Source organism: Cryptocyanus atlanticus LEGE 06306, from assembly GCF_056633155.1.
Window position 1 is genome coordinate 55,640 of sequence record NZ_JBSJOZ010000011.1, and the last position, 45,245, is coordinate 100,884.

Below are 45,245 nucleotides of genomic sequence, written 5' to 3' on the forward strand. Positions count from 1 at the left end.
ATCGACGCCACGCCCGGGAGCTGGGCCTGGGTTGCCGGGAGCAACGTGGCCGGCCCTGCCACCCCTACAACCTGCTCTTCTGCGATGACTGGTTCCTGACCGTACGGCGCCATCGGGAGCACAGGGCCGGCTTCAGTGTCAACGCCCTCGGTTTCGCCGGATACCTGTTGCTCACCGATCGGGCCGACCTGGACTGGTTCGAGCGCCATGGTCCCTGGGACCTGCTGGCGGCCGTCGCGGTTCCTGACGGCAGCGGAAGCGGACCCGACCAGCCCTGAGTGAGCCTCCGCCGCTGAATTCCGTGAAAGCACGGTTGCGGGTGCCCCACCGGTGGTCCCTTTCTGGAAAGAAGCGGCGGCTGTCTCCGGCACTCGCCGCCCACCGGACGGTCGCCAGTGATCGTCCACTCCATCCCCCTTTCCATCCACTTCTCCATCGCCCCCATGAGCCTGGCGTCCTGCACCACCGCCCCCCCGGCCCGCCGTCCGCGGCCCAGTCGCCGACTGCGTCAGCGCAACGAGCGGGTGGACCGCTACCGGGAGCTGGTCCGACCCATCGCGCTGCACTACGCCGCCCTCTGCCGTGAAGGCAGCGACGACCTGCACCAGGTGGGGCTGCTGGGTCTGATCCGGGCCGCGGAGCTGTTCAACAGCAAGGAGGGCACCCCGTTTCCGGCCTTTGCCCGGCACCACATCCGTGGGGCGATCCTGCACTACCTCCGGGATCAGGCGCCCACGATCCGGCTGCCCCGCCGTCACCAGGAACTCGAGCAGCAGCTGCGGCGCCTGCAGCGCAGCGGCAGGATCCCCCAGCCCGGGCCCGTCGCCGAGGGAGAGCTTGGACGGCTGCTCGGCCTGAGTCCGGAGCAGTGGCGGCGCTTCGAGCAGTTGCGCCAGATCGGACGGGTCGTTCCCTTCGACATCACAATGGAGGAGCATGTCGCGTCGGAGGAGCTTGAGGAGGAGCCGGCCCCAGACGGCCGAGCCCTCGCGTTGCTGGAGAACCTCGACCGGCGTCAGCAGACCGTCGTGAGGGAGGTGGTCCTGGCCGGTCGCAGCCTGCGGGACACGGCCCGGCTGATGCAGCTCAGCCCCATGACGGTCCACCGGCTGCTGGCCCGCGGCCTGTCCCAGCTGCGTTGCCGCCTCCAGGCTGATCCCCCCGCGGGTCTCATCCCTGAGACGGGACCTCATCGCGGGCCATCTGCTGCTCCAGAGTGCTGATTGCCGCGTTCAGCGCGGCCAGCTGCCGCTCCACGCCATCTCTCCAGAAGGTCAGCATGCGAAGCTTCCGCTCCTGATGGTGGCGACGGCTGGTTGCGGGATCGCAAGCCCCGGCGCTGCAACAGGGGAAGGACGGAAACATGGGAAAATGGGAGGAGGCCCATCGGTTCTAGCGGGCTTCCCGCCACGGATGCGATGCCGCTCCCACCCCGTGGGCAACCCCGGGCAGGTCCGCAAAACCCCTTGCCAGCCAAGGGATCCTGCCTCAGTGAGTCCTGAACGGGACTCGCAGCCGTTCCCCAGAAGCCCTTGCCGAGAATCAGCGTGAGAACAGTCGGTCCCATTGGTCTCACGCAAATGATCGTGCTGACCGTGCTGGGTGCCGCTGCTCTGGATGCTCCGGCCGCCTGGGCCTACGTGCCGCTGATGGCGGGACAGTCGGCGAGACCCCTCCAGGGTGTCTTCAACACCGTGCCGGTGCTCCATTCCAACCAACCGGAGGAAGTGTTCGGGCCGGGAATTCTGGTGAACACAGCCCCCGGCAGCGCCATCGCCAGGGAAACGGGCCAGTCCCTTCCCAATGCCGCCTTCACCTTCGACGGTGAGTTCGGTCTGCACATGCACCACAAGTACTACCCCGAAGACGCCACCCGGCTGGGTTACGGGTTGGTGCGCGGCCAGCTGACCCTGGCCACCATCGTGATCAATCCGGGGCCACGGCCGGTCACCCTTGAGCTCGAGCAGGGCGCTGTCCGCAACAGTTTCGAAGCCCCCTATCTCGCCAACCACCTGATGGGGGTCAAACCCCTGGGACCGAGGCCCTGGAACACCGGACCCGGAGATGCCACCGCCGTGATCATGCTGCGCCGCCAGCTTGACGGGCGCCTGCCCGACACCTTCACCATTCCTCCCTACAGCCGCTCCGTTCTGTTTCATACGAAACTGCCGGCGCGGGGCATCGCCAATGGCCTGATCAAGGGCCGGAGCGACGGTCCCTTCCAGATGGCGGTGGTGGCGGCGGAAGACCCCCGCAGCAACGCCGATCTGCTGGCGGTGCTGGATCAGGGTCTGCTGGCGCCGGGACGGATCTATCTGGCCATGCTCCCGAAGATCCAGAATCGTCAGGTCTTCTCCCGGGTGGGGGGCGTGGCCCTCGGCGACGCCTACCAGGCGAGCCTCAGCCACGATCTGAACCAGAGCCCGCTTCACGTGCCGCTCACCAGCACGAACCGCCACACCTTCGGAACCCGGGAGGTCCAGGTGAATGCCCTGGCCAGCCGGATGATCGATTCCTCCCTCGACAACGTGGGCACCTATGGGGTCCGGTTCGATGTGGATCTCAACCTCAAGGGCAGTGGTCCCCACGAGCTGGTGCTCAGTCACCCCACCCCCAATGGGCGCCAGTTCGTGGCCTTCCGGGGGTCGATCGGCATCGAAACAGACGAGGGATACGGGGAGGTGCACCTGGGCATGCGCTCGGGGGAAAGCCACGCCCTGACCCAACTCAACCTCAGGCCCGGGGTCAACAACCGGGTGCGGGTGAGCCTGGTGTATCCGGCGGATGCCACGCCGGGCCATCTTCTGAGCGTCGTTCCCGCCTCCCAGCTGGCCCTGTTGCGGGAGCGGGAGCGTCAGATCGAGGTCGCCCGCGCCGCGGCGGCCGCGGCGGCTGCCCGCAAGAGCAAGCCCGCCGCAACGGTCCCTCCGGCCGTGGCCGCCGGAGCGGCGGATCCGGCCCCGGCCACCCCCAGACCCCAGCCGGTGCCCGCGGCCCGGCCACCGGTCGCTCCGCCCAGACAGGCCGTGCCCAGGCCCAGGCCCCCGATCGTTCCCGCCTTCCTCCCCCCCCTTCCCCCCCTGACGCTGCCGCTGCTCAACAGGAATCCCAACCTCACCCCGTCCCCGGCGGGAGTGACGACCCCTCCCGCCGGCGTGGCCACCGTTCAGCAGACCCAGGATCTGCTGGATCGCTATCGGCAGGCCGCCGCCGCCCAGCAGCGTTTCCTCAGGGAGATGATGGGGCGATAGTCCCGCCAGGCCCCTGAGCCCACCGTGCAGGCAGACCACGACAAGCCCCTCCGACGGCGTATCCAGTTGGAGCTGCCGGTCCATCTGCTGACCCAGATCGACGCCCTCAAGGATGAGCTCGGCCACCGCAGCCGCGGAGCGCTGCTGGAGCAGTTGCTCAAGGATCTGTTTCGCGCCCCGGAAGGGGAACCGGACGGGGACAATCCGGAGGAACGGGAGGGGGATCCTCTGCTGGAGCGCGGGGCCCTCGTTCTGGTGACAGCCCCCCAGCAGGGCACCCTGGTGTTCGAGACCGACCCTGAATCGGAGGTCGAAGCCGAACCCGAGCCCCGCGCCAGGGCCAGCCGACGCCCCACCGGTGCGGGCGGAATCGACCTGCCCGGCTTCGTGCGGCAATCCTCCGCCCGCCTGCGCCAGAGTCTGCGTCCGACCCCGCAGGGCACGAGCGAACCGCTGCCGGGACTGGCCACGGGCGCTCTTGAGCAGGCCCTGCTCACCGTGCGGGAGCACTGGATGACCCTGTATGGCACCGAAGCCGGCGAGATGGTGCTGGAGGCGGCCATGCTCTGGCTCGGCCAGGAGGTCTGGCCCCAATCCGACCAGGCCGAGGGACGACCGTTCACCTGGACCCTGCTCGAACAGTGGATCGAAGGTTTCGTGGCGGAGTGGCCCGCCGGTCCCCCCAGCTTTGACCGGGTCATGGTGGCGGCGGGGCTGCTGGAGGATCCATTCAGTGGAGGCACCCTGAGCGTGCGCATGCCCACGCTGATCCGCCGCTTTGTGCACCGCTTCCGGCGGCGCCGTCGGGGAGCCTCCTTCCAGGCGCTGGAGCACACCATGACCATCCAGGGGGCCCTCAAGCTGCTGGATCTGCCGACGACCGCCGGGCACCGGCTGAGCCTGGAGCAGATCCGGGAGGCCTATCGGGATCAGGCCCTGAACCACCATCCCGATTCCGGCGGCAACGCCGACGCCATGCGCCGCCTCAACGAGGCCTACCAACTGCTCAAGGAGCTGTATCGCCGCTCAGCCTGAACTCCTGGAACGGGCGGGAGGAGCCTCGCTCCCGGTCGTCCCAGTCGGGTCCAGATTTCAGTCCAGAATAGGGTCGCGACTGAGATTCGCAGACCGCACATCTGGCCTGGACCCGGCCCGGGCAATCCCCGAATGGTTGTCGATTTCAGTTGTCGGCTGTGTGGGTTTTGTCGGGTCGGTCGGTCGCCCCCGTCCCCCATCTCGCCCCATCGGCTCCTGGATGAGGCCTCCCGGGATCCAGCCGGACGCGACATCCATGTCCAGAGTCTGCGCACCGCTGTGTCCAATCACGGCGCCCACACTCAGAAGCCAGGCTGTGAATGGGCTCCAGGAATAGCGTACCTGTGGTGTACACAGGTACGCTGACCCGATCCAGCTCGATCCCACCAACATCCGTCCACCCCGCCGGCGGACCCAGCAGCGCTCAACTCCAGTCCAAAGGGACCCGGACTGGACTCGCTGTCAGTCCAATTACTAGACCCAGATGGGCCGGATGGAGGCAGTGGGCGGACTGGCTGGCTGGGTGCATCCCGCCAGCCCTGGGCGGTGCAATCCGCAGCCAGGGCGCCCAGGCCACCGCCAGCGAACAGCCGTCGCGCCATTCTAATCTGAGACAGATGATGGGACCCGTTGTGCGTCTCAACGGAGCGCGACGGCTTCTGCGCCGACCCGGAAGGGGACTGGACAGGCAAGATCGAGGTCCGGTACCTCGCGGTCCTGACGCACTGTTCGCATTCCGATCCATCCGGTCCGGGGCCGAACACCAGAGGAGTCGCCCGGATCTCCGATGAAACCAAGCCTGGGTCCCGGATTGGGTCTCAGCTGAGATGCGCGCTAGGAGATAAGGGGGCCGTGGCGAAGGCGGCCCGGGTCCACTTGCATCCGTGACCCCAACGCCTCAGCCAGGCGTCTGCATGCCCTGGATCAGGAAGTCAAAATAGGGAGCCGTCATGGCGGCGTCCTCCGTGCTGAGCAGGGCCAGCGAGGCGTCCTTGAGACTCCGCATGCTCTCCACCATGCCGGCCATCGGCACGCCCAGGCTGTTGTACATCTCCCGGGCACCCAGCAGGCCGATCTCCTGAATCTTCTCGGTGCTGCCGGCCATCACGCCATAGGTGACCAACCGCAGGTACCAGCTGAAATCACGGAGACACTGGGCCCGCTGCTTCTGCCCGTAGGCGTTGCCACCCTGGGCCACATAGTCGGGCTTGCGGGCGAACAGCTGGCGGGCCGATTCATCCACGATCTTCTTTTCATTCTCGGTGAGCACCCGAGCCACCCGAACCCTCCGGGCTCCACCGGAGAGGAACTCCGCCATCGTGCGGAGCTCCCCACCGCTGGGATACCGCAACTGATCATCGGCTTGGAGGATCAGATCCCGAACGACGCTCATCGAGGACACCAGGCGCAACGCCAGTGTATCGACGGCGGCTCCAGACGGGATGGGGCGCACTGGAGCTGTAACGGCCCTTTGCATCTAGGGTTCTGAAGCCACCGTACCGCCGTCGTTCCCCGTTGATCGGATTGTCCCTGCCGGCTCCAGGCACGGAGCTCCAGCTCCGCATCACCGGTCTCAACCATGAGGGCCAGGGGGTTGGACGGATCGGGGTCCCCGACCAAGCCGACGGGGACGCTGGGCGGGCCGTGGTGGTGTTCGTGCCCCAGGCCCTGCCCGGCGAGGAGGTGCGCGCCCGGGTGAGCTTCCGGGCCCGCAACCATCTGGTGGCGGAGATGATCGAGCGGGCCTCCGACGCTCCCGAGCGGCGCCAGCCGCCCTGCATCCTCGCCACCCGCTGCGGTGGGTGTGCCGTCCAGCACCTGGGGGACCTGGAGCAGGCGGCCTGGAAACAGGATCTGGTGCAGCAGGCCCTCAGGCGGATCGGTGGGCTGGAGCTGGCGGTGGAGCCGATCCTGACCTCCCCCTCCCCCCTGAGCTATCGCAACCGCACCACCATTCCCCTGGAGCGCACCGCCGATGGTGTGCTGCGGGCCGGCTTCTACCGCAGCGGCAGCCACAGGATCGTCAACATGAGTCGTTGCCCGGTGCTCGATCCGCGCATCGATCGGCTGATCGCCCCGCTGAAACAGGACCTGGAGACAAGCGACTGGCCCGTCGATGTGGATCTGCGGGAGGGGGGAGGCCTGCGGCACCTGTCCCTGCGGGTCGGGCACCACAGCGGCGAGGTGCTGCTGACGCTGATCAGCAGCCACGATGGGCTGCCCGACCTGGAGACGATGGCCGGCATCTGGATGGAGCGCTGGCCGGAACTGGTGGGGGTGTGCCTCAACCTCCAGCCGGCGGCCACCAACACTCTGATGGGGTCACGCACCACGGTCGTGGCCGGTCGCTCCTGGTTGCGGGAACGGTTCGCCGGCCTGGAGCTCCGGATCGGTCCGGACACCTTTTTCCAGGTCCATACCGCCCAGGCGGAACGTCTGGTGCCGCTGCTGGAGGAGGCCCTTCTGCCGGCGGCCGGTCGCCGGCTGATCGATGCCTACTGCGGCATCGGCACCTTTTCCCTGTCGCTGGCCGCAGCCGGAGCCCAGGTGCTCGGGCTCGAACAGCATCCCGCCAGCGTCGAGCAGGCCCGCCTCAACGCCGCCCTCAACGGCTTGAACGGGCTGACGGTGGAGGCCGTCGACGTGCGGGACGCCCTTCCCGCCGCCCTCGAGACCGCCGATGGGCTGCTGCTCGACCCCCCCCGCAAGGGCCTGCCCGCGGGAGTCTGCGACGCCGTGCTCGATGATCCGCCGGAGCGGATCGCCTACCTGAGCTGCAATCCAGCCAGTCTGGCCAGGGACCTGGCCCGCCTCACCGCCGCCGGCACCCTGCGGCTGACCCGGGTGCAGCCCCTGGATTTCTTCCCCCAGACCAGCCATGTGGAGGGTCTGGCCGTTCTGCAGCGGATCTGAGCGGATCCCCGGGTCCGCCCCGCCGCGGGGGCCTGCGGCCTCACCCCCGCAGCAGGGCCCCGAAGCGCCGCTCCAGGGTGCGGAGAATGCCGGCGTGGGCTGCTTCGACCTCGGCTTCGGTGAGTGTGCGGGAGGAATCCCGGTAGCGCAGGCGGAACGTCTGGCTGGCCGATCCCGCCTCCACCTGGGGGCCCTGGTATCGATCCATGAGTTCGGCGGATTCGAGCAGGGGACGCCCCGCCTGGCGCATGGCGGCCAGCAGGTCGGCCGCGGTCAGGCTGGAGGGCACCACCAGGGCCAGGTCCCGTTCGGAGGCCGGCACCGTGGGATAGGAGCGGAAGGCTGGCTGCCAGCGGCTCTTCCGCGTGGCGGCCCGGAGCAGGGCGGCTAGATCGAGCTGAAACAGATAGGTGGCCTCCGGCAGATCAAGGCCGTCCGCGGCGGCGGGATGGAGCTGGCCGAACCAGCCGGCGGAGCGCCCTTCCAGCACCAGGTCGGCGGCCCGTCCGGGGTGGAGCAGGGGACGGGCGGGTAGGGGCCGATCCTCACAGGGGAGCCCCAAGCTCAGCAGGGCCCGCTGCAGAACGCCGCGGGCCTCGAAGTAGTCGGGCGTGCGGGGTTTGCCTCCACTGCTCCAGAGCTCGGAGCGGCGCTCACCGCTGATCACCCCGGCCAGCTGGGCCTCCTGCCGGGGGCCTGACGTGCCGGCGTGAAAGACGTTGCCGATCTCGAAGCCCCAGAAGCCGCAGCCGGCGCCCTGCCGGTTGCGGCGGGCCGCCAGCAGCAGCTCATCGACCAGCGTGTCACGCAAGTGGCCGTAGTCGGCCAGCAGCGGATTGGCCAGCGCCAGCCGTGCCGGTGCCGCCGGCCCATCCAGGGGCAGCGCAGAGTGCTCCGGCACGAGCGAGAACGCGCAGGTTTCCTGAAGGCCGGCCTGACAGAGGGCCCGGCGCAGGCGCCTGGCCGCCTGCTGCTCCGGATCAAGCCCACCTGGCACAATCGGATCTGGCAGGCGGGACTCGAAGCTGTCGTAGCCGGCCAGCCGTGCCACCTCCTCGATCAGATCCACCTCCCGCCGGAGATCCATCGACCGGGACGGCGGCACCGTGACCGCCCAGCCGCCCTCGACGGGATCGAGCCGGCAGCCGAGGGCCGAAAGGGTGTCCTCGATGCGTCCATCCGGCAGGTCAACGGGCTGCCCATCGATCCGCACCGGACCCAGCAGGTTGTGGAGCGCGTCCCGACGCAGGTGGACAGCCGGCGACTCCCGAGGCGGGGACTGGTGCAGCCAGCGGTTGGTCGGCTGCGCACCCGCCAGCTCCTGGAGGAGCTGGGTGGCCCGGTCGGCCGCCAGCAGGGTGGCCTCGCGCGGCAATCCCTTTTCGAAGCGGCTGCTGGCATCGCTGCGGACCCCCACGCTGCGGGCACTGCGGCGGATCGCTTCCGCGCTGAACGCCGCCGCCTCCAGCCACAGGTGGGTGCTGGCGGCCGTCACGGCGGTGTCAACCCCGCCGATCACGCCGGCCAGCGCGACCGGCTGATCGGCGTAGGTGACCACCAGGGCTTCCCCGTCGAGACGGTGGCAGGACCCATCGAGGGCGGCGAAGGATTCACCGTCGCGGGCCTGGCGCAGCCCGATGCGGGCCGGGTCGGGCCCGCCGCCATGGAGCCCGGCCAGACGCTCCCGGTCGAAAGCATGGAGGGGCTGGCCGGTTTCAAGCATCACCAGGTTGGTGATGTCGACCACGTTGTTGATCGGCCTGAGCCCCGCCCGCTGCAGACGACGCTGCAACCAGAGGGGGGACGGGGCCACCGTGACCCCCTCCAGCGCCGTGAGGCTGAACAGCCCCCCCCGCTCCATCGCCGCGGCGCTGGCGGATTCCGGATGGAGCGGTTCAGCCGGAATCGGCGGAGCGGGGGGTGGCAGGGTCAGAGCGGCACCGGTGAGCGCGGCCACCTCGCGGGCGATGCCGCGCATGGAGAGACCATCGGGGCGGTTGGCGGTGATGGCCAGCTCCAGCACCTGATCGTCGAGGCCGAGCAGGGGGCCCACCGGGCTCCCCGCCGCGGGCGGCTGGGGTGAGAGCCCATCGAGAACCGCGATGCCCTCGGACGCCTCCGCCAGACCCAGTTCCTTCAGGGAACAGATCATCCCGCTGCTGGCCACCCCCCGCAGCTCCGCCGGCTTGATGGTGAGATCCACCGCCGGCAGATGGGCGCCCACCAGGGCCACGGGGACATGCAGGCCCGCCCGCACATTCGGCGCCCCGCAGACGATCTGCAGCAGACCGTCGCGGTCCCCGGGGGGACCCTCGCCCGGACGGTTCTCCGCCGCGCCGACCCGGACCCGGCAGACGCTGAGGCGGTCCGCGTCGGGGTGGGGGGTGCAGGCCTCCACCACACCCACCACCACCCCCCGGGCGCGTCCGGCCAGATCATCGATCGCCTCCACTTCGAAACCGGCGAGGGACAGCCGTTCGGCGAGTTCCTCCAGGGGCAGGTCGCAGGCCACCAGCTCCTTCAGCCACTGGAGCGAGACCCGCATTGTCCTGGAGCGTTCAGAGCATGGATCCTAAGGATGGGGGGTCAGAGCTCGAGGCGGTATCGTGGCGGATCAGCTGACAGTCACGCCCCAGCGGCGCACGTCCTTTCCATGGCCAAAAACAAGGGCGTCCGGCTCGTGATCACCCTCGAGTGCACGGAATGCCGGTCCAATCCCGCCAAACGGTCCCCCGGGGTGTCCCGTTACACCACCCAGAAAAACCGTCGCAACACCACCGAACGGCTGGAACTCAAGAAGTTCTGCCCTCACTGCAACAAAAGCACGATCCACAAGGAGATCAAGTGAGGGTGGAGGGCTGCCGCACTGACGGCGCCCTCCGCAGATCGTTTCTTCCGTCCGTCCCCAGCCGTCCGCCATGTCCAGTTCCTTTTTCAAGAAGCGCCAGTCTCCGATCAAGCCCGGTGATCCGATCGACTACAAAGATGTCGATCTGCTCAAGAAATTCATCACCGAGCGGGGCAAGATTCTTCCCCGGCGCCTCACCGGTCTCACCGCCAAGCAACAACGCGATCTCACCAACGCGGTCAAGCGCGCCCGGATCGTGGCCCTGCTTCCCTTCGTGAATCCCGAGGGCTGAAGGGCCCCGATCCCACTGCCACGGAGCGTCGTCCTTGCACCCGGGGGATCTGGTCGGCCTGATCAGCTCGAAAGGGCCTGAACTGGCCGTTGTCGAGAGCGTGGCCGGCAGCCGGGCCCGGCTGCGGGTGGGTGTCCAGGGACGCACCGAGCAGGTTCCCCAGCGGCAGCTCGATCTTCTCGCCGAACTTCCAGCCAGCGAGAGAGTCCCCTCCCGGCTGGAGCAGGCCCCCTGGGCCCTGTCTCCGGCCAGCCTGGCGGCTGCCCAGCCCCGGCGCCGGGACCTGGCCGCCGCCTGGTTGCTGCTCCTGGAGCTGGCCGAGGCCGAGGCGGACCTGGGTCTCCAGGATCTGATGGAACTGGTGGCGCCAGCGGATACCCCCCTGGCCCGGGCCGCCTGCTGGCTGGCCCTGCAGCAGCCCGACCAGCAGCTGTTCCGCTGGCGTCATGGTCGCCTGCATCCCCGTTCCAGCCGGGATCTCCACCAGCTGCGCCGGGATCGTCGCCGGCTGCTGCTCGCCGAACGCCACCAGCAGGAGTGGGCCGAGCTGCTGCGCCGGCGGCAACCGATCGAGGCAGCGGCCCTGGATCCACTCCGGCGGGAGCAATTGGAGCTGTTGCTGGCCCTGGCGGCGGGGGGGGAGGAGATCCCGCTGCCCCCCGATCTTCGCCGGGCGCTGCAGCTGGCCCACTGCTCCCCGGAGCCCGGAGCCGTGCGCCATCTGCTGGTGGACCTGGGCCAGTGGGATCGCCACGCCCTTCCCTCCCTGCGTCGCACGGTCTGGGAACGGGGCTTCGTACCAGCCCTGCTGGCCGAGGCCGAACGGCTGGCGGACGGAGCCGAGCGGGAGCAACCGGGAGATGGGCAGCGCCGCGACCTCACCGGCCTGCGCAGCTGCACGATCGACGATGCCGACACCGAGGAGATCGATGACGCGCTCAGCCTCGAGCGCTTGCCGGAGGGCCGCCGCCGGATCTGGGTCCACATCGCCGATCCGGGTCGGCTGGTGGTCCCGGGTTCAGCCCTGGATCTGGAAGCCCGGCGCCGGGCTTCCAGCCTCTATCTCGCGGCCTCGGTGGTGCCGATGTTTCCCCGGCTGCTCGCCGCCGGGCCGTTCAGCCTGCGCCAGGGACAGCGCTGCGCCGCCTGGAGCCTGGCCGCCGAACTCGACGACACCGGAGCGGTGCTGGAGCATGAGCTGGTGCGCAGCTGGATCCGGCCCACCTACCGGCTCACCTATGAGGACGGGGATGCCCTGATCGAGCTGGCGCCACCCCAGGATCCCGATCTGGCCGAGCTGCACACCCTTCTCCTGCGCCGCCGCCGCTGGCGTGAGCAGCGGGGGGCCCTGCTGATGGAGCAGAGCGAGGGGCGGATCCGCTGCCGCGGAGATGAGGCCCAGGTGGAGATCACGGATCCCTCGCCGGCCCGGGGCCTGGTGGCCGAGGCCATGATCCTGACCGGGGCGGTGGTGGCCGAGCACGGCAGAGTCCACGAGCTGGCCCTGCCCTACCGGGGACAACCCGCCGCTGAACTGCCCCCGGCGGCGCTGCTGGAGGCCCTGCCGGATGGGCCCGTGCGCCACGCGGCCCTGAAGCGGTGCCTCAGCCGCGGAGTCAGCGGCGTCAGCCCATCCCCCCACTTCAGCCTGGGGCTGCCGGCCTACGTCCAGGCCACCTCACCGATCCGCCGCTACGGGGATCTGATCGTGCAGCGGCAGATCGGAGCCCTGCTGGCGGGCGAGGCCCCGCTCGACGCCCCGGCCCTCGCCGAACTCCTGGAGGAACTGGAGCCCCCGCTCCGGGAGGGCATCCAGATCAGCCGCGAGGACCAGCGCCACTGGCAGCAGGTCTGGTTCGAGCAGCACCGGGAGGGGTCCTGGAGTGGTGTGGTCCTGCGCTGGCTGCGCCCCCAGGACCGGCTCGCCCTGGTGCATCTGGAGGACCTGGCCCTGGACCAGGCCGTGCGCTGTCCGGAGGCCTGTGAACCGGGGGACAGCGTGATGGTGCAGGTGCAGCAGGTGGATTCCCTCTCCGACCTGCTGCGGCTTGAAGCCCGCTAAGGGGTCAGCCGCGAAGCCCGCAGCCAGGGTCCCCAGGGATTGGCCACGCCGATCAGGTCCAGGGGCGCCCCGTCCTTCTGGCCCATGAGCCAGCCGTGCAGGGCCGGCTCCAGGGTGATCAGCGGCCAGGCACCATCGTCGCTCTCGACGGTGTAGCCGCCGCTGGCGTCGACGCGCAGAGTGCCGCGGAACCGCCGTTCATGGGGTTCGGACGGGGCGCTCCAGGGACTGGGAGGGGCGCTGCCCTCCAGGGTGCCGTCCGCTCCCAGCAGGGCTGGGTCCCACAGGGCACGGCGCTGGCGCTGGCGCCAGTCCGGATGGTGCCAGGGGGTGTCCCAGAGGGGCACCGGGCCGGCGGGGGCGATCGGATCGGCGATCAGGGCCTCCTGCAGGGCGGCCACCGGCAGGGCGATCGGGGGGATGGCCCGGTTCAGGCAGAGCGCCGCCGCCGCCCCGGCGGCCTGGCCGATGTTGAGGATCAGCGGTTGGAGCCGGGTGGCACCATTGGCCATGTGGCTGCAACTGAAGCACTTGTCGGCCGCCAGCAGGTTCTCCACTCCGGCGCTGACCAGGGCGCCGTAGGGGATGGCGAAGGGGGTGCCGCTCCAGCGGCCACCCCAGCGGCAGCTCTTGGCCGCCAGGGGCCAGTCGTCACCGGGGTAGTGGTGATCGTTGGCATAGTTGCCCACCGCCACGGCCGTGAGCCGGCCCCCGTCGTCGTGGGGCAGGGGAGCCCGGGGCAGCAGATCCTGCTCCCGCACCAGGGCCTCTCCCACCAGGCGCCGGCCCTCCCGCCAGTAGGGCATCAGGGCGAGCGGACTGGTGCCGCTGAGGGCCTCGCCCGCCTCCAGCGGTCCGGGGAACACCCCCGCCGGCTGCAGCCACCCCCCGCTGGCCTCCTGCAGGGCCCGGGCGAAGGCCTGGCTGTGGGCGCGCATCGCCTCGAAGAGGGCGGCCTCCTGGTGCGGGTCGCCCCGGAAGCCCCGGCCCGGATCCCCGTGCCAGTCGTTGCCATGCAGGGGCCAGTTCAGCATCACCAGGCCGCCGGGCAGACGGCCGTAGGTGAGGGTGCGCTCGAGGCCAAAGCGCTCCGTGGCCCGCTCGAAGGGCGGCGCCGGGGGGGGCGGGTCCGGCCGCGGATCCCCCACCAGCTGACCCATGGTGACCCAGGTGGGGGACTGGACGGGCTGGCGACGAAAGAAGGGATCGCGCTCCACCTGCTCCAGAGTGGGGGCGCTGGGCTCACCCCAGCTCTCCCTGGGTTCCCAGCCGTAGCGGCAGGGAACGGCGGCCAGGGGGAACAGATCGCCCCGGTCACTGCCGTCGATGGCCAGCTCCAGAACCAGCCGCACCGGACCGGCCGGGCCCTCCAGCTCCAGGGCGTTGATCCGGTTGCCGCTGCGCAGCACCCCCAGCAGCCGGCAGCCACTCCACCAGCGCAGCCGCGGCTCCGCCCTCACCCAGCGCCGCAGGATCCGCTCGGCCGTGGCGGGGCGCCAGCCGAAACAGCTCACCCAGTTCTGATCGAGTCCCTCGGGCTCCTCCCGTTGCAGCGTCCGCAGCAGGGCTCCCCAGAGGCCGCTCTGCCAGGGAGTGAGTTCATTGCCATCCGGTGCGCAGACCCCGGCGGCGCTCACCATCCCCCCCAGCCAGGCGCCGGGGGTCAGCAACAGGGTGTCGGCCCCACCCCGGGCCGCCTGCAGCGCCGCCGCCACCCCGCCGCTGCCCCCACCCCAGACCACCACGGCGGCGCGATCCTCGATCAGGGCCATCAACGGCTCAAGGCTGCCGATCAGCTTCCCATTCGGGCCGATCGGACCGGGCCTCACCCCAACCGAAGGGCCCGGGGGGACTCCCTGGGGCGGGCCGGGGGCACTGGGTAGGATCCGGCGCCGGGGCGGGGCTGTTTCGGCGGCGCAGCGGACCTTTCATCAGCGCCGATGACCTACACGCTCACCACTCCGCTCTATTACGTCAACGACAGGCCACACCTTGGCAGCGCCTACACCACCCTGGCCTGCGATGCCCTGGCCCGCTTCCAGCGCCTGCTCGGGGAGAAGGTGGTGTTTCTCACCGGCTGTGACGAGCATGGGCTCAAGATCCAGCGCACCGCCGAGGGGGCCGGCCTCACCCCCCAGGCCCACTGCGACCAGGTCAGCACCCAGTACCGCGAACTCTGGCGGCGCTGGCAGATCAGCAATGACGGCTTCATCCGCACCACCGACCCCCGCCACCGGCAGATCGTCGAGGCGTTCTACGCCCGGGTGGTGGCCTCCGGAGATGTGGTGGAGGGTCGCCAGCGGGGCTGGTACTGCGTGGCCTGCGAGGAATACAAGGACGATCCCCCGGAGGCCGGCTCACCGGACTGCCCGATCCACCAGCGGCCGCTGGAATGGCGTGACGAACGGAATCTGTTCTTCCGCCTCTCCCGCTACCAGGGGGCGATCGAGGCGGTGATCGCGCGGGAGGGCTTCATCGCCCCGACGAGCCGACGCCGGGAGGTGGAGAACTTCGTGGCCCGGGGCCTGCGCGACTTCTCGATCTCCCGGCTGGACCTGCCCTGGGGAATCCCCGTGCCGGGCCATCCCGGCCACACCTTTTATGTCTGGTTCGATGCCCTGCTCGGCTATCTCACCGGCCTGCTCGAACCGGGTGACCCGGCCGACCTCGACCTGCTCCGCCAGCGGGGCTGGCCGGCCCGGGTCCATGTGATCGGCAAGGACATCCTGCGCTTTCACGCCGTCTACTGGCCCGCCATGCTGCTTTCGGCGGGGCTGGAGCTGCCGGCCCAGGTGTTCGGCCACGGTTTCCTGACCCGGGAGGGACAGAAGATGGGGAAATCGCTGGGCAACGTGCTCGACCCTGGCGCTCTGCTCGACCGATGCGGCGCCGATGCGGTGCGCTGGTATCTGTTGCGGGACATTCCCTTCGGGGAGGATGGCGACGTGCAGCAGCAGCGCTTCACCGACCTGGTCAACAACGACCTGGCCAACACGATCGGCAACCTGCTGAACCGCACCTCTTCGATGGCCCGGCGCTGGTTCGGGGGAGCCGTTCCCCTCCCCGGATCCGCCGCCGGAGAAGGGCACCCCCTCGCCCTCGCCGCCGCCACCGCCCGGGAGCGGGTGCTGGAGGGAATGCATCGGCTCGACTTCCGTCAGGCGGCCGAAGCCGCCCTGCAGCTCGCCATCGCCGCCAACGGCTATCTCAATGAGCAGGCCCCCTGGAGCCGGATCAAGTCCGAGGGCGGCCGGGAGCAGGTGGCCGACGATCTCTACGCCGTGCTGGAGGCCAGCCGGCAGGTGGCCCTGCTGATCGCTCCCTTGCTGCCGGATCTCTCCGGCAGGATGCTGCTGCAGCTGGGGGAACCCGAATGCCTGGGCGGGCATCCGGATGGGAACTGGCTCGAGCGCCTGGGCTGGGGCGGGCTCCGCGCCACCGCGGCCCTGCCGGAGCCCCAGCCGGTCATGGCCCGGCTCGAGCTGGAGAACGGACTGTGAGGGGTTCGGTGGACCGCTCGATCCGTTCCCTCCTCGGCCTGTCCCTGGCCCTCGCGCTGCCCCTGGGAGTGGTGCTGGGCTGTGCCCGGCCGGCCGCGCCCCCGGAGGACCCCCAGCCCTTCGTGTTTCGTTCGCTCAACCTGCGCCAGCAGGACAGCGAGGGCCGCCCGGCCTGGGAACTCACCAGTCCTGAGGCCCGCTACGACCTGCAGCGGAAGGTGGCCAAGGTGCGCCAGCCCCGCGGCGTGGTCCATGTCAATGGCAAGCCCCGCTACCGGATTCAGGCCACCAGCGGCACGGTGCTCAACGACGGCGAGGTGATCCAGCTCGAAGGTCAGGTGCGCATCCAGCTGGTGGGACCCCAGCCGGCGGTCATCAGCGGAGATCGGGTCCGCTGGACCCCTGGGCGGGCCCTGATGGAGATCGATCGGCGGCCCCTGATCACCGACCGAAGCACTCGGCTGAGCGCCGGTTCGGCCCGCTTTCTGATCGACCAGGACAAGGTGGAACTGCGGGGGCCCACCCGGCTGGTGCAGCCGGGCATCGACCTGCGGGTCAGCCGGGCTGACTGGTTTCCGGCCACGGGGGTGCTCACGGCCGGCGGGCCCGTGGTGGGAACGCGAACGGAATCCGACGCTGGGCAGACGAAGCGGGTCCAGACCCTCACCGCCTCCGGCCTGGAGGGCAACACCCGCAACGAAGTGGTGGAGGCTCTGGCGCCGGTGCGGTTCACCGACCCCTCCCGCAAAGCGGTGTTGAACACCCGCCGGCTGCGCTGGAACGTGAAGGACAAGACGCTCAGCACGTCCGAGCCGTTCGACGGGGTCCTCGACAAGCTCGAGGTGGAGGGAGATGCCCTGGTCATTCAGCTCGCGAGCACAACGGTCACCATCCCCTCGGGCTGCCGCGTGCGCCAGCCCGGGGAGCGGTTGCGGGCCCGGGCGTGCCGCTGGAACTGGAGGACCCAGGCGATCGAGGCCCGGGGAGGGGTGCAGATCAACCAGGACGCCAACGAGGGGGTCACCCGCAGCGAACTGCTCAACGGCAAGCTGGGGCACGACGGCCAGGCGGACTTCACGACTCCGGGGGGTCGGGTGCAGTCGCAGCTGAAGGTTCCTCCTCCCTCGGATCGACCTCGCCAGCCGGCTCCAGTGACCTTCTGAGCCGGCGGGACCAGCCTTCCGCCCAGAGCTCGTCGCTGCGGCTGAAACAGCGGGGTGACCAGCCGCCCAGCAGGAGCCAGCCCCCGGGGCCGATCGGTTGCACCAGCACGGCAGGCGTGCCCTCGGGCAGGCCCGCAAACTCCCCACGGCCGGGATAGAGCCGGAGGTTCACCAACGAGATCGCCTTGCCGGTCTCGCAAGCCCTCTCGCAGATGGGGCCGGGCCTGAAGCCCCCTGGGCCGAGCACCCCACGGCGCAGCAGCGTCTGGCCGTGCCAGTGGATCAGCACGCTGGCCGCCGGTGTGGCCACCAGCAGCATGTGGCTGCCCCAGGCCAGCTCCTCGGCCAGGGTGTCCGGCAGACCGGCCTGCAGCTCCAGCCCCTGCTCCCCTGCCAGCTCCACCCGAGCGGGGGCCAGCGGTGCGGCCCGGCTCCAGAGCACGGCCACGAGCATCAGGGCCACGGCCATCAGGCTGGCGAGGATGGCGGCCCGCTCCAGGGCCGGGGACAGGGTGTCGGCGCTCAGCTGGTTGAGCACGATCAGCGCCAGGCCGAGCAGTCCAGAACCAAGACAGAGGCGGGCCGGGTTCGGCAGGGCGGTCACGGAACGCCGGCGGCGAACGGGTCAACGCTGGCACACATCCCGACGCAAAACCGGTTGATCGCCGCTCGGCTTGCTGCAATGGAGAGCTTCAACCCCCCTGAGCCCATGGATGCCAGCAAGGCCTTTGCCGCGATCGCCCTGGCGGCCGTGGCCTGCGATGGGGCGCTCGGCCAGGAGGAAGCCCATGCCCTGCGCAGCCAGCTCGAGCATCGAACGCCCTATGCGGACCTCTCGGAGCGCCAGATGGGGGATCTGTTCGACGCCCTCCTGAGCGAGCTGCGGGCAAGGGGGATCGAGGCCCTCGTGGCGGCGGCGGTGCCGGCCCTCGATGGGGAACAGCGCGCCACGGCCCTGGCGGTGGCGGCCCAGCTCGTTCATGCCGACCGGGTCCTGGCAACCAGCGAGCGGGCCTTCCTGCAGGCCCTGAGTGCCCAGCTGGAGCTGCCAGGCGGTCAGGCGGATCAGATCATCGCGGCGATTCAGGCCCTGAACCGCGACAGCCTGGCCCGCTGACGGCAAACTGAGACGACCAGGCCCTGCCGCAACAGTCGTGCGTTCGCTGCTCCGATTTCTGGCCGTTCTCACGGTCTGCCTGCTCCCGGTTCTGCCGGTGCCGGTCGCTGGGGCGGTCGGGGTTCGGGACCTGCCGGCTCCGCCCCAGCAGGACCATGTGCTCGATGCCGCCTCCCTGTTCAGTCGCGCCACCACGGCCGAGCTGGAGAAGCGGCTGGCCGATCTCGGCACCGATCACATCGCGGCCCGGCTCGTCACCGTGCAGCGCCTCGACTACGGCCTCGACCTGGAGAGCCTCGGCCACCAACTGCTGGACTCCTGGGGCCCCGCTCCCGCGGGCGATGGGTCCCTGCTGCTGCTCATCGACGGCCAGACCAACACCGCCGCCGTGGTCGCCTCCACCGATCTGCTCGACCAGCTGCCGGCCCCCCTGCTGCGCAGCACGGCGGAGACCACCATGGCCGTGCCCCTGAGGCTGGGGGCCCGTCACCGGCAGGCCTCCCTCGATGCCCTCAACCGGCTTGAGACGGTGCTCGACGGCGGGGAGGACCCCGGCCCCCCGCAGGAGCCTGAAGAGCTTCCGGTTGTGAGCAACGTGCCCACCAGGGAGGAGACCGCCTCGGGAAACGGCCTGGTCTGGGTCGCCGTTCTGCTCGGGGCCGGCACGGTGGTACCGATGCTCACCTGGTGGGTCTTCTCACGCTGATCCCTGATGGCCCTGAGTGACTGGATGGGCACCTTCCGAAAGGCCCGCTCGATCGATCTCGACAACAACCTGGAGCGGGCCTACGAAGCGGCGCTGCTGATTCAGAGCCTGGAGCTGGAGTACTACAACGATCGGCCGGTCAGGCCCGAGCTCCAGCTCAGCCTGCCCAAGCCCGTCCAGGCCCAGATGCTGCGGCGCTTCCGCACCGCCCTCGAGATCTGCCGCACCGTGCTCGAGGATCTCGCCCCCCGGCGCCACGAGCTCGATGCCCAGGAGCAACGGCAGCTTCAGCTGATCGAATCCGTGGCAGCCCGCTACGCCCCCCGCGCCGCCCAGACGAGCCTGAGCCGCTCTCCCGAACTCCTGCCCCGCAGCCTGCTGGGCGCTCTGGAGCGGGTGCGCAGCCAACTGAACCCGGAAGCGGAGGCCAGCGTGGTGGCGGGCTTCCGGCGCCGCCGCGATTCCACCCTGGTGTCGCTGCGCATCCTGCTCCTGCTGGTGCTGGTGCCGCTGCTGATGCAACAGGCCAGCCGCACCTTTCTAATCTCCCCCCTGGTCGATCGGCTGGCGCCCGATGTGCCGTTCCTGAGCTACACGAAACCCCAGCTGGAAGAGGCCGCCGTCGAGAAGCTGAGGATCTACAAGGCCGAGATCGAATTCGACGCGCTGCTCAAGGGTGAGGATCTGCCCGATGCCGTGGCCATGCACAAGGCCCTGGCGGTGCGGGCTTCGGAACTCAAGGACGAGGCCGACGGCCAGAGCACCCGCGCGATCAAGAACGTGCTCTCCGATGTGGTCGGGTTCTTCGGCTTCATCCTGGTCTGCCTGTTCGGCCGGGAGGAGATCCGTGTGCTCAGGGCATTTCTGGATGAGATGATCTATGGCCTGAGCGACAGCGCCAAGGCATTCGCGATCATTCTGTTCACGGATATTTTCGTTGGATTCCACAGCCCAGAGGGCTGGACAGTACTGCTCGATGGTGTGGCCAACCACCTGGGTCTTCCCCAGCGGGAGAACTTCATCCTGCTGTTCATCGCCACCTTTCCAGTGATTCTTGCCACCATCTTCAAATACTGGATCTTCCGCTATCTCAACCGGGTGTCTCCGTCCTCGGTGGCAACTCTGCGCAACATGAATGGAGGTGGCTGATCTCTCCCCGGCCACCCCGGCCCGGGCCCTGGCGCCCGGCCTGACCCTGGTGAGCGGACCCAGCCGCAGCGGCAAGAGCCGCTGGGCCGAACATCTGGCCAGCCGCTCGGGCCTGCCGGTGCTCTACCTGGCCACCGGACCGCTCCGGCCCGATGATTCCCACTGGCAGCAGAGGCTGGAGCGTCATCGCCGCCGTCGCCCCGCCAGTTGGGGCAGCTGGGAGGTGGGTGGAGCGCTGGCCGCGGGCCTGGGGCGGGCTCCGGCGGGACAGCTGCTGCTGATCGATTCCCTGGGCACCTGGGTGGCCCACCACCTCGAGCTCGACCAGCCGGCCTGGGATGAGCGACAGCAGGAACTGCTGAGCGCCCTCGGCTCGCTGAGCGCCCCCCGGCTGCTGGTCTGTGAGGAAACTGGCTGGGGCGTGGTGCCCCCCACCGCGGTGGGGGGCCGTTTCCGCGATCGGCTCGGCCGACTCCAGCAGACCCTCCATGGCCAGTGCGACGCCAGCTGGCTGGTGGTTCATGGCCGCGCCCTCGATCTGCTGGCCCTCAGCCAGCCGGTGCCGGAGGTCTGAACCATGCCCCGTCTGGTGCTGTATCAGCCGCAGATCCCGCCCAACACCGGCAACGTGGCCCGCACCTGTGCCGCCACCGGCACGGAACTGCACCTGATCGAGCCGCTGGGGTTCCGGATCGACGATCGCCAGCTGAAGCGGGCCGGTCTCGACTACTGGCCCTGGGTGCAGCTGACGGTCCATGGCGACGTCCCGGCCTTTCTGCAGGTGCGGCAGGGGAGAGGCGGCCGTCTGCTGGCCCTCAGCGCCCGGGCCGAGCGGCCCCACCATGCCTGCCGCTTCCGCGAGGACGACTGGCTGCTGCTGGGTCGCGAGAGCGACGGACTGCCGCCGGAGCTGATCGAGGCCGCCGATGGCAGCCTGAGGATCCCCATGGCGGGATCCATCCAGGCCGGTGGCGGCGTGCGCAGCCTGAATCTCTCGGTGGCGGCGGCGGTGGTGCTGTTCGAGGCGCTGCGTCAGCTGGAGACTGGGATCTGAGCCGCCGAACCGGGGGCCGAACCGGGGCTGACGCTCGCCAGGCTGCCCCCTCAGGCTTGTCTGGAACCGTTCAGACCGCTACCCTCGGCGCGGCCTGGGGATAGTGGCTTCTCCGCCAGGCATTGTCCGATGGGTGAATTACCGCATGAAGCCTTCGCATCTGATCCTGCCGCTGATGGGAACCATGCCGGTTCTCACCCTCGTGGCTGCCGGCGCCATTCCTGGCATCGCCGACTCCCGTGCTCCCGGCTTCGACGCGATGCCGGAGGGGCTCTTCGACGTGCAGCCCCCCGCTTCCCAACCGTCATCCCTGCTGGCCTCCCTGCCGCGACCCCAGGCCGACAAGGTGTGGGTCAAGGCCCGCTCCAGCATCAGCCTGGAGGATCTGGCCACCCAGCTGAAGATTCAGGAGTCTCCCCTGGCCGTCCTCAACGATGTGGACGAGGACCATGCCTTCACCGCAGGGGACTGGGTGGTGCTCCCGTCCCAGAAGGCCTCCCAGGCCAAACAGCTGACCGCCCTGGACACCAGTGAGCTGAGGCGCACGGCTCCGCTCAGCACACCGCCGCCGCTTGAATCCACCGGTGTGGCCCGCTACGGCGACAACCTTGAGAAGATCGCCCAGCGCTACGGCGTCAGCCTCCAGCAGCTGCTCCGCCTCAACCCCGGCCTGGAAGCGGCCCGGCTGGTGGCCGGAACCCAGATCCGCCTGGCCAACTCCGCCGCCGGTCGTCCACGCATGGTGCTGGGTCTCAACCCCGTGGGCAGCGGGGGTCTGAGCTGGCCCGAGCGTCCCACCTACCGGCCGGGTGGGGAGACCAACCCACCGGTTCCCGGCCGCACCTGGATCTGGCCCACCAAGGGCGTGTTCTCCTCCGGCTATGGCTGGCGCTGGGGTCGCATGCACAAGGGCATCGACATCGCCAACAACGTGGGCACCACCATCGTGGCCGCCCGGGAGGGACAGGTCAGTTTCGCCGGCTGGCATGACGGGGGCTACGGCTACCTGGTGGAGATCCGGCATCCGGACGGCAGCAAATCCCTCTACGCCCACAACAGCCGTCTGCTGGTGCGGGTGGGCCAACCCGTGGCCCAGGGGACAGCCATTGCCAGCATGGGAAGCACGGGCCGCAGCACCGGACCCCATCTTCATTTCGAGATCCATCCGCCTGGACGCGGTGCCGCCAATCCCTTGCAATTTCTCCCCGGCAGGGCCTGAATTCCATCCTTGCCAGGCCTGAGTCCCAGCCGCGAGACCGGAGCCCCGATCGTTTAAAGTCCTTACACCGCGGCTCGGTAGCTCAGCTGGTTAGAGCGTGGGATTCATAACCCCAAGGTCGGGAGTTCAAGTCTCCCCCGAGCCATCGCTTTGGTTCGTCTCCGCGTCGTTCGTTCGAAGGGCCTGCTGCCCGGGTTGAGTGGTTCCCCTCAGGGGGGGCTCAACCCGGGGGCCCCGTCAGCGCATGTCGATCGCATTGAGGCGATCGCGGAAGCTGGCGGCGGAGGAGCCGTCGGCCAACGGTGGTGCGGGGGGAAGATTCGGAGCCGGAGCATGGGCGCCATAGCGCCGCTGGCGGCCATAGCCCTGGGGTCGAACCTCGACGGCCCGGAGCAGCGGGCCGGTCCCGACCCGGCCGGAATCCTGTTCCTCCCCCTCCTGGCGGCGCAGGGGTGTGGCCTTCAGTTCGACCCGGAGCTGGTTGAGCAGCCGGAAGTGGCCGGTGGCGTTGTATTTGCGGAGCAGGGAGGGATCCCAGGGCATGGCGGCAGAAGGGCGGCGGAACGGGGGGCGAAACGGGGGGCGAAACGGGGGGCGGAGAGAACGCGCTGGCGGGCCCGCCTGGGGAGGCGGCTGGGACGGGCCAGGGTCACCGTTGGCGAACTGGGGTTGGCGCCTGCCCGTTGGCGCGCCAATGGCGGAATCGGAGAACGGGCGTTGCGGATCGGCTGTTCAATTCCGCTTCCTTAGAGGATAGCCCCGAGGGAGCCAGCGATCCGTGATAAATTGTTGCCGCAGCAAGGTGTAGTCGGTCCGAGTTCGGACTTTACCCGGCTGCCTCTCCTTCGTCTCTGTCCTCAGACACCTTCCCCCCCATGACCGTCAACGCTCCCCTGCGGGTTGGGCAGCCTGCCCCCGAGTTCACGGCCACCGCCGTGGTGGATCAGGAGTTCCAGGAGGTGAGCCTCTCCCAGTACCGCGGGAAGTATGTGGTGCTCTTCTTCTATCCCCTCGACTTCACCTTTGTCTGCCCCACTGAAATCACGGCCTTCAGCGACCGCTACTCCGATTTCACCAGCCGCAACACGGAGGTGCTGGGCGTCTCGGTGGACAGCCAGTTCTCCCACCTGGCCTGGATCCAGACCGACCGCAAGCAGGGTGGCCTGGGGGACATCGCCTATCCCCTCGTCTCCGACCTGAAGAAGGAGATCTCCAGCGCCTACAACGTCCTCGATGAGGAGGCCGGCGTGGCCCTGCGGGGGCTGTTCATCATCGATCCCGATGGTGTGATTCAGCACGCCACGATCAACAACCTGGCCGTTGGCCGCAATGTCGACGAGACCCTGCGGGTGCTCCAGGCCTTCCAGTACGTGCAGTCCCATCCCGATGAGGTCTGCCCCGCCAACTGGACCCCCGGCGAGATGACGATGAAGCCCGATCCGGTCGGGAGCAAGGAGTTCTTCGCCGCCGTCAACTGACGCCTCCAGGATCCTGAGCCGCGACTAGGCCCCCTCCGGCCCGGTCGCGGCTGGCCGCACGCAGGCCCGATTCAGCCCAGCAGGGAGCAGAAGAGTCGCCGTCCATCCGTGCCACCGGTCAAGGCTTCGCAGGCTCGCTCCGGATGGGGCATCAGGCCCAGCACGTTGCCCGCCGGATTGGTCAGACCCGCCACGTCCCCCACCGATCCGTTCGGATTGGACACGTACCGGAGCGCCACCCGACCCTCCTGCTCCAGTGCCGCGAGGGTGGCTCCATCGCAGTGGTAGCGGCCTTCGCCGTGGGCGATCGGCAGGGTGATCGCCTCCCCCTCCCCGTAGCCGCTCAACCAGCGGCAGGACCCTGGACTGACCCGGAGTGGGGCCGGAGCGCAGATGAAGTGGAGGCTGCTGTTGCGGCTGAGGGCTCCCGGAAGGAGCCCCAGTTCCGTCAGCACCTGAAAGCCATTGCAGATGCCCAGCACGGGTCCTCCGCTCCGGGCAAAGTCGACCACCGCCTCCAGCACCGGAGCGAACCGGGCGATCGCTCCGCAGCGCAGGTAGTCGCCATAGCTGAATCCACCGGGGATTACCACGGCGTCAATACCCGCCAGGTCCCGCTCCTCATGCCAGAGGAACCGGGTCGGGATGCCGAGACAGCCCTCGGCCGCCCAGCGCACGTCCCGGTCGCAGTTGGAGCCGGGGAAGACCACCACACCGATCGTCATGCCACGGCCCCGGAGCCGGGAGCGTCCGCATCCGGCAGTTCGCGCAGATCCAGATCCCAGTTCTCGATCACCGGGTTGGCCAGCAGTCGGTCACTGAGCACTTCCAGCCGGCTTCGGGCGGTGTCGGCGTCGGGGGCCTCGATCTCCACCTCGACGGCCTTGCCGATGCGAAGACGGGTGACCCCCTCCACCCCCAGCCGGGCCGTGGCGGCTCGGGTGGCCTCCCCGGCAGGATCCAGGACCGAAGGTCTCAGGGAGACCAGCACGCGGGCTTGAAAGCGGGGCACCAGGGGGGAACAGATGTTTGTTAAATCTTGGCAGCCCGTCTTCCCCTGCGGACCGGCGCAGCGCCACGGTGATCCGATGGGAGCGGATCGCGAGGGGCCATGGGAGGCCACTGTCTGGGGCAGCCTCATCTGAGGCGGCCATGGTTGGGAGGGCCCTGGCCGGGGGAGGGCAGACTGGTTCTTGCCCTGGCGGCCAGCCTGCTGCTGGGGGGATTGGACGGGGTCATGGCCCCCGCGCTGCGGGCCGCGCCCCAGGAGATCAGCCTGGAATGCCGCCTGGGGGAGGGGCCCTGGCAACCCTGCCGGATGACGATCGAATCGGTGGGGGAGCGCTGGCAGATCGAGCAGAACGGCCGGCGGGTGGACTTCCGCCATGACGGCCGGGGGGTCGTGCAGATGCTGCGCCCGGGCGAAGCCTGGCAGAGCGTCAAGGCCAACTGGGTGGAGGATCAGGCCCTGTGCTGGGATGGCCTCTGCGCCAAGGGCGACTTCCCGCTCGACTGAAGCAGGCCGGCCAGGGCCGCCTCGAAGCGATCCCGGTCAAGGCTGAGGCCCAGCAGCACGAGGTCCAGAGTGGCCTCCGGGAGATCGCTGCCGTCGCCGGGGCTGGTGTCGAACCAGCACTCCAGCCGGGGGCCCACCGCCTGGATCTGCAGCACCCGGCTGCGGCCGGGCTGCCGCAGCCAGCCCTTGAGCCGCAGGATCCCCTGCTCCTGGATCTGGGCCCGCAGGGTGGCTTCGAGGGCCGATCGCTCGAAGGGGCCCGTGCAGCGGATCACGATCGACTGCACCGGCACATGGTGATGGTCGTGGCCCTGCGCGTGATCGGGATCATCCCCGTGGTCGTGATGGACCGGATCGGGGCGGGACGCATTGGGTGCGGTGGCGGCCGACTCCAGACCCAGCAGCAGCTCGGGCGGGAGCACTCCCCGGCTGATCGGAAGCACCGAGGTGCCGGCCCGGCAGCCCCGGCCGACGCGCTCCCGCACCGCGTCCAGCTGGGGGCCATCCAGGCGATCAGCGCGGCTCACCAGCACCAGATCCGCCGCCTCCAGCTGATCGTGGAAGAGCTCCTCGAGGCCGGTGAGGTGATCGAGGCTGGGATCGGCGGCCCGCTGCCGCTCCAGCGCCGCGGGATCCCCCACCACGCTCCCGGCCGCGAGGGCTTCGCCGTCCACGACCGTGACCACCCCGTTCACGCGGGTTCGGGTGCGGATCTCGGGCCACTGAAAGGCCCGGACCAGCGGCTCCGGCAGGGCCAGACCACTGGTTTCGACCACGATGCCGTCGAGCTGGTCCGCGCGGGCCAGCAGGGTCTGCATCGTGGGCAGAAACTCTTCCTGGACCGTGCAGCAGAGGCAGCCGTTGGCGAGTTCCACCAGCCGGCCGTCGAGCTCCTCCTCCGGGCAGAAACCGCAGCTGCGCAGGAGCTCGCCATCGATCCCCACTTCGCCGAACTCATTGACCAGCACGGCCAGGCGCTGCCCCCCGTGGAGCAGGAGGTGGCGCAGCACGGTGGTCTTGCCAGCACCGAGAAATCCGGTCACCACGGTGACCGGGAGACGTCTGGACGGAGTGACGGCCATCTCAGGGCACCAGGGAGGACCAGGTGAACGTGCCCCCCACCCCGATCAGGATGCCGGCGCTCAGGCCCAGGCGGGCGGGAGGGAGGCCCCGGGCCCAGGAGCGCACCAGGGTGAGGGAGGCCAGCAGCAGCGCGCCCTGGCTGACAAAGAGTCCGAGCAGGTAGAAACCGATCGGCAGGGATTGCCAGCCGATCACCGCGTCGCTCAGCACGTAGCCATGCAGGGCGAAGGCGGGCAACAGGGTCCAGCGGGGCAGGCGGCCGAGGGCGACCAGGCCCACCAGCACGAGGGAGAGCGCCACGAGGGGTTCGGCGCCGGGCAGTTCCGGCAGCAGCAGAGCCAGGCCACTGGCCGAGAGCCCCACGGCCAGGAGGCCGATCACCCACCGCAGGGGCTGGCCGAGCCCGACCAGGCCCAACCCCAGCAGGAACAGCAGGTGATCAGGACCAAGCAGGGGATGGCCCACCCCACTGAGGAAGCCGCCCAGCGGACCCGGCTGGATCTGGAACAACTCCATCAGGTGATGGGCGGAGGCGGGGGTCGCTCCGAGGAGGAGCAGTGCCGCCGGTAGGAGCACCGGCACCAGCAGCCGGGCCCGCGACGGGGCTCTCAGGGACAGAGACATGGTGGACGTCCGGTCCGCGCCGGGAAACGAGAGGGCAACCGGCGGGTGTTCTGACTGGCCCGCTCCGGGGGAATCCGGAGAACGGGCGTCACAGCTGCGGGACAGCGCCGGATTTCCACCGGACTTTCCCCGTTTCCTCCGGTGGCTGTTCCCCACCGGAACCGGACGCCGATGTTACCGGTGCTGGGCTCAACGGCAGCCCAGGCTCTCCAGGGTCGACACACCCGTGCTGGGATTGACCCCGCCGGCCCGGGCGCAGAGGGCCTTCTGCTGGCTCAGATCCAGCACGGCGTCGCTGAAGTCGGCCCCCTCAATCGTGGCATCGGTGAAACGGCTCTGCATCAGCATGGCGTTCCGGAGCACGGCGCCCCTGAGATCGGCCCCATCAAAGCGGCTGGCGAAGGCTACCACGTTCTCCAGGTTGGCCCCCCGCAGGTCGCTCTCCTGAAGGTCGCTGGAGTTGAAGACGGCTCCGCGGAGATCGGCGTCGCTGAAGTCGTAGCCCCGCAGGGAGGCCTTCAGGAACTCCTCCTGCCGGAGGTTGCGGCCATGCATGTCCGGCTGGAGATCCTGCAGCGCCCGCTGGCCCCGCAGCTCCGGAGCGGTGATCGCCCAGGCGGGGGTGGCCACCTGGAGCGTGATCAGCAGGCCGATCAACAGCCCCGGCAGCAGGCCGGACAGGAGGCCCGGCAGCGGCAGCGGCCCCGGGCTGGTTCTGCGGCGCCCCTGCGGTGGCGCAATCGCGGCGGGTGGGAGAACGGAAGGATCGGCCTGCAACGCACACCTAGCGTGACCGCTCAAGTTATGGCAGGCACCCCGGCCGCCGTGGCCGCGTCGCCGCTCTCCCCCGATCCGATGTCATGAGCATGTCCCTGCGCGTGGTGGTCCCACCCCACCCCCTGATCGGCCACTGGCTGACGCTGCTGCGTGACCGCACGACCCCGGCCCCGCTGTTCGCCACGGCGATGGCGGAACTGGGACGCTGGCTCACCTATGAGGCCCTGCGCGACTGGCTGCCCCACCAGCGGGTCACGGTGGACACCCCCCTGGCCAGCACCGAGGGACAGGTGGTGGACGGCTCCATCCCCCTGCTGGCGGTGCCGATCCTGCGGGCTGGTCTCGGGCTCTGGCAGGGGGGGCAGACCGTGCTCCCCACAGCCCGGGTGGCCCACATGGGACTGCGACGGGAGGAGAGCAGCGGGGAAGCCCACTGCTACCTCGACAGCCTGCCGGCCACGATCGGGGATCGGGTGGGGGTGCTGGTCTTCGATCCGATGCTGGCCACCGGGGGCAGCCTGCTGCAGGTGCTGGAGCGTCTCAACGAGAAGGGGGTCAACGGGGACCGCCTGCGGGTGATCACGGCCCTGGCCGCCAGCCCCGGCCTGGCGCGGGTGGGCGAGCGTTTTCCCAGCCTGACGCTCTACACCGGCTGCATCGATCCGGAGCTGGACAGTGCCTTCCGGATCGTGCCCGGGCTGGGTGATGCCGGGGACAGGCTCTGCGGCTCGGAAAGCCCCGGCTGGCCGGCCGAAGCCCAGCCGTAGGCTCAGCCGATCCCGTCCCCATCGCATGGCCGTCGCCCCCACTTCCGGCAGCCCGCTGCGGCTTGGACAGCCCGGTGGGGCGAGCCGGCGGAGCAGCCTGGGGGGCACGGTGCGGGTACCGGGGGACAAATCGATCTCCCATCGAGCCCTGCTGATCGGCGCGATCGCGGAGGGGGAAACCTGCATCGAGGGTCTGCTGCCCGCCGAGGACCCGGTCAGCACGGCGGCCTGTCTGCGGGCCCTCGGGGTGGCGATCTCACCGATCCAGGCGGGTCAGCCGGTGACCGTGCAGGGGGTCGGACTGGATGGCTTCTTGGAGCCCGAGGACGTGCTGGAGTGCGGCAACTCCGGCACCACCATGCGGCTGATGCTCGGGCTGCTGGCGGGCCGCACCGGCCGGCACTTCGTCCTCAACGGCGATGCGTCCCTGCGACGCCGGCCCATGCGGCGCGTGGGTCAGCCCCTCGAGGCCATGGGAGCGCTGATCCGCGGCCGCGCCGGCGGAGACCTGGCCCCCCTGGCGATCGAGGGCGCGGCCCTGCATGGGGCGGTGCTGGGTACGCCGATCGCCTCCGCCCAGGTGAAATCGGCCATCCTGCTGGCCGGCCTGACCGCCCACGGAACCACCACGGTGATCGAACCGGCCCGCTCCCGCGACCACAGCGAGCGGATGCTGCGGGCCTTCGGCGCCGACCTGGAGATCGGCGGCGAGGCGGGGCGCCACGTGACCCTGCGCCCCGGCGGCGTGTTGCGGGGTCAGCCTGTGGTGGTACCGGGCGACATCAGCTCCGCCGCCTTCTGGCTCGTGGCGGGTGCGATCACCCCCGGAGCCGATCTGACGGTGCAGAACGTGGGGCTGAATCCCACCCGAACGGGCCTCCTTGAGGTGCTGGCCGCCATGGGAGCCCACATCGAGACGCTCCAGCCCCGGGAGGTGGCCGGCGAACCGGTGGGCGACCTGCGGGTGCGCCACGGCCCCCTGCAGGCCTTCGAGATCGGTGGGGATCTGGTTCCCCGCCTGGTGGATGAAATCCCGATCCTGGCCGTGGCCGCCTGCTGCGCCGAAGGAACCAGCCGGATCCGCGACGCGGCCGAGCTGCGGGTGAAGGAGACCGACCGGCTGGCGGTGATGGGTCGTCAGCTGGGCGCCATGGGTGCCCGCATCGAGGAGAGCGCCGATGGGCTGACCATCGAGGGAGGGGTGCCGCTGCGGGGCGCCGAGGTGGACAGCGAGACCGACCATCGCGTCGCCATGAGCCTGGCGGTGGCGGCCCAGGTGGCCAGCGGCGGCACGCTGCTGCACCGCAGCGAGGCGGCGGCGGTGTCCTACCCCGGGTTCTGGGATGAGCTCCAACGGCTGCAGCGCTGAGGGGGGGCTTCGGCCCCGGATCACCGGCGACGGGAGCTTCAGCCTCTACAGCGTCGGGATCGGCGAAGGCTTTCACCGCGCCGATGGCGCCCTCGGCGAAGCCCGCGGCACCTACGTGCGCCCCGCGGAGCTGCAGCATCATCCGGCCGGGCGGGAGCTCTGGGTGGTGGATGTGGGGGTCGGGCTGGGCACCAACAGCGCCGCGCTCCTGGAGGCGGCCTCGGAGCGGGGATTGCGGCTGCGCTGGTTCGGCCTGGAGAACGACCCCGAGCCGTTGCGCCTGGCCCTGGAGCACCCCCGGTTCCGTGGTCAGTGGGGGGCCGCGGGACTCGACCTGCTGATGCAGCTGCGGGACAGGGCGGTCTGGACGGGCCGTCACGGCTGCGGCCGGCTGCTGCCGGGGGATGCCAGGGCAACGATCCGGACCCTCTCGGAGCAGGCCGCCGGCCGCTGTGATCTGGTGCTGATGGATGCCTTCTCGCCCCAGCGCTGCCCCCAGCTCTGGAGCCTGGAATTTCTGGCGGCGCTGGCGGGTCTGCTCAGACCCGACGGGCGGCTGCTCACCTACTCCTCCGCGGCGGCGGTGCGGGGATCCCTGCAGCGGGCGGGTCTGCAGCTGGCATCGATCCACAGCGCTGGGGGTCGCCAGGGGTCCGGGATCTGGAGCGAAGGCACGGCGGCCAGTCCCTTCCCCCTCCCCACCTCCGCCTGGCTGCGCCCCCTGTCCGCCATGGAACGGGAGCATCTGGCCAGCCGGGCCGGCGAGCCCTATCGGGATCCGCTCGGCCACGCCGAACCGGCGGCGATCCTGGCGGCCCGTCGGCGTGCCCAGGCCTGCAGTGGGGCGGAACCGGCCGGCCGCTGGCGACGGCGCTGGGAGCTGGGAACGGGGGGAGCACCGATTCCGGCGGAAGGGTCCCGGTAGATTCCCGGCCAGATGCCGTCCGCCCATGCTCGCCGTTGCCATCCTGGCCGCCGGGAAGGGCACCCGGATGAAGAGCGACCGGCCCAAGGTGCTCCAGCCGCTGGCCGGAGCGACCCTGGTGGAGCGGGTGCTGGGCAGTTGCCGGCAACTGGTCCCCGACCGGCAGCTCTTGATCGTCGGGCACCAGGCCGAGCGGGTCACGGCCGCCCTGGCGGGGGTGGAGGCCCTGGAGATCGTGCTGCAGGAACCGCAGAACGGTACGGGCCATGCGGTGCAGCAGCTTCTGGGTCCCCTGGCCGGCTTCGAAGGCCAGCTGCTGGTGCTCAACGGCGATGTGCCCCTGCTGCGGCCCACCACCCTCGAGGCCCTGCTGGCCAGCCATCTCGCCAGCGGCGCCGCCGTGAGCCTGCTCAGTGCCCGCCTCGCCAACCCCAGCGGCTACGGCCGGGTGGTGGCCGAGGCGAACGGAACGGTCGAGGCGATCGTGGAGGACCGGGACTGCAGCGATGAGCAGCGCCGGATCAATCTGATCAATGCCGGCATCTACTGCTTCGACTGGGGAAAACTGGCGGCCGTGCTGCCCCACCTGGCCCGGAACAACGCCCAGGGGGAGCTCTACCTCACCGACACGGTGGCCCTGATGAGTCCCGCGCTCCACCTGGAAGTGGCGGACGCCGATGAGATCAACGGCATCAACGACCGCATCCAGCTGGCCCAGTGCGAGGGCGTGCTGCAGGAACGGCTGCGGCGCCACTGGATGGCGGAGGGAGTCAGCTTCGTCGACCCCGCCAGCTGCACCCTCAGCGATTCCACCACGTTCGGCCGTGATGTGGTGGTGGAGCCCCAGTGTCACTTCCGTGGCACCACCAGCATCGGCGCCGGCTGCCGCATCGGCCCCGGCTGCCTGATCGAGGACAGCCAGCTGGCGGAGGACGTCGAGGTGATCCATTCCGTGCTGCGGGGGGCGCGCGTGGCCCGGGGCTGCGTGGTCGGCCCCTTCACCCAGCTGCGACAAGGCGCGGAACTCGGTCCCGGCTGCCGGGCCGGCAACTTCGTGGAGATCAAGAACAGTCGGCTGGCCGAGGGCTCCAAGGCGAACCACCTCAGTTACATCGGTGACGCTGATCTGGGCGCGGGCGTGAATGTGGGCGCGGGCACGATCACCGCCAACTACGACGGCGTGTGCAAACACCGCACCGTGATCGGCGCCGGCTGCAGGACCGGCGCCAACTCCGTGCTGGTGGCTCCGATCGTGCTGGGAGCCGGGGTCACGGTGGGGGCGGGCTCCACCCTCACCCATGACGTGCCCGCCGGAGCCCTGGCCATCGGCCGGGCCCGCCAGCAGGTGAAGGAGAACTGGAGGGAACCGCGCTAGCTGAGCTCCGGGTCCGCCAGGGGCAGTCCCAGCTGGCCCTGCCAGTCGGTCAGGGGCCGCTGCCAGCCCTCCTCCAGTTTCTGGGCGATCAGGCAGGGCGAGCGCAGGCCCAGTTCGAAGCCGCGCGCCAGGGACCTCAGCAGCGGTTCAAGCGGTTCATCCTCCTGCAGAGCCTTGAGGATTCCCCCGAAGATCAGCATCGCCGCCAGGGGGGATCGGTTCTGGGCCAGGTTGAAGGCCTGCAGACCGAGCTCACCGGCGCCATCGGTGCCGAAGCCCGTGAGCACATGCACGATGTCGTGGGTTTCGCGCAAGCGGTGCACCACGAACTGCTCGGGCGAGCTGATCGCACGGGCATCGATCAGGCTCTCGGGGCTGAGGCCCTGGCTGCGCAGCTGCTGGGCGTAGACCTGGCCCAGGCTGCCGGGCGGCAGCAACTCGAGGGCATCGAGATCGATCGCTGGCGGCCGCCAGCCCTGCCTCACCAGCTCAGCCAGGGCCGGATCCGCCAGCAGGTGGCGGAACATCTGGGCCGAGAGCGGGCTGTTCTGCAAGCCCCGGGCCACCGCAAACACGCTGTCGAGGCTGTCCGGGTTCTGCAGGAACTGGGCCAGCCCGGCCACCATCCGCAGCGACTGCAGACGTTGCTTGAGATTCAGGAGCACGGCGGCGGACCAGCAGGGTTGTTAGAGCATGAAGGCGTCCAGCAGCGGCAGCAAGCGCTCCAGGGCAAGGCCGCGGCTGCCCTTGAGCAGCACCACATCGCCGCGCTCAAGCCAGCGGCGCAGGGGCTCGGCCGCCAGTTCGGGGGTCTCCACCAGGGCAAGTCGCTCCAGGGCCGCCGCGGCGCTGGCCATGGCGCTGCCCTCGGCGGGTCCCACCACCAGCACGAGGCCGTCGAGGCCCAGCTCCGCCGCCCGCTGCGCCACCTGGCGATGCAGCTCCACGCTCTGCTCACCGAGCTCCAGCATGGTGCCCAACACGGCGTAGCGGTGGCCGGCGGGCTCTGCGGCAAGCAGCTCCAGGGCCGCCAGCACCGCCTCCGGCGAGGCGTTGTAGGTCTCGTCGAGCACCGTGAAACCCCCCAGGCTGAGCCGGCGGCTGCGCCCACCCGGCACTTCCGCCGTGAGCTGGCGCAAGCGGGCCGGATCGACCCCGAGCTCCCGGGCCACGGCTAGGGCCAACAGCAGATTGCGGGCATTGTGGCGGCCCGCCAGGGGGAGGCGAACCCGCTCAGAACCCCAGGTCCCCTTCAGCTCCAGCTCGGCACCGGCAGCGGCGGAGCCCCCGGGTCCCAGTCGGCCGAGCAGATCCGGAGCCGGCAGGTGCCGATCGCGTTGAGGGGTGGAACCCGGATCGGGGTCTCCCTCAAGGCCGACGCGGACCACCCGTCCTGCCCAGACCCTGGCGACCGCCGCCTCGAGCAGCGAATCCCCCGCTGGGATGACCAGCAGGCCACCGGGGCGGAGCGCGGAGGTGATCTCGCACTTGGCGGTGGCGATCGCCTCCCGGCTGCCGAGCCGGCCGATGTGGGCGGTGCCGATGTTGGTGATCACGGTCACATCCGGCTCGGCGCAGCGGGAGAGCCGTTCGATTTCGCCGAGACCCCGCATGCCCATCTCCAGCACCACCGCCCGGTGTTCAGCCGTGGCCTTCAGCACGGTCAGCGGCACCCCCACATCGTTGTTCTCATTGCCGGTGCTGGCCAGCACCGGCCCGAGGGGAGTGAGGGCGGAGCGAATCAGCTCCCGGGTCGTGGTCTTGCCGGCCGAGCCGGTCACGGCGACGACCGGGACCCGCAGCCGCCGGCGCCAGGCCAGGGCCAGCTGTTGGTAGGCCTCGAGGGAATCGCCCACCAGCCAGAGGGGGCGGCCCGTGGCCCGGGAAAGGGAGGCGGCCTCCTCCGGGCCGAGGCGATCCCGCTGGGCCAGGGCCGCCAGAGCGTTCTTCCGCAGGGCCCCGTCGAGATAGCCGTGCCCGTCGAAGCGCTCCCCCACCAGGGGAACGAACAGGCAGCCGGGCTGGAGGCGCCGGGTGTCGGTGCAGACGGACGCCAACGGCATCCCGGGATCGATGGGATCCGCGGCGATCGGATCCCCCCACAGCTCGACCAGATCGCCCAGACGCATCCGCTCAGCTCACTTCCGATGGTTCGAGCACTATCATCCCGCCCCCCACCCGGGCACTCCGGCCGAGGCTGCGGCCCCGGCGGTCGACCAGACGCAAGCGCTCGAAGCCGGCCGCCGCCGCCAGGGAGCGCCACAACTCCGCCTGTTGGAGGCGCTGGGGGTGGGGCAGGGCGGCGAAGCCGTCGGCCAGGGTGAGCTCCAGGAGGGCGGCGGCGGGCAGGGGTCGGGCCGCCGCCACGAGGCCCGGAGGCCCTGCCGAGCGCAGCTGCTGCAGGAGGGGATCGGGCGGAGGGTCCGGCGGGGGGGGCGGCTCCGGCGGGGCCTCAGGGGCGGGCTCCAGGGTGAGGTCGGGCTCCGGCGGGAGAGCCGGCTCCAGCTCGAGAGACGGCTCCGGAACGGGATCCGACGGCTGGAGGTGAACCGGCCGGGCCCCAGGCTCCGAGACCGGCCCGGAACCTGGGCGGGCATCGACACCGACTCCGCCGCGACTGGAGCCGGGGAACCACCCCCGGGGGGGAGCCAGCAGCAGCACCACCACCAGCAGCCCCAGCAGCACGGCCACCAGCGGCCAGAACAGCCCACCGATGGAGCGGGGCCAGAAGGGGGGCAACGGAGGATCGCCCTGGCGCTGCCGTCTCCCCAGCTCCCAAAGCCCCAGCCGCAGGCTGGCGGCCACGGCCCGCAGATCCCGGAGCAACAGGCGCCAGGGACTCTGGTACGGAGCGGGCAGGCCCGAACCGCCCTCGCGGCGATCGGGGGCGCTCCGCTCAGCCACCGCCACAGACCATGTTCAGCCGTTACCCCGGCGCAGCAGCTTCGTGATCGGGTTGCGGGACAGGGCCGACGGGGCGCCGGCCGGTTCGAGCGCCCGGCTCGGATCCGCATCCTGACCCAGGGAGAACTGCTCCACTGCCGCGGGCGATGGGGTGGGTTCCTTCACCCCGCGCACCTCCCGGTACATGGCGTCGTAGGCGAAGGCCGAACGACTCCAGCTGTGGTCCGCCGCCATGGCGCGACGCTGCAGCTCCCTCCAGCTGTCGGTGTGGCGGTAGGCCTCCCAGGAGCGCACGATCGCGGTGTAGAAATCGATCGGCTCGTAGCGATCGAAGCAGAAGCCCGTGCCGCTGCGCTCGGCCGGCACGTGCGGCGGCACCGTGTCCACCAGCCCACCCACCTTCCGCACCACCGGGATGCAGCCGTAGCGCATCGCCAGCATCTGGCTGATGCCGCACGGCTCGAACCGGCTGGGCATCAGGAAGGCATCGGCCCCGGCATAGATCAGCCGGGCCAGGGCATCGTCGTAGGTGAGGAAGACGGCGAAGCGGCCGGGGTGATGGGCCGCCATCTGCCACAGCCCCGATTCGTAGCTGCGATCACCCGTGCCCAGCACGATGATCTGGCTGTCGGTGTAGGCCAGCACCCGGTCGGCCACCTGCAGCAGCAGATCCACCCCCTTCTGGTCCACCAGACGGCTGACCATGCCCATCACGTAGGTGCCGGGACGGACCTGCAGCCCCATCCGCTCCTGCAGGGCCCGCTTGCTGTGCGCCCGGGGTGCCAGATCCTCGGCGGTGAACCGTTCCGGCAGGGTGGTGTCGGTGGCCGGGTTCCACTCCTCGGTGTCGATGCCGTTGAGGATGCCTCGCAGCTTTCCGGAGATGAAGTTCAGCAGTCCGTCGAGGCGCTCGCCGTAGTCGGGGGTGAGGATCTCCCGGGCGTAGGTGGGGGACACCGCGTTGACGCGATCGGCATAGAGCAGGGCCGCCGCCATGGTGTGATCCCCCTGCATGTACCAGGGAACCCAGGTCATGCGATCCAGCTTCCAGCGCCAGGGCCCCTGATACCGAAGGTTGTGGATCGTGAAGACGGTGCTGATCTCCGGGTCCTGATGCATCCAGACCGGGATCATGCCCGTGTGCCAGTCATGGCAATGGAGCACTTCGGGCTTCCAGTGGTTCCAGGCGAATTCAGCGGTGGCGTTGGCGAAGAAGGTGAAGCGCCAGTCTTCGTCTTCCCCGCCGTAGATGCGCTCCGGATCGAAGACGGGATGACCCACGAGATAGATGGTCAGTCCGTTGCTCGGGTGGCGGGTCTCGTAGATGGCGAAGGGGGTGCCCATCGCTGTGCCGCGCCAGATCGGCTCGGGGGGAATCGCCAGGCGACTCCAGAGCCGTCCGTACCCCGGCAGCATGATGCGTACGTCATGGCCCAGGGCGGCCAGTGCCGGGGGAAGGGACCCCACCACATCGCCCATGCCGCCGACCTTGACCATCGGGGCGCACTCGGCGGCGGCGAACAGCACGCGCATGGGGAGAAGCCTCGAAGGGCCGAACTCTACGGGGATCGCCCACGGCACCGACCGGAGGCCCGGAGCCCGGCTCAGGGAAGAACGGTGACTTCGGTGCCCATCTCGACGAGCTCGAACAGGTCCCGCACGTGTTCATCGAACAGCCGGACGCAACCATGGGAGACGGCCTGACCGACACTCTCCCGGACGGGCGTGCCATGGAACCCGGAGCTGACGCAGCCGGTGACCTCGAGATGCTCCTGACCATTGAAGCCTCGGCGACCGGCGCAATCTCGGTGGAAGCCGATCCAGCGGCTGCCGAGCGGATTGTGCGGTCCCGGCGGAAACAGGCGGCCGCTCACCGGGTGCTTCCAGGTGGGATCGGGGGTCATCTCGATCACCGAAAACCGTCCGAGCGGGGTCTCCCAGCCCGGCATGCCCACGGCCACGGGGAAGCGGCGCAGTTCGCGGCCATCCTCGAGCACGCGGAGCTGGCGCCGGCCCCGATGGAGCACCAGGGAGCGCTGCGGCGCAGGGGCCGGATCGGGCGGGAGCTCAGTGGCGCCGCCAGCGGCCGTCAGGATCGGCAGGATGACCAGCAGGCTGGCGAAGGGGAGCGTGAGGCGGCGAGGCACGGGGGCTGGGAGGGTCGGCGCTGGGGACCGTCAAGCTAGCGAGCACGGTGGCGGCGGGCCTGGGCAGGGCCGGAAGCTCCCCCTCAGGGCAGCCAGGGGGAGCCGGAGAAATCCGGGTCCCGCTTCTCCAGGAACGCATCGCGCCCCTCCTGCCCCTCGGCGGTCCGGTAGAAGAGGTGGGTGGCCTGGCCCGCCAGCTCCTGGATCCCGGCCAGACCATCGGTTTCGGCGTTGAAGGCGGCCTTGAGGCAGCGGATCGCCGTGGGGCTGTGGCGCAGCACCTCCCGGGCCCAGCGCACCCCTTCCGCCTCCAGTGCCTCCACCGGCACCACCGCATTGACCAGGCCCATGGCCAGGGCCGCCTCGGCTCCGTACTGACGGCAGAGGAACCAGATCTCCCGGGCCTTGCGCTGACCCACCAGCCGCGCCAGATAGCCCGCTCCGAAGCCCCCGTCGAAGCTGCCCACCCGGGGGCCCGTCTGGCCGAACACCGCGTTCTCCGCCGCCAGGCTGAGGTCGCAGAGCAGATGCAGCACCTGGCCGCCGCCGATGGCGTAGCCCGCCACCAGGGCGATCACGACCTTCGGCAGGGAGCGGATCTGGCGCTGCAGATCCAGCACGTTGAGGCGGGGCAGACCGTCCTCGTCGAGGTAACCGCCATCGCCCCGCACGCTCTGATCCCCCCCCGCGCAGAAGGCGAAGCCGCCGTCGGCGGCGGGACCCACTCCGGTGAACAGCACCACGCCCACCCGGGGGTTGTCGCGCACGCGGCTGAAGGCGTCATGGAGTTCCACCACCGTGCGGGGGCGGAACGCGTTGCGCTTGGCGGGGCGATCGATGGCGATGCGGGCGATGCCCTCCTCGCAGAGATCGAAGCGGATGTCCTCGTAGCGGGCCGCGGCGGTCCAGCTCACCAGCTCCGGGCCGGGCAGCACGGGCCCGGAGCGGGATCGGTCCGGCGTGGGATCGGCGCCCATCAGGCCTGCGGCGGCGGTGCGGCCATTCTGCGGCGCAGCTGCTCCCGCAGCCGGGCATCGGCGCGACGGTCGGTGCGGACCTCCAGCAGGGCCACGGGCCGGCTCAGGGCCCAGGCCAGAGCCGCCTCGAGATCCTGCAGACGCTCCAGCCGTCGGGCCTCCACCCCGTGGACGGCCGCCAGGGCGGTGTGATCCAGACGCTGGGGCATGGCGAACAGGCGCTCGAAGTCCATGGCTCCCCCGCCCGGGCTCTCCTCCTGGCGGATGGGCAACTGCTCGAAGATGCCGCCGCCGCCGTTGTCGATCAGGATCACCGTGAGCCGGGCGGTGAGCTGGCGATGCCAGAGCCAGCCGTTGGCGTCATGGAGCAACGCCAGGTCGCCGGTGACCAGCACCACCCGGCCCAGGGATTCGGCCAGCCCGGCGGCCATCGAGAGGGTGCCGTCGATCCCCGAGGCGCCCCGAAAGCCGAACAACGGCCGGGGCGGCCCGGCGGGATCGGTGAAGGTTTCCCAGTCGCGCACTGGACTGCTGCTGGCCAGCAGGACCGGCAGCTGCTCCGGCAGCAGCCGGGCGAGGGCGCGGGCCAGCGCCGGTTCGCTGGGCGCCCCACACCGCCCGATCTCCAGGTGCCCATCGAGTCCGGCCTGGCTGCGGGCTTCCGCCGCCCGCCAACGCTGCCCCAGGGAGCGGGCGTCTTCGGCCGGCGAGCCGGCCTGCCAGAGCGTGGCCGGCAACGCGTCGCACCAGCGGGCCAGTCCAGACCCCTCCCGGGCGACGGCGGTGCCGAGCGGGTCCTGATTGCGCGGATCCGCCTCGGTGATCAGGACCTGATGCCCCCCCAGGGCCTGCAGCCAGCGCTGCAGCCGGCGGCTGGCCGGGAGCGGTCCCAGCCGCAGCAGCTGGGCCGCCGCCAGCTGGGGCGGTGGTGCCTCCAGGATCAGGTCGTAGGCGCCGATCAGATCCAGATCCGGCTGACCGCGGAGGCAGGAGAGGCCATCGGCGAGCACGGGCCAGCCGCTGCGGCGCTGCCAGCGCCGCAACGCCCGCCGGTGGGCCGGCAGATCCCGGGGGTCGCCGCGCCAGGGACCGGCCACGATCAGCCCGGGCCGATCCGGATCGAGCCCGAGCAGCGCTGGCGCTCCCCCCGAGGGCCCCGATGGGGGGGGAGGCGGGCCTGGCGGGGGTGGCGGCAGCTCCGCCTCACCGGGGGGCCAGCGGGCGGCCAGGGCGATCAGGGCCCCAGCGCTGCCATGGAGGGGTTCCTCGAAGGGGAGATTCAGATGGACGGGTCCGGCCGGCGGTCCCGCCGCCGCCCGCCAGGCCCGCCGGGCGAGGGCCAGCAGCACCGAGGCCTCCATCCCCCCGAGGCCCCCGGGGTCTCCCTGGCCGAACCAACGGCAGCAGCAGGCCAGGAAGTCCTCCTGGTTCACGGTCTGGTTGGCGCCGCAGTTCTTGAGCCGGGCCGGCCGATCGGCGGTGAGCAGCAGCAGTGGGATGGCACCGCGGTCGGCCTCCACCACCGCCGGCAGCAGATTCGCCACCGCCGTGCCGGAGGTGGTGATCACCGCCGCCGCCCGCCCGTCCCCGCGGGCCATGCCGAGGGCGAAGAAGCCGGCCGAGCGCTCATCGATCGCCGTGTGGAGCGACAGGCCCCGGCGGCAGAGCAATCCGGCCGCAATCGCCAGGGGGCCGGAGCGGCTGCCCGGACAGAGAACCAGCCGGCGCAGCCCCTGCTGGGCCAGGCCATCGAGCAGGGCCAGGGCCGCCACCAGGTTGGCTCCGTCCTCGGCCAGCGCCTGTCCCATCCGACCCGTGGCAGTGGAGATGGATCATGGCTAAGTCCAGAGTCCGCACCGCGGCATGACGGCTCCCGCCTCTCCCAACCGCTCCGACCTCGCCCGTCAGGTGGTGGCGCTGTTGTTGTGGCTGGCCCTGGCCCTGCTGCTGCGCTGGCTGGTCATCGAGCCCCGCTGGATTCCCTCGGGTTCCATGCTGCCGACCCTGCAGCTGCAGGACCGGATCCTGGTGGAGAAGATCCGCCCGCGGCTGGGCCGGCCCCTGCCGGTGGGCACCATCGTCGTGTTCCATCCCCCGGAGGCCCTCCTCCAGGCCGGCTATGACCCGGACGCCGCCCTGATCAAGCGGGTGGTGGGGGTGCCCGGTGATGTGATCGAGGTGGCCGATGGGGCCTTGCGCCGCAACGGCCTGGCCGTGAGCGAACCCTGGCGCCGGGACCCGATCGCCTACCGCCTGCCCCCCGTCACCGTGCCGGAGGGGCAGCTTCTGGTGATGGGGGACAACCGCAACGCCAGCCTCGATTCCCACCTGTGGGGTCCGTTGCCAGAGGACCGTCTGATCGGCACGGCGGTGTTCCGCTACTGGCCGCCGGGCCAGTTTGGACCGATCCGGTTCTCCTCACCCCCGGAGAGAGGCAGCACCGAAGACGTGGGTTAAGGTGCATCCCTAAGACGCGGATCATCCCGGAGGGACATGTTCAACCCGGAGTTCCTGACCACCGACAGCGAATCGATCGGCGGCAACTCGTTGATTCAATACCTCCAGGACCAGTCCCCAGATGTGCTGCAGCGGGTGGCCCGCTCGGCCAGCGGTGATATTCAGGACATCATCCGACACAATGTTCAGGGCCTGCTGGGAATGTTGCCCGGCGAACAGTTTGAAGTGAAGATTCAGGCCAGCCGAGACAATCTCGCCGGCCTGCTGGCCTCCGCGATGATGACCGGCTATTTCCTGCGCCAGATGGAACAGCGCATGGAGCTCGAAACCACCCTGTTCGGCGAGGGTGGCGAGGAGGCCGACCCCGGCGAACTGAAGCTCTGAGCCTCAGACCTCGCCGGCAGGTCCCTCTTCCCTGCCCGGGTGAGCCGGCACCAGCCCCCGGTGCAGCAGGGTGTCATCCAGGTCGGCCAGAAACCGCCAGGATCCCTCCGACGGGGCCCACGCCCGCCGCTCCAGCTCGTTGGCCAGGCGCTCCAGATCACCCCCCTCGCAGGGAACCGGAGCGCTGTAGTGGGCGGGGATGACCCAGGCGAGGGTGTCGAGCTCGGCCAGCTGTCGGATCCAGCCCAGCAGCACCCCCCGGGATCGGGGGAACACGAGCCGCTCCAGCACCGGAGCGATCTGCAGCTTCGGATGGCCGTTCGAGAGCAGCGCCTCGAAGGCGACCTCCCAGCCCGAAAGCCAGCGGAACGGATAGACCCCGAAATAGGCCTCGGCCCGCCGGACTCCCGCCCGGCAGGACAGGGCCAGCGCCTCACCCCAGGGGAGGACCCGCAACCCTTCGGGCCGGAAGTAGGTCGCGAACAGCACCAACCGCCACCAGCCGCGGCGGCGGCGCTCCGCCGTGTCCTCCAGGGGCTCGGCGCCGGTCTCCCGGGCATGGAAGAGGAGCGGTCTGGGATCGGCGTCGAACAGGGGCGGCGGCTCCGCCGTGATCGCCACGAGCGCATCGGTCACCAGCAGGGCGCCACTGCGGCGGTGGAACAGGGCCACCTCCAGGAAGGTGCCCACCCCCAGGGAGAGGGGGCCAAGGGGATGCCAGGACAGTTCCTCGCCATGGGGAACGCCGTCCTCCAGCAGCACCCGGGTGCGCCCGGCCGGAAAGCCCAGCCAGGCCAGGGGGAGCCGCAGCGGGAAACTCCACTGGTGGGGGCTGACCCAGACCTGGGCGGTGGGGAAGGCCCGGGCCATGGCCGGGACCGGCAGCTTGTGCTCCAGGCCGGAGCTGGTGGGGAGCACGATCGTGAGCACCGGGCCGTGGGAGCGCTCGAGCTGACGGAGTTCCCGGATCAGCTCGGCGGTGGGGGCCACCGGGGCATAGAGCAGCAGGCCCTCACTCAGGCGCAGCACCGTCATGCGGATCGGCACGGCCACGTAGAGAATCCCCTGCAGCTGCTCGAAACTCCAGAGCAAACCAGGGATCAGCTCCCGCACCAGGGTGCGCCGCCGGCCGTAGGGATACAGCGGCAGCAAGGGCCACCAGGGCCAGCCCTGGTCGGAGGGAGCCGGGGCCGGCCTGCTCACCGGCGCTGCTGGGCCACCAGGCCATGGCGGGGCGCGAACAGGAAGCTGAGCAGGAACAGCCCGGTCTGCACGAGCACGATGCAGCCGGCGCTGGAGGCGTCCATCCAGTAGCTCCAGTAGATGCCCAGCAGGCTGGAGAGCATGGCGGAGGCCATCGCGATCCAGGTCATCCGGTCGAACCGGTCGGTGAGCAGGTAGGCCGTGGCCCCCGGCGTGACCAGCATGGCCACCACCAGGATGATGCCCACCGTCTGCAGACCGGCCACCGCCGCCAGGGAGAGCACCGTGAGGAGCAGGTAGTGCAGGGCTCCGGTGTGAAGACCGATCGAGCGCGCGTGGGTGGGATCGAAGCAGAACAGAATCAGATCGCGCCGGAACAGGAGCAGCAGCACCAGCACCGCCGCACTGATCAGCGACGTCTGGAGGATGTCGGAATCACTGATGCCCAGCACGTTGCCGAAGAGGATGTGGGTGAGATCGATCGAACTCCGCACCTTCGAGACCAGCACGAGGCCGAAGGCGAAGAATCCGGTGAACACCAGACCGATCACGGTGTCCTCCTTGATCCGGGTCATCTGCTTGACATAGCCGATCACGGCCACCGATCCCACCCCGAACACGAAGGCTCCGACGGCGAAGGGCAGGTTGAACGCATAGGCGATCACCACCCCCGGCATCACGGCGTGGGACACTGCGTCCCCCATCAGGGCCCAGCCCTTGAGGGTCATGAAGCAGGAGAGGAGACCGCAGACGGCGGCCACCAGGGCACTGACCAGCAGGGCCCGCACCATGAAATCGTGGCGGAGCGGTTCAAGCAGCCAGCCGGAGAGCTCGCTCATGGTTCGCCGCTGACCAGGCGCTGGGGGGCGCCGAAGGTACGGGCCAGATTCTCCTCGGTGAACACCTCGGTGGTGTCGCCATAGGCCAGCACGGTCTTGTTGATCAGCACCACCTGATCGCAGAACCCGCGCACATGGGAGAGGTCGTGGGTGGAGATCAGCAGGCTGCGACCCTCCTGCCGGAACTGCTCGAACAGATCGATCATCAGCCGCTCGGTGCGGATGTCGACGCCGGCAAAGGGCTCATCCAGCAGCAGCACCGAGGCTCCCTGGGCGAGGGCACGCGCCAGGAAGGCCCGCTTGCGCTGCCCACCGGAGAGTTCACCGATCTGGCGGCGACGCAGCGACCAGAGCTCCACCCGCTCCAGGCTCTGGCGCACCGCCGCATGGTCGGCGGGGCCGGGGATCCGCAGCAGATTCATGCCGCCGTAGCGGCCCATCATCACCACATTTCCGACGTTGACGGGGAAATTCCAGTCGACACTCTCCATCTGGGGCACGTAGGCCACCGCCTGGCGGCGCCGGGCCTGCCGCAGCGGCAGGCCATCAATGGCGATGCTGCCGCTGGAGGGCCGCACAAAGCCCATCAGGGCCTTGAACAACGTGGATTTGCCGGCCCCGTTCATGCCCACCAGTCCGCAGATGCTGCCGGCATTCACCTGAAGTGAGACATCGTGGAGGGCGACCGTGCCGTGGTAATCGACGCAGAGATGGCGCACCCGGATGCGTTCGGCGGGCGCAGCGGTGACGACGACGGCAACCGGGGACGGCAGGGACGGCATCGGCTCAGGTCCCCTGCAGGCCGTTCACCAGCGTGCGCAGATTGTGGCGCTGCAGGTCCAGCAGAGTGGGCGCCGGGCCGCTGGGCGCGGACAGGGAGTCCACGTAGAAGACGCCCCCGAAGCGGGCCCCGCTCTCCTTGGCCACCTGGCGCTGGGGTTCGGCACTCACCGTGCTTTCACAGAACACGGCCGGCACCTCGCGCTGACGCACCAGATCAATCAGCCGGGCCATCCGCTGCGGGGTCACCTGGGATTCGGCATTCACCGGCCAGAGGTAGGCCTCCTGGAGGCCGTAGTCACGGGCTAGATAGGAGAACGCTCCCTCACAGGTGGCCAGCACGCGCTGGGGGGGGGGGATGGCCTCGAGGCCCCGCCGCAGTTCGCGGTCGAGGGTTCGAAGCCGGGCGCGATAGGCCTCGGCGTTGCGCCGGTAGTCGTCCGCATGGTCGGGATCGAGCTGGCTGAAGGCGATCCGCATGTTCTCCACGTAGGTTTCGGCCAGGCGAGGGGACATCCAGGCGTGGGGGTTGGGCTGTCCCCGATAGGCATCCTCGGCGATCGGCAGGGGGGCGATGCCTTCGGTGAGGGTGACCCGGCGGCCTGGCGGCAGGCGGGAGGTGAAGCGCTGGGCCCAGCGCTCAAGGCCGAAGCCGTTCTCCAGCAGGAGATCCGCGCCGCTGGAGCGCTCCAGATCGCTGGGGGTGGGCTCGTAGCCATGGATCTCGGCCCCGAGTCTGGTGATCGATTCCACCCGCAGGTGCTCACCGGCCACCTGGCGGGCCATGTCGGCCAGCACGGTGAAGGTGGTGAGCACGAGGGGGCGGTCGTCCTCACCCGCCCCGGTGGCTGTCGCGTCCAGGGACGGAGGCATCCGGCAGCCGCCGAGGCTGATCAGGCCGGGGACCAGCAGCCCCAGCAGCAGGGGGCCGAGGCTCAGGAGGGGACGCCGCGTCCCCGGGGGGCGGGACGGTGATGGTGGCGGTGGCCGAAAGCCCGATGAGGCCATGCCCGCTGCACCTCCCTGGGGAGCTGAATCTAGGAGCCCGCAGGCCTGGCAGCGGTGCCGGAGTCCGATGGGAGCCGAGCAAAAAGCCCCCACCCTGGGGTGGGGGCCGGTGTGGCGGAGGGTCCCGGCCGGGGAGCCCGGGGGCCGGGCCGGCGATCAGCCGATCGAGGGGGCCAGGAGGGCCACCGGACGGGCTCCACTGGAGGCCAGATCGAGCGGGAAGTTGTGGGCGTTGCGCTCGTGCATCACCTCGAAGCCCAGGTTGGCGCGGTTGAGCACGTCGGCCCAGGTGTTCACCACGCGGCCCTGGCCGTCAAGGATCG

The 45,245-nt window shown here is 70.3% G+C and carries 45 protein-coding genes, 1 tRNA gene, 1 pseudogene and 1 riboswitch (1 of these 48 cut by a window edge); of the genes and pseudogenes, 25 read left to right on the forward strand and 22 right to left on the reverse strand.

The window, feature by feature from the left end; genetic code table 11:
• The 4 genes from ACWJI7_RS11450 to ACWJI7_RS11465 all read left to right on the forward strand — a co-directional run.
• A protein-coding gene (locus ACWJI7_RS11450) for an ATP adenylyltransferase family protein (protein ID WP_479938136.1) crosses the window boundary here: on the forward strand, window positions 1–278 show its end. Its footprint begins 580 nt before the window's first position; 278 of the gene's 858 nt are visible here — the last part of the coding sequence; its start codon lies off the left edge, out of view; the stop codon is at window positions 276–278.
• A gap of 165 nt (window positions 279–443) precedes the next feature.
• On the forward strand, window positions 444–1,223 hold the full coding sequence (locus ACWJI7_RS11455; RefSeq protein ID WP_479938088.1) for a sigma-70 family RNA polymerase sigma factor: 780 nt from the start codon (window positions 444–446) through the stop codon (window positions 1,221–1,223).
• A gap of 357 nt (window positions 1,224–1,580) precedes the next feature.
• Window positions 1,581–3,251, forward strand: coding sequence for a DUF3370 family protein (locus tag ACWJI7_RS11460; protein ID WP_479938090.1), 1,671 nt, complete (start codon window positions 1,581–1,583; stop codon window positions 3,249–3,251).
• Window positions 3,252–3,275: 24 nt separating this feature from the next.
• Window positions 3,276–4,286 (forward strand): J domain-containing protein, encoded by a 1,011-nt coding sequence (locus tag ACWJI7_RS11465; RefSeq protein ID WP_479938091.1) that lies wholly within the window; start codon window positions 3,276–3,278, stop codon window positions 4,284–4,286.
• An 898-nt stretch (window positions 4,287–5,184) separates the two neighbouring features.
• Here the strand turns inward: ACWJI7_RS11465 and apcD are convergent.
• On the reverse strand, window positions 5,185–5,679 hold the full coding sequence (apcD, locus tag ACWJI7_RS11470) for an allophycocyanin subunit alpha-B (RefSeq protein WP_479938093.1): 495 nt from the start codon (window positions 5,677–5,679) through the stop codon (window positions 5,185–5,187).
• A 122-nt stretch (window positions 5,680–5,801) separates the two neighbouring features.
• Here apcD and rlmD point away from each other — a divergent pair, with 122 nt between their 5' ends.
• Window positions 5,802–7,199, forward strand: a complete 1,398-nt coding sequence (rlmD, locus tag ACWJI7_RS11475; protein ID WP_479938095.1) for a 23S rRNA (uracil(1939)-C(5))-methyltransferase RlmD — start codon at window positions 5,802–5,804, stop codon at window positions 7,197–7,199.
• Window positions 7,200–7,239: 40 nt separating this feature from the next.
• Here the strand turns inward: rlmD and pheT are convergent, their stop codons facing one another.
• Complete coding sequence (gene pheT / locus ACWJI7_RS11480; protein WP_479938097.1) at window positions 7,240–9,744, reverse strand: phenylalanine--tRNA ligase subunit beta; 2,505 nt, start codon at window positions 9,742–9,744, stop codon at window positions 7,240–7,242.
• 108 nt (window positions 9,745–9,852) lie between these two features.
• On the opposite strand from pheT, the gene rpmG reads away from it, so the two are divergent.
• The 3 genes from rpmG to ACWJI7_RS11495 all read left to right on the forward strand — a co-directional run bounded on the left by rpmG (window position 9,853) and on the right by ACWJI7_RS11495 (window position 12,401).
• Complete coding sequence (gene rpmG, locus ACWJI7_RS11485) at window positions 9,853–10,047, forward strand: 50S ribosomal protein L33 (protein WP_479938098.1); 195 nt, start codon at window positions 9,853–9,855, stop codon at window positions 10,045–10,047.
• A gap of 70 nt (window positions 10,048–10,117) precedes the next feature.
• A complete protein-coding gene (rpsR, locus tag ACWJI7_RS11490) occupies window positions 10,118–10,339 on the forward strand; it encodes a 30S ribosomal protein S18 (RefSeq protein ID WP_479938099.1) in 222 nt (73 codons plus the stop codon).
• A 34-nt stretch (window positions 10,340–10,373) separates the two neighbouring features.
• Window positions 10,374–12,401, forward strand: a complete 2,028-nt coding sequence (locus ACWJI7_RS11495) for a ribonuclease catalytic domain-containing protein (protein WP_479938100.1) — start codon at window positions 10,374–10,376, stop codon at window positions 12,399–12,401.
• Here the strand turns inward: ACWJI7_RS11495 and ACWJI7_RS11500 are convergent.
• Window positions 12,398–14,173: an FAD-dependent oxidoreductase gene (locus ACWJI7_RS11500; RefSeq protein WP_479938137.1), complete on the reverse strand. Its 1,776-nt coding sequence runs from the start codon at window positions 14,171–14,173 to the stop codon at window positions 12,398–12,400. The two genes, ACWJI7_RS11495 and ACWJI7_RS11500, sit on opposite strands and share 4 nt — an antisense overlap.
• Before the next feature lie 168 nt (window positions 14,174–14,341).
• Between ACWJI7_RS11500 and metG the strand changes: the two genes are divergently transcribed.
• Window positions 14,342–15,901, forward strand: coding sequence for a methionine--tRNA ligase (gene metG, locus ACWJI7_RS11505; protein WP_479938101.1), 1,560 nt, complete (start codon window positions 14,342–14,344; stop codon window positions 15,899–15,901).
• A gap of 8 nt (window positions 15,902–15,909) precedes the next feature.
• Window positions 15,910–17,064, forward strand: a complete 1,155-nt coding sequence (lptC, locus tag ACWJI7_RS11510) for an LPS export ABC transporter periplasmic protein LptC (protein WP_479938102.1) — start codon at window positions 15,910–15,912, stop codon at window positions 17,062–17,064.
• Here lptC and ACWJI7_RS11515 read toward each other — a convergent pair.
• Window positions 16,976–17,668, reverse strand: coding sequence for a cofactor assembly of complex C subunit B (locus ACWJI7_RS11515; protein WP_479938103.1), 693 nt, complete (start codon window positions 17,666–17,668; stop codon window positions 16,976–16,978). The two genes, lptC and ACWJI7_RS11515, sit on opposite strands and share 89 nt — an antisense overlap.
• A gap of 105 nt (window positions 17,669–17,773) precedes the next feature.
• Here ACWJI7_RS11515 and ACWJI7_RS11520 point away from each other — a divergent pair, with 105 nt between their 5' ends.
• The 7 genes from ACWJI7_RS11520 (at window position 17,774) to ACWJI7_RS11550 (ending at window position 22,454) form a co-directional block, all read left to right on the forward strand.
• Window positions 17,774–18,181, forward strand: a complete 408-nt coding sequence (locus tag ACWJI7_RS11520) for a TerB family tellurite resistance protein (protein WP_479938104.1) — start codon at window positions 17,774–17,776, stop codon at window positions 18,179–18,181.
• Window positions 18,182–18,218: 37 nt separating this feature from the next.
• On the forward strand, window positions 18,219–18,887 hold the full coding sequence (psb32, locus tag ACWJI7_RS11525; RefSeq protein WP_479938105.1) for a photosystem II repair protein Psb32: 669 nt from the start codon (window positions 18,219–18,221) through the stop codon (window positions 18,885–18,887).
• 6 nt (window positions 18,888–18,893) lie between these two features.
• Complete coding sequence (gene pxcA / locus ACWJI7_RS11530) at window positions 18,894–20,036, forward strand: proton extrusion protein PcxA (protein WP_479938106.1); 1,143 nt, start codon at window positions 18,894–18,896, stop codon at window positions 20,034–20,036.
• Window positions 20,023–20,610, forward strand: coding sequence for a bifunctional adenosylcobinamide kinase/adenosylcobinamide-phosphate guanylyltransferase (gene cobU, locus ACWJI7_RS11535; RefSeq protein ID WP_479938107.1), 588 nt, complete (start codon window positions 20,023–20,025; stop codon window positions 20,608–20,610). The genes pxcA and cobU overlap by 14 nt, the downstream gene beginning before the upstream one ends.
• A 3-nt stretch (window positions 20,611–20,613) precedes the next feature.
• Entirely contained in the window at window positions 20,614–21,090 is a 477-nt protein-coding gene (locus tag ACWJI7_RS11540; RefSeq protein WP_479938108.1) for a tRNA (cytidine(34)-2'-O)-methyltransferase, read from the forward strand.
• Between the two features lie 145 nt (window positions 21,091–21,235).
• Window positions 21,236–22,309, forward strand: coding sequence for a peptidoglycan DD-metalloendopeptidase family protein (locus ACWJI7_RS11545; RefSeq protein WP_479938109.1), 1,074 nt, complete (start codon window positions 21,236–21,238; stop codon window positions 22,307–22,309).
• Between the two features lie 71 nt (window positions 22,310–22,380).
• Window positions 22,381–22,454, forward strand: a tRNA-Met gene (locus ACWJI7_RS11550).
• A gap of 92 nt (window positions 22,455–22,546) precedes the next feature.
• Here the strand turns inward: ACWJI7_RS11550 and ACWJI7_RS11555 are convergent.
• Window positions 22,547–22,852, reverse strand: a complete 306-nt coding sequence (locus ACWJI7_RS11555) for a hypothetical protein (RefSeq protein WP_479938110.1) — start codon at window positions 22,850–22,852, stop codon at window positions 22,547–22,549.
• Window positions 22,853–23,184: 332 nt separating this feature from the next.
• Between ACWJI7_RS11555 and ACWJI7_RS11560 the strand changes: the two genes are divergently transcribed.
• Window positions 23,185–23,787 carry a peroxiredoxin gene (locus tag ACWJI7_RS11560; protein WP_479938111.1) on the forward strand — a complete coding sequence of 201 codons (603 nt, stop codon included), beginning with the start codon at window positions 23,185–23,187 and terminating at the stop codon, window positions 23,785–23,787.
• Window positions 23,788–23,858: 71 nt separating this feature from the next.
• Here the strand turns inward: ACWJI7_RS11560 and purQ are convergent, their stop codons facing one another.
• Complete coding sequence (gene purQ / locus ACWJI7_RS11565; protein ID WP_479938112.1) at window positions 23,859–24,512, reverse strand: phosphoribosylformylglycinamidine synthase subunit PurQ; 654 nt, start codon at window positions 24,510–24,512, stop codon at window positions 23,859–23,861.
• Entirely contained in the window at window positions 24,509–24,799 is a 291-nt protein-coding gene (gene purS / locus ACWJI7_RS11570) for a phosphoribosylformylglycinamidine synthase subunit PurS (RefSeq protein WP_479938113.1), read from the reverse strand. The genes purQ and purS overlap by 4 nt, the downstream gene beginning before the upstream one ends.
• Window positions 24,800–25,024: 225 nt before the next feature.
• On the opposite strand from purS, the gene ACWJI7_RS11575 reads away from it, so the two are divergent.
• Window positions 25,025–25,303 (forward strand): hypothetical protein, encoded by a 279-nt coding sequence (locus ACWJI7_RS11575; RefSeq protein WP_479938114.1) that lies wholly within the window; start codon window positions 25,025–25,027, stop codon window positions 25,301–25,303.
• Here ACWJI7_RS11575 and cobW read toward each other — a convergent pair.
• The 3 genes from cobW to ACWJI7_RS11590 form a co-directional block, all read right to left on the reverse strand.
• Window positions 25,249–26,385 carry a cobalamin biosynthesis protein CobW gene (gene cobW / locus ACWJI7_RS11580; RefSeq protein ID WP_479938115.1) on the reverse strand — a complete coding sequence of 379 codons (1,137 nt, stop codon included), beginning with the start codon at window positions 26,383–26,385 and terminating at the stop codon, window positions 25,249–25,251. The genes ACWJI7_RS11575 and cobW overlap by 55 nt on opposite strands.
• A 1-nt stretch (window position 26,386) precedes the next feature.
• The gene (locus ACWJI7_RS11585) at window positions 26,387–27,010 is read right to left on the reverse strand and encodes a HupE/UreJ family protein (protein ID WP_479938116.1); all 624 of its coding nucleotides are present in this window, start codon (window positions 27,008–27,010) and stop codon (window positions 26,387–26,389) included.
• 23 nt (window positions 27,011–27,033) lie between these two features.
• Window positions 27,034–27,191, reverse strand: a riboswitch (cobalamin riboswitch).
• A gap of 8 nt (window positions 27,192–27,199) precedes the next feature.
• Complete coding sequence (locus ACWJI7_RS11590; protein ID WP_479938138.1) at window positions 27,200–27,709, reverse strand: pentapeptide repeat-containing protein; 510 nt, start codon at window positions 27,707–27,709, stop codon at window positions 27,200–27,202.
• A gap of 161 nt (window positions 27,710–27,870) precedes the next feature.
• On the opposite strand from ACWJI7_RS11590, the gene upp reads away from it, so the two are divergent.
• Genes upp through glmU form a run of 4 tightly spaced genes read left to right on the forward strand, consistent with a single transcriptional unit; the run spans window position 27,871 to window position 32,223 of the window.
• The gene (upp, locus tag ACWJI7_RS11595) at window positions 27,871–28,554 is read left to right on the forward strand and encodes a uracil phosphoribosyltransferase (RefSeq protein ID WP_479938117.1); all 684 of its coding nucleotides are present in this window, start codon (window positions 27,871–27,873) and stop codon (window positions 28,552–28,554) included.
• A 25-nt stretch (window positions 28,555–28,579) separates the two neighbouring features.
• Window positions 28,580–29,923, forward strand: coding sequence for a 3-phosphoshikimate 1-carboxyvinyltransferase (gene aroA / locus ACWJI7_RS11600; protein ID WP_479938118.1), 1,344 nt, complete (start codon window positions 28,580–28,582; stop codon window positions 29,921–29,923).
• Entirely contained in the window at window positions 29,898–30,848 is a 951-nt protein-coding gene (locus ACWJI7_RS11605) for an MnmC family methyltransferase (RefSeq protein ID WP_479938119.1), read from the forward strand. The genes aroA and ACWJI7_RS11605 overlap by 26 nt, the downstream gene beginning before the upstream one ends.
• A gap of 25 nt (window positions 30,849–30,873) precedes the next feature.
• Window positions 30,874–32,223, forward strand: a complete 1,350-nt coding sequence (glmU, locus tag ACWJI7_RS11610; protein WP_479938120.1) for a bifunctional UDP-N-acetylglucosamine diphosphorylase/glucosamine-1-phosphate N-acetyltransferase GlmU — start codon at window positions 30,874–30,876, stop codon at window positions 32,221–32,223.
• Here the strand turns inward: glmU and ACWJI7_RS11615 are convergent.
• From ACWJI7_RS11615 to menD, 7 genes are all read right to left on the reverse strand, one after another.
• A complete protein-coding gene (locus ACWJI7_RS11615) occupies window positions 32,220–32,888 on the reverse strand; it encodes a Coq4 family protein (RefSeq protein WP_479938121.1) in 669 nt (222 codons plus the stop codon). The two genes, glmU and ACWJI7_RS11615, sit on opposite strands and share 4 nt — an antisense overlap.
• Window positions 32,889–32,909: 21 nt before the next feature.
• Window positions 32,910–34,352 carry a UDP-N-acetylmuramoyl-tripeptide--D-alanyl-D-alanine ligase gene (locus ACWJI7_RS11620; protein ID WP_479938122.1) on the reverse strand — a complete coding sequence of 481 codons (1,443 nt, stop codon included), beginning with the start codon at window positions 34,350–34,352 and terminating at the stop codon, window positions 32,910–32,912.
• Between the two features lie 4 nt (window positions 34,353–34,356).
• Window positions 34,357–35,127, reverse strand: coding sequence for a hypothetical protein (locus tag ACWJI7_RS11625; RefSeq protein ID WP_479938123.1), 771 nt, complete (start codon window positions 35,125–35,127; stop codon window positions 34,357–34,359).
• A gap of 15 nt (window positions 35,128–35,142) precedes the next feature.
• The gene (gene glgA / locus ACWJI7_RS11630; protein WP_479938124.1) at window positions 35,143–36,660 is read right to left on the reverse strand and encodes a glycogen synthase GlgA; all 1,518 of its coding nucleotides are present in this window, start codon (window positions 36,658–36,660) and stop codon (window positions 35,143–35,145) included.
• A 71-nt stretch (window positions 36,661–36,731) separates the two neighbouring features.
• Complete coding sequence (locus ACWJI7_RS11635; RefSeq protein WP_479938125.1) at window positions 36,732–37,274, reverse strand: L,D-transpeptidase; 543 nt, start codon at window positions 37,272–37,274, stop codon at window positions 36,732–36,734.
• 83 nt (window positions 37,275–37,357) lie between these two features.
• Window positions 37,358–38,251, reverse strand: a complete 894-nt coding sequence (gene menB / locus ACWJI7_RS11640; RefSeq protein ID WP_479938126.1) for a 1,4-dihydroxy-2-naphthoyl-CoA synthase — start codon at window positions 38,249–38,251, stop codon at window positions 37,358–37,360.
• Window positions 38,251–40,059, reverse strand: a complete 1,809-nt coding sequence (gene menD / locus ACWJI7_RS11645) for a 2-succinyl-5-enolpyruvyl-6-hydroxy-3-cyclohexene-1-carboxylic-acid synthase (RefSeq protein WP_479938127.1) — start codon at window positions 40,057–40,059, stop codon at window positions 38,251–38,253. The genes menB and menD overlap by 1 nt, the downstream gene beginning before the upstream one ends.
• Window positions 40,060–40,114: 55 nt before the next feature.
• Between menD and lepB the strand changes: the two genes are divergently transcribed.
• Window positions 40,115–40,708: a signal peptidase I gene (lepB, locus tag ACWJI7_RS11650; protein WP_479938128.1), complete on the forward strand. Its 594-nt coding sequence runs from the start codon at window positions 40,115–40,117 to the stop codon at window positions 40,706–40,708.
• Between the two features lie 36 nt (window positions 40,709–40,744).
• Window positions 40,745–41,092 carry a DUF760 domain-containing protein gene (locus ACWJI7_RS11655; protein WP_479938129.1) on the forward strand — a complete coding sequence of 116 codons (348 nt, stop codon included), beginning with the start codon at window positions 40,745–40,747 and terminating at the stop codon, window positions 41,090–41,092.
• Between the two features lie 3 nt (window positions 41,093–41,095).
• On the opposite strand, the gene ACWJI7_RS11660 is transcribed toward ACWJI7_RS11655, so the two are convergent.
• The 5 genes and pseudogenes from ACWJI7_RS11660 to ACWJI7_RS11680 form a co-directional block, all read right to left on the reverse strand.
• Entirely contained in the window at window positions 41,096–42,295 is a 1,200-nt protein-coding gene (locus tag ACWJI7_RS11660; protein ID WP_479938130.1) for a DUF4336 domain-containing protein, read from the reverse strand.
• Window positions 42,292–43,134: a metal ABC transporter permease gene (locus ACWJI7_RS11665; RefSeq protein WP_479938131.1), complete on the reverse strand. Its 843-nt coding sequence runs from the start codon at window positions 43,132–43,134 to the stop codon at window positions 42,292–42,294. The genes ACWJI7_RS11660 and ACWJI7_RS11665 overlap by 4 nt, the downstream gene beginning before the upstream one ends.
• Complete coding sequence (locus tag ACWJI7_RS11670) at window positions 43,131–43,916, reverse strand: metal ABC transporter ATP-binding protein (RefSeq protein ID WP_479938132.1); 786 nt, start codon at window positions 43,914–43,916, stop codon at window positions 43,131–43,133. The genes ACWJI7_RS11665 and ACWJI7_RS11670 overlap by 4 nt, the downstream gene beginning before the upstream one ends.
• 4 nt (window positions 43,917–43,920) lie before the next feature.
• Window positions 43,921–44,787, reverse strand: a complete 867-nt coding sequence (locus ACWJI7_RS11675; RefSeq protein ID WP_479938139.1) for a metal ABC transporter substrate-binding protein — start codon at window positions 44,785–44,787, stop codon at window positions 43,921–43,923.
• Between the two features lie 291 nt (window positions 44,788–45,078).
• Window positions 45,079–45,245 (reverse strand): annotated as a pseudogene (locus ACWJI7_RS11680) (photosystem II q(b) protein); the annotation flags it as partial.

Bases quoted from the DNA above. Each gene is read 5' to 3' on its own strand.
- ACWJI7_RS11455 (WP_479938088.1), top strand. From the start codon at position 444: ATGAGCCTGGCGTCCTGCACCACCGCCCCCCCGGCCCGCCGTCCGCGG.
- ACWJI7_RS11460 (WP_479938090.1), top strand. From the start codon at position 1,581: ATGATCGTGCTGACCGTGCTGGGTGCCGCTGCTCTGGATGCTCCGGCC.
- apcD (WP_479938093.1), bottom strand. From the start codon at position 5,679: ATGAGCGTCGTTCGGGATCTGATCCTCCAAGCCGATGATCAGTTGCGG.
- pheT (WP_479938097.1), bottom strand. From the start codon at position 9,744: ATGCGGGTCTCGCTCCAGTGGCTGAAGGAGCTGGTGGCCTGCGACCTG.
- rpmG (WP_479938098.1), top strand. From the start codon at position 9,853: ATGGCCAAAAACAAGGGCGTCCGGCTCGTGATCACCCTCGAGTGCACG.
- rpsR (WP_479938099.1), top strand. From the start codon at position 10,118: ATGTCCAGTTCCTTTTTCAAGAAGCGCCAGTCTCCGATCAAGCCCGGT.
- ACWJI7_RS11500 (WP_479938137.1), bottom strand. From the start codon at position 14,173: ATGGCCCTGATCGAGGATCGCGCCGCCGTGGTGGTCTGGGGTGGGGGC.
- metG (WP_479938101.1), top strand. From the start codon at position 14,342: ATGACCTACACGCTCACCACTCCGCTCTATTACGTCAACGACAGGCCA.
- ACWJI7_RS11520 (WP_479938104.1), top strand. From the start codon at position 17,774: ATGGATGCCAGCAAGGCCTTTGCCGCGATCGCCCTGGCGGCCGTGGCC.
- pxcA (WP_479938106.1), top strand. From the start codon at position 18,894: ATGGCCCTGAGTGACTGGATGGGCACCTTCCGAAAGGCCCGCTCGATC.
- cobU (WP_479938107.1), top strand. From the start codon at position 20,023: ATGGAGGTGGCTGATCTCTCCCCGGCCACCCCGGCCCGGGCCCTGGCG.
- ACWJI7_RS11540 (WP_479938108.1), top strand. From the start codon at position 20,614: ATGCCCCGTCTGGTGCTGTATCAGCCGCAGATCCCGCCCAACACCGGC.
- ACWJI7_RS11545 (WP_479938109.1), top strand. From the start codon at position 21,236: ATGAAGCCTTCGCATCTGATCCTGCCGCTGATGGGAACCATGCCGGTT.
- ACWJI7_RS11555 (WP_479938110.1), bottom strand. From the start codon at position 22,852: ATGCCCTGGGATCCCTCCCTGCTCCGCAAATACAACGCCACCGGCCAC.
- ACWJI7_RS11560 (WP_479938111.1), top strand. From the start codon at position 23,185: ATGACCGTCAACGCTCCCCTGCGGGTTGGGCAGCCTGCCCCCGAGTTC.
- purQ (WP_479938112.1), bottom strand. From the start codon at position 24,512: ATGACGATCGGTGTGGTGGTCTTCCCCGGCTCCAACTGCGACCGGGAC.
- ACWJI7_RS11575 (WP_479938114.1), top strand. From the start codon at position 25,025: ATGGCCCCCGCGCTGCGGGCCGCGCCCCAGGAGATCAGCCTGGAATGC.
- cobW (WP_479938115.1), bottom strand. From the start codon at position 26,385: ATGGCCGTCACTCCGTCCAGACGTCTCCCGGTCACCGTGGTGACCGGA.
- ACWJI7_RS11585 (WP_479938116.1), bottom strand. From the start codon at position 27,010: ATGTCTCTGTCCCTGAGAGCCCCGTCGCGGGCCCGGCTGCTGGTGCCG.
- upp (WP_479938117.1), top strand. From the start codon at position 27,871: ATGAGCATGTCCCTGCGCGTGGTGGTCCCACCCCACCCCCTGATCGGC.
- aroA (WP_479938118.1), top strand. From the start codon at position 28,580: ATGGCCGTCGCCCCCACTTCCGGCAGCCCGCTGCGGCTTGGACAGCCC.
- ACWJI7_RS11605 (WP_479938119.1), top strand. From the start codon at position 29,898: ATGAGCTCCAACGGCTGCAGCGCTGAGGGGGGGCTTCGGCCCCGGATC.
- glmU (WP_479938120.1), top strand. From the start codon at position 30,874: ATGCTCGCCGTTGCCATCCTGGCCGCCGGGAAGGGCACCCGGATGAAG.
- ACWJI7_RS11620 (WP_479938122.1), bottom strand. From the start codon at position 34,352: ATGCGTCTGGGCGATCTGGTCGAGCTGTGGGGGGATCCGATCGCCGCG.
- glgA (WP_479938124.1), bottom strand. From the start codon at position 36,660: ATGCGCGTGCTGTTCGCCGCCGCCGAGTGCGCCCCGATGGTCAAGGTC.
- menB (WP_479938126.1), bottom strand. From the start codon at position 38,251: ATGGGCGCCGATCCCACGCCGGACCGATCCCGCTCCGGGCCCGTGCTG.
- menD (WP_479938127.1), bottom strand. From the start codon at position 40,059: ATGGGACAGGCGCTGGCCGAGGACGGAGCCAACCTGGTGGCGGCCCTG.
- lepB (WP_479938128.1), top strand. From the start codon at position 40,115: ATGACGGCTCCCGCCTCTCCCAACCGCTCCGACCTCGCCCGTCAGGTG.
- ACWJI7_RS11655 (WP_479938129.1), top strand. From the start codon at position 40,745: ATGTTCAACCCGGAGTTCCTGACCACCGACAGCGAATCGATCGGCGGC.
- ACWJI7_RS11665 (WP_479938131.1), bottom strand. From the start codon at position 43,134: ATGAGCGAGCTCTCCGGCTGGCTGCTTGAACCGCTCCGCCACGATTTC.
- ACWJI7_RS11670 (WP_479938132.1), bottom strand. From the start codon at position 43,916: ATGCCGTCCCTGCCGTCCCCGGTTGCCGTCGTCGTCACCGCTGCGCCC.
- ACWJI7_RS11675 (WP_479938139.1), bottom strand. From the start codon at position 44,787: ATGCCTCCGTCCCTGGACGCGACAGCCACCGGGGCGGGTGAGGACGAC.